The sequence below is a fragment of the Borrelia sp. P9F1 genome (genome assembly GCF_030436115.1).
Taxonomy (GTDB): Bacteria; Spirochaetota; Spirochaetia; order Borreliales; family Borreliaceae; genus Borrelia.
Window position 1 is genome coordinate 1 of sequence record NZ_CP129414.1, and the last position, 57,671, is coordinate 57,671.

Here is a 57,671-nt window from a genome sequence, read left to right on the forward strand (position 1 = left end):
ACCATTCACACTGGGCATTGGCTGGCACAAATTCTCAGTTTAGATTTTTGCAAATAGGAATAATTCAACATAATTACATAAATCTAAACTTCTATAATGAACAATATAAATATGCTGCCTTCCTTGGAATAACTATAACTTATAATGAATGGTTTGAATTAAATTTCACCCCCATAAACTTCATTCTTCATCCCCTACATACAAATTTTCTACTAAGCATATATTTTACAACTTCTCTTACTCTTTACATATTAAAATACCAAACGTATATCAACTCTCTAATCTTTAGCATTTTAATGGGACCCAAAATATCAATTGCAATTAGGTCTGCAACGATAACAGGATATACTACATCTGCTTTTCTATACCCAATTTTTCCGTATATGGCCGTTAAATTCAATATATCGCTTACAGACAGTCACTCCATTTTCTTTAAATTAACATCCTCTCTTAATGAATTTTTCTTCCTTGATATTGGTTTCAATTTCACTCTCTAATATTTAATCAAAGCGTAAAAACACTTAATTTATACATTAAGCTTTTTTATATCTTGTAGTGTCCTTACTAAAACAAACAGATATAAAAAATCAATCTCATAAATTTACATGACATAATTTAGTTATAATATCTAATAGTACTAACTATTTTTATTAACTTAGCATCATAAATATTAATTGGACAATAGTAAAATAAAACAAAAAGGATTAAAAATAGTATTAAATTTAAAATAAATAGTAAATAAGATATGAAACCAGATTACCGAGCCTATAAAATAATTTTTTTCAATAAATCGAACAAATATGACAACTATACAAGTAAATAATACAAAACATCAATCAAAGTAAGAAAACTTGTGGTTTCTCTTGCTATATAAAACAAGCACCCCCCAAAATCCTTATATCAATCATAAATTATTTAATTAAATTAAACTTTAAAATCTAAATTTTGATAACAAATAACAAATATTATATTATAATGATATTAGATATATAGGAGGAAGGAATGAAAAAAATAATATTTTTGTTTTTAGTTGCACTGTTTTCATGTAAGTCTTTACCAGAAAGTGAAAATAAGGGAAAGGAAGATCAAACTAAAGAAGAAATGATGAGAGGAGATAAAGATTCCGTCAAAAAACAAAGCAATAAAAAAACAAAGTAAATTCGGGTTTAATACTGACATTGATAAACAACTAAAAAATTTCTGAGAGAAATTAAAATTTTAAATCACATCACCCTTCTTTATTAGGGGAAGGCCACCACTGGTCGTCTTATTAGTGGTGGCTGTTGGGGGATGTTGATGACTTAAAAGATGTAAAAAATAAAGAAAATCCATAACAGAGATTATTTGCGAAGCACATCCAAACACCTAAATTGCTTAAGATGAGCTATAAACAGTAGCCCCACAGTCGGGTAATACAAAAACTGCCAAATTTTTTAGACATGCACTAGATTACAAGCTTTTCAAGCCTAGCTCAATCAAATTAAAGTCAAGCACAAGCAACATTGCTATCCTCTACAATCAATATAAACTCAAGTTAAGGGATTTTATCATCTAAAAAAACAACTCCGACAACCATTCTTAAAGAATACACACCAAATCGTACTTCATAAATAACTTTATCTAAGATAGACTTAAAATTTAAACTCCAACTGTGTAATATTTTAAAAATAAAAAACAACAAAAGGTTTTATCAATAAAGAATAGTTTTAAGTTTAAAACTATTCTTTATTGATAAAACCAATTTAAAATAGTACAATTATGTAACATGAGTAAATAAAGTTGTAAATTAAGGCGCTTGTAGATGGCTTTTCTGTTCACTTCCGTCGGGGACAGAAATATTTGGCTGGAGGTATAAATTCCGTACTAATTTCAAATAAAAATAAAAATTAAAATATTGGGCAAAGTAACATACTTTAGTGTAAGGAAATCGCTCTTAGATTTAGGATAAGGAAAATGCTAGAACCTATTGATGTAAAAGAAAACGCACGTGATGCTCCTACTAAGCAAGTGGAAGCAAGCAAAGATAATGATTCTTCTGACACTAATACTCCAATAGCTAATTTTAAAAAGAAGCCTAATGAAAACACTAAACCTGAAAGCAAACTTATTGACCGTGCTTTCGTTCAAGGCAATCTTATTGACATGGGAAATCTTAGAGATAACTTTAACCCATTCATGCAATCTCAATATTACATAAGAACATATGACCTAGATTTAAATACAAATATGGAACTTAAGGTAGAAACTAGCCTCTTAGGAAATCAAAATCAAATTTCACTTACTAAAGCACGCCTAAAATCCATAAGCATTCTTGCACACAAGAGAAGCATGAACCGTAAAGGAATGCAAAATTTAGTCAAGCTTAAAAAACACACAGAGTTCAATCTTTTCTATGATAGAAACAACATAAAATACAGCTTAAATTTTGAAGATAGAAATAAAAGAACAATTAATTTAGTTCCACATCTTAACTATCATGGCCTATTAAGCATATACAACGCCATCAGAGAAGATCTTAAATCCGGGAGTTTATTATTTGAAAGTTCATTTTATGTAGCTATTGACTACAAATGGACATTTCTCAATTTTCTTGAGTTTGAAAAAAAATTAACTAAAATCAAACTCATTCACTCGCCTGAGTCAAAGTATTTTTACTATTTATCCATAAGTAAAAATATTAACGAATTGCTAAAAACCCTAATAGACACCAGACAATTAAAAGAATTCATTAGATAACGCATGGGGCTCTGTAGCCAAATACAAAATAAAAATAATATTAAATTTTTATTCATTCATTATTGAAGATAATTATTTAACCATATATAATATGTAAATGTAATGTTACATTAATATAAAAGTTAAAGGTTATAATGTCTACAGAAAGCTAATATTGACTCTATCTCGTGTCTTCATGCTTTGTTCAAATTTCTTTGGAGTCTTTATTGCCGTAAATAATAGGGCAAACCTTACTGCTTAATGCAGTAATTTAACTACGTTTAGCTTAACTTATAACGAAAAGCCAAACTAAACGTAAGAATGATTTAAAAGAAGATGTTAAATAATTCTCATTTTATCTTCTTCTCACCTTGGGGGGTTCTTTTAGGGAACTTCCCTTTTTTATCCTAAAACAATCCATTCATCACATTCCTGTTCCTCTACATTAAACAAGAAGCCAAACCCAAAGACGAGTTTATCTCATTTTAAAGTAATCCATCTGCAAGAACCTGAAAGACACAAAGTAAATTAAACTCTCTAAAACCCAAAGTAACAGTATAATATCATACTGATTATATTATTAGTATGATATTATGTTAGTATAACAACATACTTATTGTATTATAAGGAGGCTCCCTTGGGTAAGATATTTCTACTAATACTGTTTATATTTTGTCTACTTGCATGTAGACATGATAACAAAAAAAATAGCAGCAATAATAGAAAAAAAGAAACGATATCTGTCAAAACTAAAATCAAGAAAAAAAAGAAAAAGAAGCTCGAAAATATAAGCACTAAACAAGATGATATTGAAACAAGGAAACAGGAAGAAGAAGAAAATGAAGAAGAAGAATACGACGAGGGAGAAGATGAAGAAGATGGAGATGAGGAAACAAATATAGCTATTGTTACTGGTGAAAAACAGGAAGATAACGGAGCAAAAGGACAGCTAACAACTCCTAAAAATCCTATCCCAAGAAAAGTTGAGACAATAAAAACAGAATATACCAATGGACAAACAAAAACATATTACTTTAAAGAACACGCAATCATTGATATAAAGCCAACAATAAGTCACATAAAAACTAGTCTCGTCTTTTTGCCGAGTACATCAACTGCCTCTAATATATACAAAAACGAATATTCTATCATGAAAGATGCAAAATTCACTCACATAAGAATACTTGCGGACAAACAAGGACTAGAAAACATGCAAATCAAAGATTTGGGTGGTCTAGTAAACTCTTCAAGACTCGATACCTTACTTAATAACGAAAGCAACATTTTAAAGATAATGTTATTCTCTAAGGGTAGTGATAATGTTAATGAAAACATAATATTACCCCTTAACCGTCGCTTCATTCATAACTTAGAAAAAGCACTCAATCCTTCTTCCTTGTTGATTAGTTCTACTGCAAGCCATACGATCGACGTCATAATTGGGAATGATAATGTTTACACAAAGCTCGATTTTTCAAAATTTTCTAACGAAGATGTAGGGGGTTCTAAACTAATACTAATACAAACAGAACAAAATGCCTATACGGTTAAGCATAAACTAAGACTTGACCCATCTATTTATACCCTGCTGAAAGACATAACCATTATTGAAAGATTGAAAAAATTTTTTAAAATGATCAAAACTTAAAAAGAAAACATAAATAAGATATTAAAAGAGAAGAGCTTCATTTAGAAAATGAAACTCTTCTCTTTTAATAAGAGACTTATTACTATTTAAGTCTTTTTATTATTTTTAATTGATAAAAGATAATAAAAAATGCTAAGATCTTATTACACAAAGAAAAGTAAATAATAGGGTTAAAGGGGTTTTAAGATGTTTAAAATAACATTTTATGTGGTGGTTTGTCTTTCAATGGCATCTTGTAGTCTAGGGCCTGTGTCTGTTTTGCGCTTTGCATTAGACATGATGGATAAGTATGTTCATAAGAACGAGAGAAGTGTAGATAAGGAGAACGGAGAAAAGAAACATGTGAAACAAGTATTAGAAGAAGAGATAGAAGACGAAGAATACGAGGATGAATAAGGAAAGGAATTACTAATCAAAAAGAATGGTCTCTTCAATCATTTTAGCTCAAAGTAAATACACTAAACTTTACTTAAAGTGCTTTATTTCTTGTTTTTAATTAAAATTTCGTTCATTTAAAATGAATCTCTGAAGACAAAATCCGGCAAATAGGTAGTCTTGTGGAATAACTTTCATGTTTATTAAGCACGAGAAAACATACCGAACGATCAAAAATAATGTATTTTATATTAAATTTTTGCTAAATATGTTATGATTGAACTTATAGTAGTTAAAAATGGACATTAAAATAGATAATGAATTTAATATAATTTTTGATAATGATTTTAAAATAGTAAATGGTCAAGAAGAACAAAAACAGAGACTGTTTTTATACCTAAAGACGCCTGTGGGCAGTATTTACAACAAAAATTATGGATTTGACTATAGTTTTTTCCTGAAGTTACTAAAAGTAAAGAGAACACAAGATATTACAAACTTTTTTGTGAATGCTTTAAAGGACCTAGAGATTGATCTGTTAAATATTAAAGCAAAACAAATAGACAAAAAAATAATACTACAATTTTTCTTGGCTGGAGATACCCTACGTATGGAATATAACCTATGAGCATATTTTTTGACAAAGAAATTGGAATTCTTACAAAATCAATAGATGAAATACAAAGTGCTAAAAAGGAAATTCTTAAGAAAGAATATAACCTTTCAATAAAAAATAATTCACTTTTTGACATAATAAATTATCCAAGCTCTTCCATAGACTTAGAGATAATACAAGCACTAAATGAATTATTTTTGTCTCTTAAAGAAGGAGGTACATACTTTAAAAGTTTACAAGAATCACTAAGTGTACCCAAAAGTTCAACTTACGAGGCAATTAAAAAAGCACTTTTAATGATTCAAGGAGTTAAACACGCTAATTTAATAAGCAGTGCCGGTAGTATTGAAGTACATATAATACTTAAGCCCGAATACTTTAAGGACAAGCTCATTGATACAGAAACACAAAAAAACATTTGGGAAGCAATTTACTATACTGCGCCAAGTGGCACCTTATTTAAAGGAGAAAAGGAAGTTCAATTTCTTAACAAAGATGGACAAAAAAAAATATATAAGTTTAGCTTAGGCGTGGTTAAATATGCATATCTGAAAGTTTTTTACAGAACTGAAGCACAAGAGACAATATATAAAGAAATAAGTGAGCAGATAAGGGAAATTTACAAAAATATAATTGAAAAAAAATATAAAGATATGGGGATTTCGTTCCGATATCAAGATTTCTTAAGTCCTGTAAGCCTAATGTCGGGGATTAAATGCATACGCATAGGTATTAACATAAAAGAAAATTTAGATACTAAGATAACAGAAATTAAAGATTCTGAATTTCAATTCAACAAAGATTTAGAAATTAAAGATAACGAAATCATTTATTTCAATGAAAACTCAAGAATGGTTATAGAAAGAGAATAAATTATGAAGGGTATCCCACTATTTTTACAAAATACACAAATTGAGCAAATAATACAAAGTGAACTTAATTTCAAAAAACAGATTTTAGGTGAACTTAAAAAACTACTGGAAAATTTCAGAACAATTAATGTTAAAGAGAGTATTAATTCAAGATATATTACACGCATAATGCTAGCATTGTTTAATGCATGCCATCTACAAAAAGGACTCACAAAAGATCTCATCAATTCCCTTAATGCATTAATATTTGCAATCAAATCAATAGGAACAGATGAAAGTCTTCATGTGCTCTTTAAAGCGTTTTTACATGCAAGAGTTGAAGTTAATGTTGTCCCTAACACACCAGGAACGATTATTATCAAATTACTTGAAAATATTAAATCACCAATTAAGTTTAAAATAACTGGTAAAATTAATGGTAGGATAAAGAAAATCAGCGTCAGACACAAAGGTTTAACAAAAGAACTTGAATCTAACTATATCCCAAAAGACTTTACAGATTCGATTTATGGTTTCATTAAAAGCCTAATTCCAGCTGGACGAACTATTAGAATTTTTGACACCCATAACAAGGAAATCAAATAATTAAAATTTATCTTATTTAAAGAAGGAGAAAACATGAGCCAAAAAAATTCAAGCATAGAAGACAGCGTGCAAATAAAAGATTTTAACAGAAAAATCAAAGTCAATGAGAATGATCTTATTCCCATTGACGATATCGTTGAAGAAACTTACGCAATTACATACAAAAACTTACTTGAACAAATCAAAGAAGACACATTTTATGAAGAACTTGATTACTTTAAAAAGGTAATAAGAGAAATAATATCTAAAGAATTACTTCAAGACAATTCCTACACTGAACAGATGTATCTAAAAATAATCACAAAGCTAATGGGACTTCAAACAGAACCAAATAGCATCGGCTTCGATTTTTTATTTAACAAAATTAAAGAAACATTAATTGAAAAGTTAAATCATTCTGGATATGACGCCAAATTAGGCAAAATATCAATATATAATCCAAAAAGGAAAGATTTTGAACTAATTGAATTTAATAGCTTTATCAATAACTTAAAAGAAATTTTTTCAGAAAATAAAGAAGTAGAGCAATTAAGACAAAATACAAATAATAACTTTGTTCACAAAACTGATTTTGATGACACAAAAAGTTCCTTTACGAAAACTTTTTTACATAAAAATCTTTTATCTCAAGAAATAAACCACCTATTTAATCTTATTCAAAACACAGACAATAAAGAAGATTTACAACTAATTGTGTTTAACAAAAATAAAAATTTGACATATAAACTGGAGTTTCCCGACTACCTTAAAGGGATGCCTAGTAACTTCAAGTATTGGGGCATAAATGCATCATCTGATTCTTTTTATGCCTACCATGAATTTAATACCAAAACATTAAAAATCGAAATTAAAAACGAAAAAGTAGAATTAAGTTTTCCCAGAAGCCTTACAGACAAGGCTATTTACTTACACGTGATCCTTAATCTTTCAAGTAGTCCAAATGTAAAAGAAATTATGACAAAAAAAGTATATACCAAGTTCATAGAAAATAATAATGAATCACAGTCTTCAACTATATTTTTCTACAGTGGCTTGGGGAATAACATAACCCTCACTCTTCTTGAAGGTTGGTACCTTGTAAAATCTGCAATATACAATGATGATTCAAACCAAGATGTTCCTTACCTCATGAAAATGTAGTTTTGCTATATTCAATCTTTATTAAATTTATGTTAAAATGTGTTTATAAGTTAAAAAATATATTTAAAATGGAGGAAATATGAATAGACTGCTTGAGTTCTTAACAAGCATTGACGAGACAAAACTTATAATCATTGGGGGGCTTGCGGTATTTACAATAATCCCTTTAGCAATCCTCTTAAAGCCTGCTATAAGAGAGACGATTAAAATAGTAAGGCATTTAATTGACAAGAATCACAAAAATTAAAATTTAAGGATAGTTTATGATAAATAATGAAAATATTAATTTAGGAATAAATTCGGTTCAAAACCTAATAGACTTATTTGGCTACAGCGGCACCAGTAAGGGAGCTCTTGTAGAAAAGGGTATTAGTGAGGTTGTTAATCTTTACAGCTACATAAACACGCTTTACCTAGACTCACTTCAAAAAATGGAACTACAAGAAAGCAAGCGCATATTACATGATCTTGAGTCAGTGAATAATAAAATTAATCATCTTATTGAGGCAATTGATTGTAATGTTGAGGGAAATTTAATTGAAACATTAAGACATGAACGAAATAAAGTTATGGAAATTACAACAAAATTACTTAAAGAAGAGTTAGCAAAACAGGACAAGAATAATGAATAAAAAAAGCTTCTCCTTTCTCTTGATATTTACCCTTATTTTAATATCTAGTTGCTCTTCAATAGCCTCCCTGCCACAAGAACCCGATGCCCCCGTAAATAATACACTCCAGAGCTTAAGCATATATGAAGCTCATCTATCAAGTTATGTCATGTATTTGCAAACATTTTTAGTTAAAACTAAAGAAAAATTTAAAGATAAAGACTACCCCTCATTTACTTTCTTCGATACAAATCTTTTACAAAAAACCCATACAATAAAAGCGGTAAAAGAAAACATACAACACTTAAAACATTACATAAGTATTATAAAACCAATTGTAAATACTATTTACAAAAAGTATAGTAAATTAAAAAAGTGAATTTAAAAATCGTTACTTTCTTTCCTTTTTTAGAAAAAGGCCCCAGTGGGGCTTCCTTTTTCTAAAAAACTACTTAAACTAAACTATATTGATACTTGTCAAAAGTTTGCTAAGACTTGCCTCAATCAGGCTAGTCCTTATTAATTATTTTAAATAAAAATTATCAGTACTATTTGATTCTCTTAATACAAGCTATTTACAGGTCTATTATATAGCAAAAACACAAGTTTGTAAAGTATTTTGCAAAAATTTTAAATTTAAATAAAGTATCTAGGCTCATAAAAATGATTAATAGGAGGTTTAATATTTTTATTTTATATTTGATAGAACAAGTATTTACTTTTCCAATAAATTGTACTATTAATTATCTTGTAGCCAGAAATACTTATATTAGGAGTAAAGGAAATGAAAAAGGATAAAACTAATAGATATCAATCCAATTTGGTGGTGCTGGTATCAACGCTTAGTTTCATGAATTTGAGGTTCGATAAATATACACAGAATAATATTCTGTATTTTTTCAATGGAAATCTTAAAAGAAATAACCAAAAGACAATTAAAATGAAAACGTTGCAAAATTATCTATACAAGCTTCAGAAAAAATTTAAAGTCACTACTAATTACTGTAAACACCTGGGAAAGAAATGTGGAAGCGAGGTTTACTATACTCTTCAATATTCTAAGAAGGAATGCTATTTTAAGATAAACTCCTACTTTAAAAACCTTGAAAGAGAAAAAGTTAAAAAATTTAAGGAAAGAGTTGAGATTTACGAAAAAGAAAATGGGAGTCCAAAATGGGAGTGTATTAATAATATAAATAATAATAAAGAGGAAGATGCATTGAAGAAATACATAAACAAATGCAAATTTAAAACAGAGCTTCCTTTATTCATATTAAATTTAAGAATAAACAAAACTCTAAAGATAGAATATATGAAAGAAATCAAGAGAAATGAAAGGAGCATATGTCTACTGAACAGAGAATCACTAGGCGATTTAAAGAAAGCAATCAAAGAAAATGGAAATACCGCAAGATGTATAACAGAATTTTTAAAGAGAAGAGGTTTCTTTAGTAGGAAAAAGCATAATGTGTTAACACAAAAAGAAAAAAGAGAAAACCTGAGAGAAACACTGAAAAATATAGAAACCGAATTACTTAGTGAAAAGAGTTACAACAAAGGACATATAAGAGAAGAAATTGAGAAGATATACGAGACGTATAAAGACAAACCCCATTTCATACTAGAAAAAGACAAATATAAAGATTTAGAAAAAATAATAAGCAGGATTAAAAGTAAAACCCCAATTTGCGCACAACAAGAAAGTCCAGATGATATCAAAAATAATATTTTTAGTATACTATTAGAACAGCTAAAACATAAGGTGGGTATTGATGTATTAATACCTGCCCTAAAAAGGCTTATTAACTCTAAAGTTGAATTAAAGTATAGCAAAATGATGGATAATTCGTATTATTACGAATTGCTAGAAATGATACAATAGGGAGGTAATAAAAGCTATTAACTACTGAGGAAAAGAAAGTATGACAGCTTTATTGGAATTATTAAAGCAGAAGAAAAAGGAGCTAAAATTAAACAAATTAAACAAGGAGAAGGGGAAGAGGAATGTTTTTTCAAAAATAGAAGAAAATAATGGGCGTAAGATATATCACACCAAGATATTTAACGATTTTTATGCATTTGGAATAAGCAAGAACGAACCAACCAAGTTTTTCATATCTTTAAGAGGAATTTTTAACATAGAACACATAAGCATGTTTCATCTCTTTTCCATAAGAGAAGGAGATGCTTTCCTAGGTATTTATTACGGCATCAAAAAATTAGACAAAGCATTTTTAGTAAAAAATTTTAATAAAAAGGAGACTTACACTTTAAGAAAGTGTGAGTACATAGAGTTTAGATTCAAAAAAGGCGGAGTTTTTTGTTATTTAAGTGGTCTACATTATTTACTAAAGGCAGACAAAATTGAGAGTTCTTATTATCAAACTTTACTAAGCATAATTTTGGGACTAGAAAGGGAACTTTATGCATTTTACAGTAAGGCATTACCCGAAGGAGGTATTATTCCAAAATGGATACAAAGAAGACAAAAGTAATCACGGTAGCATCAATTAAAGGGGGTGTTGGTAAGAGTACTACTAGTTTGATATTTGCAACCCTTCTAGCGCAGGAACATAAAGTTTTAATTATAGACATAGACACTCAAGCATCAACGACAAGTTATTATTTTAAGGTAATAAAAGAAAGGGAAATAGATTTGTTTAATAAGAATATATATGAAGTTTTAATATCAAATTTGCATATTGATAATGCTATTGTAAATGTCAATTCAAATTTGGATTTAATACCTAGTTATTTAACATTGCATAAATTTAACTCAGAGGCAATTCCTTATAAGGAATTTAGACTTAAGGAACAATTGAAGTTATTAGGCTTTAATTATGACTATGTTATTCTTGATACAAACCCTAGCCTAGATTTTACTTTAACCAATGCTTTAGTATGCAGTGATTATATAATAGTGCCAATCACAGCGGAAAAATGGGCCGTGGAGAGCCTAGATTTATTTAATTTCTTCATAGAGAAGTTACTTATCAAAGCTCCGATTTACCTGATTAATACCAAGTTTAAAAAGAATAATACACACAAAGAGTTGTTAAACCTTTTAAAGGAGAATGAAAATTTTTTAGGTACAATATCTGAGAGGGAAGATTTAAATAGGAAGATAGCCAAAAATGATATTTTTGATTTAGGTAAAGATTACATAAAGGAGTACCAAGAAACACTTCTAACTTTAATGAAAAAAATAAAGGCAAGTTAAGACGAGATCGAGATGTAGCACGTACACTTAGTGTACGTGGATAGAAAAGGAGGTCTATAATGGATATAGAGGTTAATAAGAGGAATTTAACTAGGGAATTTACAAGAGAAGAACAGGTACTTATTCATTATAATAAACTGAAAGAGAAGCTAAAAATTAATTTTCAGAAGGAAATTTTTTGTAAACTAGAAGCAATGAAGGTACTAAAGGAGATTAAAGATAATGAGTATTACAAGCTTGACAATTATGTTCATTTTGATGATTTTGCTAAAGATTATAGGCTTGCAAGGACTCAAACCTATAAATATTTAAAAATAGCAACTGCTATTGAGGAGGGTATTGTTGAGGAGAAGTATGTTGTGAATAATGGGATTAATGGAACTATGTTTTTATTAAGGGATAAGGAAGGACAGAAAATAAAGAAATCCAAGCAAAATCCCTTAAGGCCTTTAAGATTTCAACTTAAATGCCCCAAAGCATATGCATATTATAAGCAGAAGACTAAGTTTACAAGCTTTCTTCTTGAGAAAATCTTTTCAGAAGATAAAGAGCTTTTAACAAAAATTGAAAATGAGTATGCGATTTTAAAGAAGAAAAGAAAATAGAGAGAAATGAGGTAAAAAAAAGAGGAGATTGGAACTCTTTTTAATAGGTTTTGCAACCGGAGCCTTTGTAAAACCCATTAAAAAGAAATCTTTCCAAAAATTCATCAGTAGGAATAAAATCAGTATATTAGTTTAGGTAGTATATAGTTGTTATGAGTTGTTTATATTTCTTTTTAACTTTTTTTAAAAAAACTGAAAATTTGTTGCAAAATATTAAAAGGTGTTGTATATTGTAGTAAGTACGGATTGACATGCAATGTGTCACTCTTAATATAAGGACCTATTACCTTAAGGGGTTTATTAGGGGCTTTGGTGGCTGAGTTTCTAATAAACCCTTTAGTTTTAAGCGAGTAGCAATATTTTTTTCATAAATTCTCTTTAGGAGAGCCGGAGGCTCTCCTAACTTAGTTCTTTTGGATTGATGTTTAAGCATTGACGTTTCTTTAAAAGTATTTAAATATCTTTATGTATTACCTTTTATTTTAAGTTTTAGATTATCAAATATTGGTCAATTTTGTATTTTATTTCAGCACAAAAATTGAGTAGTGCAATTTAAGCATCAATTTACGCTACAGAATGAGAGACAGGGACAATAATAATCATTTTAACAATATAAACGTTTTAATTTGACATTATTCTAATAATATCTTAAAGTTATAACTACTAGATTTTAAGGTAGATTAATAGCTAGCGGGGTGGGGGTTGTTACATTGTACATAAGAAGCCTAATATCTTTATGTTTGATTTTGTTATTAATATATTTGTCTTACAGAGTGCTAGTTTACGTTAAAAATCAGTTATCTAGAGTCAAGGAAAAGCTTAAATGTAGTTCTGTGAGCAGGAGTGAGAAGAGGAGAGCTTTGGATAATTTTGACGCTTATTTAAAACGTATGCAACAAAAAAATGAGTAGCTGTGTTTTGCATTTACGAAGATCAAGTAGAGAAATTTATGATTGGTATCTGTATTTTTTGTAAACACTAGTTTTTCATTTTAATGTCTTAAATTTAATGATTGTGTATTTTGTTTTCTTCTATTCCAATATAATTGGGAACAAAGCCTTACAGAGCAAGTTTAGTTGTAGGTAATTAAGATATGATTTTAATGAATTTTGAGTTGTGATCATGTTTTTGTAGATTTTAGATCTTGTATTTTTGCACTAATTTGTTTATAATTTAACAAAATGATATTTAAAAATGGAGAAGAGAAGTATAATATTTTGTTCAGGTCAAATTTAACCGTACCTGATATTGCAAAAGTTTTAGAAGTTAGTGAGTCTTCTGTCTTGGAGGCCAGGTTAAGGTTTGTGGGTGATGAGCCGCTTGTGTCTGAGTTAAATGACAATGTTGAGAGGTGCAGCACTCTTTCTTTGAATAAGTCTGAACTTAACAATGATAATTTAGAGAATGAGAATGATCTAGACAGTCTTACCAAAAATGCCGTTTGTGAGGCGTATAAACTTGAAGAAGAAAGAGATAGTTTTTATAAATTTTTTTATAAAATTGCAAATTCGTATATCAATTCTTATTTTAAGTACAAAGAAATTAAATTGGGTTCTACTTTTAAAAAGCTTGTAAGCCTTAATGATCAAATTTTAAATTTAGAAAGAGAAATAGAGATAAATGGAAGAGAACAGAAGGGTATATGTAACGTAAATGAATCAGATTTATGTAGAAAACTTAAGTTAGAACTAAAAACTAAAATTTATAAAAGAAATCGAATTGCTAAAAGTCTTATTTTAGATGACATGAAGGAAGATTATGATTGCCTAGTCAAGCTTAAGAAAGTTTTTAAATCCAGAGATTTAAAGCTGAGGGAGACTTGAAGTTAAATAATTTATTAGTTTTTGTTAAACTACAGAAAAAATTTAAACAAAAATTCAATATTGATATTTCTAAATTTTTAAGAAACAAGGATGATGAAGTTGATTTTAGTTTATTTGAAGAACAATACTTGACTAATAAGCAGAAGGCAGTTTTGAATGACATAAATCAAAACTTTTTTTCTAAATTAATTTTCAATGGTGGGATATCTAGTGGGAAGACATTTCTAGCATCATATTTGCTTATTAAGTTTTTAATTCAAAACAAAACTCGTTATAAGAGGGATACTAATAATTTTATTGTAGGAAGTTCAATAAACTCACTGCTTACCAATACACTTAAACAAATAGAGAAAATATGTGGGCTTTTAAATGTAGAATACATTCTTAAAACATCCAGAACAGTTTCATGTAGTATTGCGGGTATAACACTTAATGTTTATGGAGGGAAGAACAGTGATGCTTTTTCAAAGATTAGGGGTGGAAATTCTGGTTTAGTGTATGTTAATGAGGCAACTTTATTGCATAAAGAGACCTTACTAGAGGTAATGAAGCGACTCAGAGCCGAGCCGGCTATTATTATTTTTGACACCAATCCCGACCATCCAGCACATTTTTTCAAGACAGATTATGTTGATAGAGTGGATGTATATAGGACATATAATTTTAGTATTTATGATAATCCTTTAAATACTATCAGTTTTGTTGAAACACAGGAAATGATTTACAAAAATCTGGCTGCCTACAAGGCACGTGTACTACTTGGTGAGTGGACTGTAAGTACGGATACTTGTTTTAATGAGGTCATTTTAAATGAGGATTACATGTTTAAAAGTCCAATAATGTATGTTGATCCTGCTTTTTCCATGGGCAAGGATAATACTGCCATTTGTGTACTTGAAAGAGTAGGCTGTCAATATTACACATACATTTATCAGGATAGAAAGCCAATAACGGAAAGCCATGTGCTTAATGCAATTGGTGTACTGGCTAAGAATTTTAATATTAATACTCTCTATATTGAAGACCGAGACAATACTTGCGGTCATGGATTTTTAACTAAAATCATGGTTTCTATCCGCAATGGAATGGATCATTACTTTAAGATAGCTGCCATCAGGCCTACAAGTAATAAGTTTGCAAGAATATGTACTCTAATTCCACTTTTTAATGCTGGCAGGATAGAATTTTTGCAAATTACGGACAAGAGTGTTATTAATGACATTTACTCCTATAGTGGTGATTCCAGATCTAGGGATGATTGTCTTGACGCCCTAAGTGCTTCTTATCTCCTCCTAAATCTCGAGCACCAAGATAGGCTTAGGCACTTTACCAGAATTAAATACATCTAAAGCGAGTGCGAAATCTTGCAAGTTGACCTATCCAAAGCCCGCTAGTAGAAGTTAAAGCTACAGTTTAGCGTTAAGACTGTAGCTTTTGTAATTCTTCGAGTGCATTCGTAATGAAGGAGTCATCTTAAATGTACTCTCAGACGTTAAATGTACTCTTAACTCAAGGATAGTCCAACTTTTTTATTATTCATACATTTTAAATAAAAATGAATATTTAATTTTAAAAATTTATTTTTATTTACGCATTTAAATGGCAAAAGATACAGTATGTTCTAACTTATTGATACTAAGAAAGATAGAATGGTTGACAAGCATTAAAAGTTGATAAAGTTTTGTATTGATCCGAATAGAAAGACTGGTAAAACAGCATCAAAGAGGCCCCTTGGGAGCCTCTGGTTGAGTATTTAGTCGAGTATTTATATCTTTTAAATAAAAACATATTTTAAATATATTCGCTAACACAAGATCTGAATACAGTCTCTAGGTTAGTTCAAACGGCAAATGCACAAAACCCTCAGATGAGCCCAGACCCCACCCATGAGAATCAAAGCTCATCAACGAATATGTACCTGCGTCCTACAACAGCCCCGTCTGTCAAGCTACAAAAACAACAGAAGGGACGGCGATTTAAAAGATAACATTTCATAATAAACCCATGCTGAAACTGTATCTCAATTTAAGAGATATAAAAGTCGTTAGCTTAAATTTTTAAGATGTTGATTAATTTTAAAGTAGATGCCTTCATTAAACTCAAATTTGCAAGATTCTTGTTTGTACTTAAAAACAAAAAAGTATTTTTATTTAAAAAAAAGGTACACTATCAGTGTACCTAAATCTAAAAGACTGCATAAATGCCTTAAGATGTATTACTAAACTAGCAAAGCCTATGATGCCTTAGCTGGTGCTGTTGCAGACGCCTTGAGTTTTTCAATTACATCAGCAAAGCTACCCGTACCAGTTTCTGCTAATTTAAGTTCCTTAATCCCTTCCTTAAACTTCTTCTCCCCATCAGTGTCCTTAGCTTCAATCTTTAAAGTCATAGCTTTCAAGAAAGCGTCCTTGTTTGTTAAAGCGTTAAGCACACCATTAATCCCAGCATCAGTGTACACTTTGCCCTCAACAGCATGTTTTGTAGTAAGGTAAGTCTTAATCTGATCTGTAGTTGCTTTAGCAGTTGAGTTGTAATCGTGACTGCAAGCTAAAGCGAGCAAAGCCAACAAAGTTGTTAAAATAATTTTTTTCATTAAACATTCTCCTTTCATCGCATCCCCTGGGTTCACTACACCCCTCTAGATACAACAATTTACTTAGTTTTCATACATGATAGCAAGTTTATTTAAAAAGAGCAATTATATTTTAATTTTTTTAAATAGTTTATCTAGTGCAGTGAGTTAATGAGTTTAATATTTAATCAAAAACTTAGCAAAATTAACAATAAGAGGGAATAAGCGACACTGCTCTTTATTTTTCACTAATCCAAATAACAGAAAAGAGGAGCTTTAAGTAACAACCCCTTTTCTATTATTTTGTAAACACTTTAATAATTTATAATAGTTATCTCTTGCTTTTCTATTGATTGTAAAGTTTAAAATCAGGCGCTAACTTTTCTATACCCGGATTTTTTTTCATTACTTCCTCTATCAATCGAGTCAGATAGCTTGAGTTAAGCGAAATATTGTATTCTGTAATACTGCCTGTTGTACTGTCTTTGACTTTTATTTTAGCTTTTACATTTTGAAGTTTAGTAAGAGCAGGGATTGTTTTATCGTTGCCACACAATACCCCAAATGGATTTGAGTTTAAATACCCCTCTTCAGATGAAATTTCCTTTGTAGGAATAGATAAGGGAATAGAAAAGAAGAAAGAGCTCTGCTCTGAATGTTTTCTTTTATTAAAATCTAGACTAGGATCATCTTCTAGGGTGAAGCTTTCAACTTCCAGGTTGCCATTGCCATCAGTTACCTCAAACAGCACAAGTGGCATAGTGTATTTGGTAAATTGTCCATTTAACTTAACAGGGCTTATTGAGTATGAGTATCTAATCTTACTCTCAAGTTCTGGGATAGGCTTTCCATCAGCTGCCTTGATGCCTACGGCTTTAGTTTTAATCCAAGTTACATTGCTTGAAATGAAAGCAAGAGCTGTAACCTTTTTAGAGCCTTCTAAAGTCTCATATTTTTCTTCTACCTCTTGTTTTGGAGAATTTGCTACCAATGAGTCAGATTGTTCGGCTTCCTTGTTTTTCTTTAAGGAAAGAATAGCAACAGAATTGCTTGGCATGGGTGATTCTGATTTTTGCCCAATGGTTGTATAAAAAAATTTAATTGCCCTTAAATCACACGCAACAAACAACGCTACAATGAGTGTTAGAAATAAATTTCCTAAATTCTTCATATCTTCCTCCTTTTAAGCCCTTATCCATACCTTCCCCAAGCTCATGCTCGTCCCAAATTGACTCAAGGGTAATTCAAATTAAAAAGATTTCAATGAAATTAATGTTTATAAGCTAATTTTGTTATTGCATATAAAGAGCTTAGCTATTGCTAGTCGGCAGGGAGGTTCTTGTATGTTATAGTTGAGGAATGAAGATCGCATTGTTAGGCCTAATTTTATCTACAGTATCTATTGTCTTCTTAAGTTTTACCTTGGTTTTAGTCAATGTCTTTGGGGGGTCTTCTTTAGCTTCTTCAGAAGAGATTGAGATTATCAATCAAAGTAATACAGATGCAGTTAAGTTTAAGATTGTCTTGGCAAATCCGTCAGGCTCTGTTGCTATTGTTTATGATTACAAGGATGCGGATAAAAGATTTTACCTAGATTTTAAGATTGTAACAGACAAAGAACCCCTCGGACTTGAGGGTGTTTTTCTTAATAACACAGCGATTGATTGGGAAGTTTTGCTTGCTTCTAATGACCAACTAAAATTTGAAGGTGATCGGTATATTTTAAGTTTTGACGATTCAATATCGCAGACGGGTTTTTTAGTTAACTTTGATCCTCGGGATGGGTATTTAAAGCTAGCAGAATTTGCAAAAGGCGATGGGATTAAATTTTGTGTTAAATGTGTTCAGATAAGAACAGGCGTAGCACTAAATATTCCCTTCAATATAAGTGTAGAGGGAGCTAGAAAATTCTTTGACCTTATTGAACAGTACGGTGAGAATGTTGAGGGATTTTTGAGTTAATTTTGCAAAGTTATTCATCGGAGAGCGCATGAGTGCTATTAAACATATTTCATTAATAATACTTGCTGTGTTATTCGTGTCTTGTTTTGCAATCCTTATGGTATTGCTTAACATATTTACAAATACGGATAGTGCTAAGGAAGGGATATATTATTCCGATAGCTCAAGTGACGATGTTATTATGATTAGATCTTATTTCCAAGAATTTGAGTCTGGTAGTATCAGGAGTATCTTCTTTAAGAAATTAGATGTAAATCTAAGCTCTGAGAGTTTTAAGGGCTTAGATGAGCAAGGAAAGCGCAATTTAATAGATTCTTATCCATCTTACTTCTTGGAGTTCGTTGTAATCAATAATGGGTTTCTAATGAATTTTAAAAATGTAATCTTTAATGAACTGGATGCTAGGCTATATAAACAACACCATATGGTTGAACCGGATTTTGGGACAGCAAGTGTAGCATATTTTCAGATTGGTAATGGTGATGTCGGTGACAAGAATTTAGGACAATACCCAGTACGGGTAGTAAATGTTTTCAAAATTGCATTCAACGACGCTTTATTTAACTCCTTAGTTAAGCAAGAAATGTTAAAATTTACTTTAGTTACTCATGATAATAAAGAGTATATTTTAAAAACTGATAATTTTTTATCCAAATATGATTTTAAAACTCCCGCAAAAACTAGATAACTCTCTTTCAAATAAACAGATAAGATTTACTAAGAGATTTAATTAACACTATTAATCAATATAAATCTATGACGAAAATATGAAATTTAATTTAAATATATACATTTTGCTATAACCTTGTTCTAAGGTATGAGGAAAGTATTAGGGGATCTCGGTTTCCTAATATTCCCTCGGTAACTTTATCTGTCTTTTATTCTACTCCAGTATTTTTGTTTATCTTTGATTTTAGCGTGCCTCCAATCTTTAATGTGCAATCTACTGCGTTGGGAAATTTTCCCGGGTTACAAAGTTGGGGCCAATTTTTCAAAAATAATTAGAAAAATATAGAGAGACATATTTTCTTATATAGTAAATATATTAAGAAGTGAACTGCGAGCAAGCAAGATTAATTTTTTTCAAAAAACTTGATTTTTACTAATTTTAAGCTACAATATTTAGTCTTAGTTTGTAATGAAACTAAGTAAGTAACAGTAACAATAAAGTAATGTTACTTAATAGTAACAATTACAAAAGTAATAAGGAGAGTGAAATGAAGAAGATTAATATAATGCTGTCTCTAGTATTAACAGTAGCTTTGGTGGGCTCTTGTAATCTAGGCAAGTTTGACGATGCTGGTACAACACCAGAGGATACAAAAACTTTAGCTACAAAACCGTTGCAAGGTGAAACAGCTCCAGAACAGGCTGAAGTAAAGACAGCCGATGGCGGATTGGCAGACGATGTAGAAGAAAGATTAGTAGATGTTGTGGGTGAGGTTACACAAGCGGACAATAAGGAAGTAGCAGACGATGCAAACAATGCAGAGGAAGTAGCAGACAAGGATGAAAATGCAGAAGAAGGAGCCAACGTGAATGTGGATGGCGTTGTAAAGGCAGTAGGTGAAGCTGGGAAAGCAGATGATGCAGATCAAGCAAAGAAAGCTAAAGAAGATGCGCAAAGAGCAGCAGCGGCAAAAGCAGAAGCTGAGAAAGCTTTCAGGACATTTAAGGCTAGGATAAGTAAATACAAAAGAGGATTGGAAAGCCTTAAGACAAAGTTTGACAAACTAGCATCAAAAACTGAAGTGGAAATACCCCCACAGATAAGAAGTGTGACAACAGCAGATAAGGATAAAATTCATGCAAGTCTAGGATACAATAATGCCGTAAATCAAGATTTAAACAAAGCAATTAGGGCATTACAGCTTGGTGGTGGCAGTAAGGACGAAGAAATAAAAATAGTATCCGATTTACTTAAAATGTTAGTTGACCTTGATGATGCTACTAAAAAGATATTTGAAGATCTTTTAAGAGATAATATTCTTGAGCAAATTAAGAGCGATAAGAGTAAAATCGACGAAATTGATAAAATGGATAAAATGTTTGATTCATTTACTAGACCAAGAAGTGCTTTCGTAAGAAATGTGCAAAAGATAATAAAGACAGCAGCAACGAAGAGGGATGCGGCAAGTGTGAAAGCAGAATTAAAGAAGATTATTGAGCTTGCGACTCAGCCCTAGTTTTACTCTAACCAGTGCTGAATTAGAGCATCAAATTAATTTTACTAAATCTAAAAAGGCCATAAATAAACATGGCCTTTACTTATTCCATTCTCTACTTCTGCATCCATCTTAGCCACCAAACTCCAAAGTTAATAATTAATATTTAAAGTTTAAACACAAGAGTAAGCTTTAAATTTCCACAGAAATTAGAATTTTACTAATTTAGGATATAGTCTTAGTTTGTAATTAAACTAAAAATAACATTATAAATGGATAAGGTTATTTTTTAGTCATGATAGTAAAATAAAATTTCAATTCCTAATCAAATAATAAAAGCAATAAATTTAGAAGAAGCAGATAAGGATAAGATTCATGCAAGTCTAGGTTACGACAGCAACACACATGCAAATTTAAATACTGCAATTGCTGCATTAGGCCTTTATTCTGCTCAAGTTAAGGAAGAAGAATTAAAAATTAAAGAAGAAGAATTAAAAATGGTTGCCTATTTATTATGGCTGTTAGTTGCTCTTGATGACACCACCAACTATATGTTGAATAAGTTATTATCAGACGAGATGCTTGAAGAAATTAAGAGCGACAAAGATGCTCGAGCAAGATCTGTAGCAGAGCTTGATAAATTTATTGGTGCAAGATATGCGTTTATTAGAATTGCTCAAAAGGCATCAGAAGCAGCTGCCAAGGCATTTGCAAACAAAAAGGATGCTACAAGCGTGAAGAGAGTGAAGGCAGAACTAAAGAAGATCATTGATGCAGCTACTAGCCCTACTCCACCCAGTTTTACTGAGTAGGCTATCACAATACAATTAAATCAATTAAATTTGTCATAAGATGATAGGGGTCATAGTAATGTGGCCTCTATTCGTTTTTATTCACCTTTCTACTACTTATGCTTACCTTTTCCATTATCACTTTCTCCCCACAAAATAAATATTTAGCATTTATTAAAAGAGAAGTAACAAGTAAATTTTTTCAAAAAACTAGATTTTTTTAATTCTTAGTTTATAATATGTATTAAAGAATATTAGTCTTAACTAAGAATATTCTTTAATAATGATAATAAAAAAGGAGAATAAAGTGAAAAAATTCAGTATTATGTTTTTTCTAGTATTAGTAGTAGCTTTGGTTGCTTGTAAGCAAGAAGAACCAGGTAACGGTGGTGCAGGTGCAGGAGATCAACCACAAGCAGATGGATCAGGTGGTAAAGAGCTTACACCAGAGCAAATAGCAGCAGCAAAGAAAGAAAAGGACGCAGCAGAGGCTGAAAAGCTAGCAAGGGAAAAAGCGCTTACTGCGTTGAAAGACGAGTTAACAAAATACAAGAAAACAATGGCTGATGCAAAGAAAGCGTTTGATGCAAAAACTGGGAAAAATGAAGTGACAGTTCCTTCTGGATTAACTGGTGTTACAGCCGCAGACAAGGAAAAAATCCAATCAAGTTTAGGTTACAATGATGATACACACAAGGAATTAAATGATACAATTACGGCATTAAATCTTACTAGTGGCGGTAAGGATGCAGAAAAGAAGACAGTGAGCGATGTACTTAAGATGTTAGTTGACCTTGACGACGCTACTAAAAAGATATTGGATGAGCATTTGAAAGCCGAAAACTTAGCAAAAATTGAGAATGACAAGACTAAGATCGAAAAGGCCGATAAAGAACTTAAGGCATTTATTGCATCAAGAGATGCATTTATCGCAAGTGCTCAAAAGACAATAAAAGCAGCGGAAGCAGCTAAAGCCACTGCAGCAAATGCAAAGAGAGAATTGGACAAAATTGCTGACAAGACAAAGAATACCGCTAAAGCCGATGAAACTGGATACTATCATGTTACAGTTAAAGCTATTGAGAAGAATGCAACAGCACTTGAAGATTTAGTTAAGTAACAACTTTAGTTAAAACTAGAATTAAAGGCCATATTTATGGCCTTTTTTCATTTTTATCCCTTGTTGCCTTTTATATTTTGCAACCCCTGCACTTTCTAACCTTTAAAATTTAGCATTTATTAAAAGAGAAGTAACAAGTAAATTTTTTCAAAAAACTAGATTCTAGATTTTTTTAATTCTTAGTTTATAATATGTATTAAAGAGAATTGTTATAAACTAAGAATATTCATTAGTAATGATAGTAGAAAATAAAAAGGAGAATAAAGTGAAAAAATTCAGTATTGTCTTTTACCTGGTATTAATAATATCTTTGGTTGCTTGTGATCAGGAAACGCAAGGTAACAGTGTCACACCAGGGCCAGGGAACCAACCACAGGCAGATGGATCAGGTAGTAAAGAGCTCGCACCAGAGCAAATAGCAGAGGCTGAAAAGCTAGCAAGGGAAACGGCGCTTACTGCATTGAAAGACAAGATAACGACATACAAGAAGAAAATGGCTGATGAAAAAGAAGCTCATGGTAAGATAGGCACATCAAAAAATGAAGTGGACATTTCGGATGAGTTAACTGGTTTTACAAAAGACACAGACAGTGCTAGAATACATGCAAGCCTAGGTTATGATAATGAGCTAATAGGAAAGTTAAACAACTTAATTATGGGTTTAAGTACTGGTGGTAGTATTCCTGCCGAAGAAATAAAGAAAGTGACCAATGCGTTTAATATGTTAATTGAGCTTGATGATACTACTAACAAGATATTAGATGAGCATTTGAAAGCCGAAAACTTAGCAAAAATAGAGAAAGACAAGGCTAAGATCGATACTGCTACTAGAGAGCTTAATGCGTTTATTGCATCAAGAGATGCCTTTATTGCAAGTATTAAAAAGTCCATAGAGGCGGTATTAGCTAACAATAGCACCGCAGACGATGCAAAGGCGGAATTGAAAAAGATTGCTGACCAAACAAAAACTAACGCTAAAGCCGGTGAATCTGGATACTATCATAGTACAGTTAAAGCTATTGAGAAGAATGAGAAAGCACTTGCAGAATTAGTTAAGTAATAACTTTAGTTCAAATTAGACTTGAAGGCCATAGCAATATGGCCTTCTTTTATTCTTATCTTTATGTTCTTCTTTCATTCATTCTTATCACAGAAAAATTTAACTATTATTAGTTTATATTTTTATTAAAAAGAATTGTTATATAAAAAGAATTGTTATATAATAGTAATATTATATGGTGAGAAATATGATGAATAAAGGTAATAAAGAGGAAAGTAAAATGAAAAAGATTAATATTATGTTTTTTTTAGTGTTGGTAATGACTCTAGTTGCTTGTGATCAAGAAATGCAAATAGTTGGTAGGATACTACCAGGAACAAAGCCAGGACAGACGGGTGCATCTGAAGAGGTATCAGATCAAGAAGTATCATATGAGGGTATGACAGATGAAGAGAGGAAAGTAGCTACCGAGCGATTAAGGACTGAAACAGCAAAAGCGTTTAAGGCATTAAAAAAGACCAGAGATGACTACAGTAATAAAATTGATAAAGCAATGAAATCTTATTACGCAATAATCGCGGAGACAAAACACGTAATAGCATACAGAGTGGAAATTCCAGCTGAGGTAAAGGGTTTTACAAAGGAAAAAGACAGTGCTAAGTTTTATGCAAGCCTAGGTTATGATCGTGAGCTAATAGAAAAGCTAAACGACTTAATTAGGGGTTTAACTTTTAATGGTCATGTTTCTGCCGAAGACATACAGATAGTTACCGGTATACTTAAAATGTTAGTTGAGCTTGATGATGCTAACAACAAGATATTGGATGAGCATTTGAATGACGAAAACCTAGCAAAAATAGAGAAAAACAAGACTAAAATCGATACTGCTACTAAAGAGCTTAATGCATTTATTGCATCAAGAGATGCCTTTATTGCAGGTATTAAAAATTCCATAGAGGTGGTGCATGCATGTGTCTCTAATGCTGAGGCAATGGTGGAATTAAACAAGCTTATTGCAACAACTAGCACTACTATAGCAGAGGAAGCTGGATATTGTCATAGTAGAGTTGAAGCAGTGAAGAAGAATGAGAAAACACTTGCAGGTTTATTTAGTTAAGTAATAACTTTGTTTCAAATTAAACCCGAAGGCCATAGCAATATGGCCTTCTTTCATCCCAACCAAAGAGACCAAAGAGAAGTAGAAATTAAATATTTTACAAGAAACTAGAATTTAACTATTCTTAGTTTATATTCTTTATTAAAGAGAATTGTTATAAACTAAGAATATTCTTTAATAAAGGTAATAAAAAGGAGAGTAAGGTGAAAAATATTAATATTATGTTTTTTCTGGTATTAGTACTAGCTTTGGTTGCTTGTGGCCAGGAAACGCAAGGTGACAGTGTTACACCAGGGTCAGGGAATCCAGGACAGGCAGGTGCATCTGAAGAGGAATCATATGAGGGGATAACAGATGAAGAGAGGAAAGTAGCTACCGAGCGATTAAGGACTGAAACAGCAAAAGCGTTTAAGGCATTAAAAAAGACCAGAGATGACTACAGTAATGAAATTAATATAGCGATGAAAGCGTATGACGCAATAGAAGCGACGACAAAACACGTAATAGCACACAGAGTGGAAATTCCAGCTTTAACTGGTTTTACAAGGGAAAAAGACAGTGCTAAAATTTATGCAAGCCTAGGTTATGATGGTGATCTAATAAACAAGTTAAATGACTCAATTATTAGTTTAAGGAGTAGCGATGGTAATATTCATGCCAGAGAAATAAAGATAGCGGCCGGTATATTTAGAATGTTAGTTGAACTTGATGATGCTACTAACAAGATATTGGACACGCATTTGAAAGACGACAACTTAGCAAAAATAGAGAAAAACAAGGCTAAAATTGATACTGCTACTAAAGAGCTTAATGCATTTATTGCATCAAGAAAGGAATTTATTGCAAGTATTGAAAAGTCAATAGAGGCGGCGCGGAGTAATGAAATTCGGACTCCAGACGAGGCAAAGGCAGAATTAAACAAGCTTATTGCAACAACTGCAGTAACTAGCGATACTGTAGCAGGAGAAGCTGGATATTGTCATAGTAGAGTTGAAGCAGTGAAGAAGAATGAGAAAACACTTGCAGGTTTATTTAGTTAAGTAATAACTTTGTTTCAAATTAAACCCGAAGGCCATAGCAATATGGCCTTCTTTCATTCTTACCCCAAGAGACAAACTTTGAATTTTTGTAAAAATCCAAAATTGCATTAGACTTACGGTAGGATGTTATTACCAGTTTATATATCGATAAAAAACATTACTCCTAATGGTGGTGTTCTCTGGTGGCAGGGGCAGATACAACGAGAAGGAAAATGAGATGAGAAGAACTATTATGATTATTTTTTTAATATTAACAGTAGCTTTGGTGTCCTGCAAGAAAGATGCACAACCTGGTAGCGCAATGTACAAGTACAAGTATGAAAAGTGCGAGTACTATAAGCAAAAATACGAGAAGTATAAACGTAAAAAGCAGAAGTACGAAAAGAAGAAAGACGGGAAGCTGAAACAGAAAAAACAAAAATATGGTAAGTACGGCGAATATGATACTTGCGACGTCTATAGACCCGATTATGACGAGTGTGTTGGGGGAGGCTGCGAAAGCGTTACTGCATTGAAGATCAGGAGAGATGAATACATTAACGTAGTGATTGACGCAGAGATAAAACTTGAGATAAAAATTGAGACACTAATTAAAAGTGATGAAAAGCCTGTTCAGGGTACTAGTGCTGCAGTGCCAAGCGCAGTAACAGACGTACAAGCAGTATTAGCTGAGCTTGATAAAACCACTATAAAAATATTGGGTGAGCATTTAACGGATGAAAACCTAGAAAAGATAGAAAGCGACCAAGAAAAACTTAAACAGGTTGCTGTAGAACTTGATAAGTTTATTGCTTCAAGAAATGCATTTGTTGAGTACCTTAAAAAAGCATTAGCAGAAGGTGGCCTTAGAGCTGAAACAGCCGGACAGCAGAGTAGTGTAGTTGGAGATATTCAGGGCAGTGAAGCCAAGCTTGCGGCATTAGTGAAGTAACGACTTTAAGTTAAAATTAAACCCGAAGCATAGCAATATGGCCTTCGGGTTTTTATTAATCTCCGCATTCTGTCCATAACTTTAGACAAGGTAAGCAAGGTTTTGAGTTTTTTGCAAAGAACCAGGATTTTACTAGTTTACGGCATGGTGTCTCCCTTAGTCTATGTGAAGATTAGTATAATTGTTTTTCTAACATTAACAGTGATTTTGGTGGTTTGTAGCATCTTAAAGCATTTACTATTGCAAGAGATGCATCTATAAAAAGCATAAAATACCAATAGGCTCGGCATCAGAAAAAGCTTATGAAGCAGATGTGAAGTTAGTTAAGTAAAAATTTAAAACTCTAGTTAAGACGATAATTTAAGGGTATATTGCTATGGTCTTTCTCATTTCTCAGCCTTGTACTGACCTAGTCTGAGCACTTTTTCTATTTCTACCTTTCGATGTATGATCCCGAGGGTCAAATTTTAAATCTTTTAAAATCATAGAGCTTTGCTAATTTAAGACACAATATCGTTATTAGTTGATAATATTCTTAATAAGTCTTTATTATAAAAATAATATTTGTTAAGAACGTTTAAGAATAATAAAGAACAAAAGGAGGGTCTATGAAGAAGAATAGTGTCGTATTCTTGCTAATACTAGCGGGAGCTTTAGTTGCTACTTGCAGTTTAGGCAAAGATGATGATGTAACACCAGACGGTACAAATAAACTAGGTAAGAATGAAGTGTTAAGTGATAAAGCGATAAAAAAGTTAAGTAAGAAAACACCCGTCAATACAAGTAAATCAGGTAAAGATGAAGTATCAGATGGTAAATCACTGAAACAATTACATGGAAAGACACGTACAGACGGTCGCTTGGTGGCGTGTCAGCTGTAAGTGGGACATCTGAAGCCTACACAGACCCAGATACGACTGATAGGGTGGATGATGAAGCTGGAGCTGGTAACGTGGATGCTGAAGTGTTTGATAAATTCGCAATTGTATCGAAGGAAGCATTGTTTCACAGACTGAAAACCAAAATATATAGACACAGAGAAAAAATGGATAGTTTGAGGACGAATTTTGGATCAGTAGCAGAGCAAAATAAAATAGAAGTGCCTGCTGGGGTAAGGGTTCTCTCAGACGGAGATCAGTTTAGAATTCAAGCAAGTCTGGATTGTAACACAAAGGCTATTAAGAATTTAAATACTGTGATTAAGGCATTAAAACTTGACAGTGGAGGCAAGGACACGGAAATAGAAACGGTTAACGAAATACTAGGACTGTTATCCTCCATGGATCAGGAAAGTACCGATTTGTTTTATGAGTGTTTGGAATACAGAATTCTAGAAAAAATTAAGGACGACAGGACTAAAATCGAGCAGGTGGATGCAGAGATTGAGACGTTTATTAGCGCAATGTATGGTCTTAAGGGGTTTTTTAGAGAAATAATAGACACAGCATCATTAAACCCATTTGATATTACATTTGTGAAGACAGAATTAGAGAGGATTAACGATTTACGAACTGCAACGACTAAAGAATATGGGTATCGTCAAGATATGATTGAATCTCTTGTTAATGTAAAAAAGCATTTAGGCTTATTTAGCGCGTAATCAAGCTTAAACTAAAAGGGAGGGCATGTGGCCTTCCTTCATCTCTGCTCTTATGTGTTTTCTTAAGAGATACGTTTCAATTACTGTCGTATGGTATTGAGCACCATTTGATAAGCAGAAGATGGGAATTATTTACGAGAGTGGATGTACTACTTCGGATCAGGGACTTATTTGGCTTGAGGGATCTTGGTATGTGGGGTTTGGGCAGCTCAACTGGGGTGTTAAATTTCAAAGAAATCGGAATTCAGGAATTTTAAATGGATAAGCAATGGTTCTTGTAACCTTTTTTTTCGGGTAACATAGCTTTATTTAAATATTAGTTAAATCCACAAAGGTAATAAGCTTAGAAGAGAAATAAAAATTTCAGAATAGCAATAATGAAATAAGCCCTAAAGGTCTTATTCAAGCTTTAAGGTTAATTTCTCACCAAAGGAATTTTATATTAAATAAGTGTTTATTTTGTTTATTGATATAGACTTATTCTCATAATGGTTGGAGTCTTTTAAAAGAGGAGGAGAGATTATGCGTATTGGTGTTTTATTTGCGTCCTTGGGTCTTGTTGTATTTGGTTGTAGGTTGTACGTTATCGGAGATGATTGTGCAGACACCCCTGAGGCAAGGGAGCGTGTTGCTAGACAGGCTGCGGACAAAAAGGTTGTCTCGTTAGAAGAATCTTTGGATGATGTCCTTGGGTCTCTTTATGAGGATAATCCTACGGTTAGTGCTAAGCAGAAGGCATTCTTTGGGTGGCTAAAAGACAATGATCCTGACTATTCTAAGCGGAAGGAATTAGCGGAAGCTGTGGGGAAGGTTTATGACTTTATTAAAGAGAAAGCTGGGACTTCAGAGGAAATTAGACAAATAATTGAGAAAGGGAAAGACGATGAGGGGATGAAGCGGGCTGGACTTGGGAAGCCTGGTGATCTTAAGACCGATGAGCAAGTAGGTGCTTTGGTTAAATATGTTATGGAACAGCAAGATGATTTGGACTTAGAGGTTGGAAGTAGCAATATAAAGTCATTTTTTGATGAGTTGGGGGCGGTATTTGACGATGATCTTGCTGCTGCGGCTAAAGGCAAAGACAAAGTCGAGAAAAAAGATAGAAGTAATGAAGAGGTTTTTGAGGATCTGAAGAAGTTTTTAACTGATGAGTCTGAAGATGGGCAATTTGAGACTTTAAAAAGTACTCTTGAATAAAAAGAAGGAATTAGTTAAAGTACAAATTCAAGAGCTAACCCTGAAGTGTTGAGAGCTTTAGGGTTAGTTTTGCTTAGAGAGAGGGCCTAGTAACAGGTTTTATTTAAAATTTTATTGTTGCTTTGCCCTGATTAGGGTTATAGGAGAGGAAATGAAGAATGTTAATATTTTAGTGTGCACGCTCGTTTTCATGCTTAGCTGTGGTCTTTGTGGTAAGGTCGCATCTTTAGAGGGAAGTATTGAGGGGCGAGTAGTGGGTCCAGGTGGGGAGGCTGAGTTCTCTGCTTCAGGATCTGTTGTGGCTACAGCGAAAAAAGCTACGGCTAAAAAGAGTGCGTCTGTGAGCTTAAGCGAGGAAGAAAAGCGTTTTGAGAGCCTTAGAGATTTTATGGGCGGTGCTGTTAAGGTGGATCGCAACAGAAAGAATGAATCAGATATTCAAAGGTACGAGGAGAGACGGAAGGACTTTTTTGAATGGTTAGGAAAAAACGATCCAGATCATTCCAAAAGGAAAAGTTTAGTGGATTCCATGAAGAGAGTGCATGCTTTGGTGAAGAAGGGGGCACAAGCAAAGCCTTTATCACATGAATTTAATAATTTAATTGGGTGGATAAAAGGATCTGATGGTGGGAATGGAGCTGGGAAGAAGATTTTAGAAGATGCTGGAATTAATACTATTGGTGATGTTAAAACCGATGAGCAGGTGGATGCCTTAATAAAAGCTGTTCTTGCTAGTTCAATTTGTGACGGAACTGCTTTAAGTGTATTTTTCCAAAAATTAAATGATGTTTTCAATGGCAAGCATAAAGATGAAAGCGAGGTTTTAGCAAAACTTCAAGAGTTACTGACTGATAAAAAAGTTGATGGGCTCTTTGAAGTGTTAAAAAAGAGATTAAGTGAGATTAAATGAAAGATTACAAAATGAGAATTTAAAAACGTAGGCAAAGTACATTATAGACCCGGGGCCCTAGAGTAAAAGCTTTAGGGCTCTTTTTTTGCGGAAGTAGTAAAACTTAAGTTTAAGCGTTTAAGTTGCTTTGTTCTAGCAATTTTTAAATATAGGTAATATAATTAGTAAGCAATATTCATTTAGTTAAATGAATAAATTATCTTGTAATCAACCTTATATGTTAAGGGTGTATTGTTTGTCCAAAATAGGAAGTGTTATTTTAAATGGTGTTGATTTTACCAAAGATGGGTGTGTTGGATTGGGTGTGGTAGATAAGGAAGAAGTTTCTAATTATTTAGGTATGAATCGTGATGTTAGTTTAGCTAGGAAGCTAGAGAAGATCGCACTTGATGCTTTAGATACTGTTGTTGCTAAACTGGATTTGGTTTATTCTACTCCGATTTTAAGGGAAGTTAGTTATGAGATCGATAGAATAAAGGAAAAGGTTGAAATTGTTTCTGCCGTGACTTCCAGGCTTAATAAACATCTTTTACTAATAAGAGATAAGTTTTATCAAGAGATTGGTTCTTCATTTGTAATGCAGGTTACAGATAACATATTGGATTTATTTTATTGGATTAGGATGGATTTTCATACTATGGATGAAATTGAAAGGCGCATTAACCAGGGGTTAAGTCATACGTACAACGAGCTTGAGTTAATAGAGGAGGCTGAGGGGGAAATTAGAGAGACAGAAGATATAGAAAGGGTTAAGATTTTAAGCGTGGTGCTTGAGGTTTTAAAGTCAACTTTATCCGCAGATAAGGCCTTGATGCACATAATTCACATGTCAATCAGGGCTTCTAGGGAGTTTGCCATTAGAAAAATCGATAGAGTTGTACAAGATTAATGCTATGTAGTAAGGGTTGAAAATATTAGTATAGGAGGTAACAATTTATGATAAAGAGAAATATTTCTTTAATCTTGTTATTGTTTTTGTTAAGTTTATTTATGTCTTGTGAGAGTTCATACAAGGAAGTAGAAAAGGTTTCAGTTGAGTATAACAGCAATAATAGTTATGCGGGGTCAATTAATTTAACCTTATTAAATGGTTACGATTCTTTTTTGTTAAAGTATGATCTTTTCACAGAAAATTGTAGCGTTGAGGCGCAGTTTGAGGGAAAAGATGAGCTTTTGGTTAAGGATATAAAATTGACTGGAAGTGAGATTTGTGTTTCACCCGATGCTGACAAGACAGTTTATGAGCTTGATGGTTTGTGGACAATGAGTGTTAATATTGATTTGGGTCGTTGCATAAGGGAATGGAAGGAGTTGGCAAATAAGGCTGGTGGACAGAATCTATCTTTTTTCCTTACCACTGTTGGTAAGGAAAGTGGTGTTAAGAAGGACTATGCTTTCAAGGTTAGCTCAAGGAATTTGCTCAGATTTATTGAGTCTATTGAACTTGTAAATCCTGATGGATTTTCTAGTAATTTTAGTTAGTGAGGTGTGTTTATGAGATTTGTTTCAATAATTTCCATATTGCTTTGTCTTTTAGGTTTATCTTCCCTTTCAGCAGGTGTTTTAGAGTCTTGTAATAAATATTTTTGCTCTAAGACTTATGAGGCAAGATTGAATCATGCTAATAAAATAAGAAGTGTTTTGTTCCAGAAGGAAGTTTTAAACGAAGAAGGCGAGGGATATCAGGACTACGAAGAGTCTTATAAGGAGCAGTTGGGGAAGTCTTTCCCCTCTTATCGTTTTACGTTTAATATATTTGGCGAGAAGAGAATGCTTAACTTTAAAAATGTTATCTTTGGAGATTTAGATGCACAGATGTCGATGTTTAATATGACAGAGCGTAGTGTACAGCTTGCAAATATTAAGGATTTTCACATAGAGCCTGTTGAAAACAATAAAAACCTCCTAGATTTAGTCTTTCCAGTGGAGGTAAAAAATACTTTAGTTGTTTATCTCAGGAAGGAACTTGTTGATAGACTTAAACAAAAAGATAAACTCAAATTTATTTTAGTAGCTCATGATGACACGGAGTATGATGTTGAGCTTTTCAATTTTTTAAAAGATCATGATTTTTAGTTAAATTTAATAATGATTAAGATCCAAGCTTAGGAGGGAATGTCTACTGAGGCATTCCCTCTTTGCCTGTTAAAAATATTAAACAAATTTCATGACTTGGGCATGATTTTAGATTAAGTTGAGATATAGTTCTGTTCAACGGGCGGAGGTAATTCCGTGTTTTTGATGCGAGAGGTCTTTTTTTTGAAGAGTAGGGAGTTATTCAAAGGAATCGCTGGGGCTGTTGTCGTGCTCACGGGGTGTGCTCGGCTTGTCTTGATCGTATTGTTGGATATTATTGAGTTTGTTTTAGTACTGCTGGAGGGTGTAATTGATACGTTTTCTGGCTTATTTTTTAGTGTGAACAAGTTGGTTCAGCTGCTTTGTTTGGCTATACTGCCTAAAAGGGCGAATCTCTAAAATACAAATGAGCAGCAGGTAATGGGCTCTTTTAGTGCTTATTACCTTATGTTGATTTCATTCATACATTCTTCTTCTAGAGTTCATGAATAGATATTTCTAACCGTGAACTCTTTGTTTGTTTAAGCGCAAGTTTAAGAGTAAATACTTAAGAATTAGTCTAATTTAGAATTAATTATTAATTTGTAATGAGTATGCAAAATTGGTTTTTTTTGTTACACTTAAACATATGATATTTAAAAAAGGTTTTAACAGATTTGCGGGTGTGTTGAGTTCTGGAGATAAAATAAATCCTTTGGAGCTTTACAGGTATTCGGTATTTTTCAGGAATTACATCGAAACGTCAGCAGAGGATGCTTTGCGTCTTGGTATTAGGCTAGATTTTTTAGGCTCTTTTTGGGTTGACTCTAGGTTTGATTTACTACCTTTGGAGCTGGAGCTTAAGGAAGCCCTTCTTGAGGCTATGATAAGTTATAGATTCAATGGGGCAGGGTATATTTTAATTAAACCTAAGTCTTTAGATGAGGATTTAAGTAGAGGGGTTAATGATGAATTTCCTGCTGGGTTTAAATACTTAGACTATGGACGGGTTCGAGATGATCGTGAGAGTGATTATGTGGAGTACTTTCGGGGAGATGGGACTGGCATTTTAATACACAAGAGTAGAGTTATAGTACATGAAAATTTTGATTATATATTAAGATCGCATGCGCCTGTTTATACACAGAGTTTACTTCTAGATATTTGCCTACTGGAGCAGATCTACCTAGAGATTGAGAAAAGAATTGAGCAGTACAATTTTTTGTTTTACAGGGATGAGCAGTTGGTTGGACTTGTGGAATCTTTGCATGATGCTAGGACTCAGGTTAGTGGGCAGGGTAGGAACAGGGGATTATTTGCCACATTTTTTAGCAATTCTGACAGACAGAATAGGGCTTGTATGGGTGAGGAGGGACTTGGGAGTGTGCTTGCAAAACTTAAGGAAGGATTGAGTAATGATGGAATATTTTACAGTGCGGATGAGAAAGCCAGTTTGGAGGTAATAAAGTACGACCTTGCCTTTTTAAAGGATGCATTTGATTTGGTTAAAGCAAAAATAGGAGCAGATACCAAGGAGCCATTAACTCGCAGTTTTAATGAACAGGTCAAGGGGTTAGGTAGCGATGGGAAGGGAGACCGAACTAACTATATTGATTTTTTGTGTGCCGTACAAGAGGCGGCTGCGGTCGCAGTTAACAGTAAGCTTAATAAATACTACAGGTTAAACATGAGGTTTAATGATCTGATGACATTAAGTGATGATCAAAGATTGGAGCAAGACTTGAAGGTTTTAGATGCATATTCTAAATATTTAGAGATTATAAAGCAGAATTCTTTAAGTAATGTTGAGATAGAGGCACTTAAAAATAGGTTAAATTTTTCATTTTAAGGAGGTTTAATGAAGGATTTGGAAGAAAATTTGGTGAGTAATGCGAGCTTGGGTGAGGTTAATGAACTGAGCAATGACGCTACGGGGGATGAATTATTTAGTAGAGCCGTTTGGATAACTAGACTTGCTGATGACAATTTAAGTGAGGGATATAACACTCAGGGGCTTTTAAATGCGGGGAATTCGTTAACTGAGGTACTAGACATGCAGTCTCTTGAGCTTATAAGAAAATATGTTAATAGTAAGCAGATATTAGCAATTGCAGGTACTCTTGATATTGCTAACATAAGCTTTAAGACTAAAGATATGCTTTTAAGGCTTGCTAGTGTAAATATTGATGCGTGCAAGAACAGTAATAATTCATACAGCCTGATGACCTTTGGTAAGACGGGCTTGGTTGAGGAGTTAAGTTTAGGTAATAAAGAAGTTGTAATTAATAATTATAAGGACTTAAGGCAGGCCATGCTTAATGAGTGGGGACAAATTAGGCAAGCATTTTACAGCACTAGGTCTTAAGGTTTAATTTAAGGTTTTTAATTTAAAAATAGATATAAGGAGAATATTTTATGCAGGACAAAAGTGATCTGGGGGCAGGTTTAACCACATTACAGCAAGAGAGGGGCAAGTTAGGAAGTGAATTTACATCCCCTAGACAAAATAAGCAAGCATTGGTTTTAGAAAAGCTTAGGAGTGTTAGTTGTAACACGTACCCATCAGTTTTCAGCAAACCTGACAAATTTGGGTCTGGGGACTTGTATTTTGCACACAAGGGAGGACTTAAGTTTTTTGCGGGGGAAAAGTTTGAAAATTATCAAGCTGTTGATTTTTGCTACAAATGTGGGGTGAAGCTTGTTGTTGGTGATGGGGTTGAGGCTAGAGTTGCACGAGGTGGGGACGGTGATCTTTATGGTGTTTGTCTGGACTATGATGAGTTTACCAGAACAGCAACAGTTGTCTCGGTTGCTAGTAGTTTTGAATGTGTTTTGCTTGCTAGTGAGGACGTTAAATCTGGGGATAAGTTAGCTTTTGATGAGTCGGGTGTGCTTAAAAGGGTCCAGAGTAAGAGTACTTACATGCACGCATTAGCCTTAAGCGATGCTTTACAGTTTAAAGATCAAGCTGGGTACTACGGTGCAAGAGTTATGCTTATAAGCAAGCCAATAGCAAGTTAGTTAAAAAAGGAGAATTAAAACATTGAATGAAAGTCTATTTAATAATGAAGAATTTATAAATACCATAAGGGAATCTTTATCTGTTCAAAGACCAATACCGGAATACTATCATTTCTTTGATAATGAGCAAGTAGAGGTTAGTGATGTATCACTTGCAAGTGAGAGAGTTGTAAAGTGGCATTCAAATCTAACAGGACCCCCGACACTTAAGGTTAATGATTTTAGTACGGTTGCTACCGTTAAGTTTAAAAGACAAGTATTGTCCCTTAACTATTTACCGTTTCAATATGCATTTACGTATTATGCTCCTGACGGGAAGTTGGACATACAGGCTGTTAATAATATTAATATGAGTGAGGGGCTTAGGTATTCAATATCTGAGATACACAAACTGATAAGTGCTCACTACTTAAGAGGTGGACTTTGTTTTTCAAATGAGAAGCAGAAGAGAACACTTCTTGTTGATGCATCTAATCGAGAGACCATGTATGGACTACTTAATCTTCCAGGGCAGATAGATAAGACAGTACAGGTAGCAGAGGCTCTCGATTTAGTCAAGGCTTGCAATGCTGAGATTGGAGAGATTAATTTAGAGGACAACAGAAGTGTTCCTTTTAAAGTTTTAACTACCCCTAGGATTAAAGGTCTGTTGCTACAAAGATTACCCAATAATCATTATTCATACAAGGATATGTTATTTGATTCCTTAAGAGCAATAAATAATGACGCTGATATTGATCTTGAAACTACGAATTTACTAGAAGATGAGATGTTAATTTATCCAAGAAGCCCTAGACTTGTGTTGTTAAAGGATGGGCACCCGCCCGTGCTTAATGCATATACACAAATATCGAGTAGTAATTTCAGAACTAGTTTTCTAGATTTTTCTATTGGTAGCATTCTTGCAAGCGAGAATTCGATACTTAGATTTAAAGTAACTTGGAATTAGGGATGAATTGCGCTGGGATTTTAAGTCCATTGGAAGAAACATATGCTAGGGTACTAGGCTTACTTATGCTTAAGGCAGAAGAGTTCAGCATTAATGAATTTCATATGTATTTAAGCTTGCTTGAGGATGTCTTGCATAGCAGGGAAATCGGCATAGAAGATTTAAATGTAGGCAAGGTATTTCTACTCATTTACTATTTTCTAGGATGTGAACTTAAGAAAAGGGGTAGGCTTACTCATTTTGACTCTAGTAAAGTAAAGTCAGAGAAATTTAATGAGATATCGGTGGAGTATTGCGACTATGTGGTAAGGGAAGAGGCTGTAAGCAAAGATTTTTGTATTGCATTTAAAAATTTATTGGATGAAATTACTACAGATAAAAACAGAGTGTTAATAGGAGTTGTATGATGAATGGAGTTGAGGCAGTTAACTTGTCTTTGAGGAACAGTATTAGAAGATATGCACAACCTATGTTTTTACTTAAAAAGTTGTTAGTTAAGAGAGAAGCTACTGCTTCTTATGAGAAAAAAATTAATAAAGATAATGTTACCAGGTTTGCTGGTGTTTTCTTACCACTTACAAGAGAAGAAAAAATTGAACTTTTTGATGCAAAAATTCTTGCCAATCAATTCTTTGCTAAAGTCTATACAATAGATTTTCTTGATTTCAGGCCAGAAGAGCATGTGATGGTTAATAAAAATTTTCTAGAAATCATCAGCATAACGGGGTATTCTCAAAATGAAATTGGCTATACCACTTTAATTCTTCAAGGGCTTTAGTTGCGTGAAATCAATTAATTGGTAGATGTATGTTACTAGGTTTATGTGAATCTCAAGAATTTTTAATAAAAATACTCCTTAAGTTTAAGGAGTATTTAAAGAAGGCTTGCCTGGAAATTGAACTTTTAAACCTAAATGGTAATCTTTATTTAAGCGATTTGCAAGATAATCATTCAAATTTACTTGTGGTAAAGCCAGAAGGTTATGAGGGACTTTCTCCTCGCGAATTAAGGAGTGGTGGTTTTTACAAGAATGTTAATGAATTTGGTCTAGACTTTACTCTTCATTTTATGGGATTTGTTAGGGATTTAAGCGAATCAGAGCTTTACTGCAATTTGCATGGCATTTATGAACATTTTTTAGAGTTTTTGCATTTAAGTGCTCATAAATTTGAATTTACAAAAAAGCTTAAGAGTCCATATAGCTTATCGCTAAATTATTACATAAACGCAACAAGTAATTTAAGTAATAACGGGTTTATAAGAATTTCAGGGAGAAGAAACAGAGCAGTTCTGGGGTTAAGTCAGACTTACAGAGCAAACATACAAGCCATTGAGATTGCAAGTTAAAATTGAGACTGGAAATTAAAAATTAAATTTAAAAAGGAGAATATATGCCACAAGATACAATTAATGTTAATTTTATTGAAAATAAAGTTAAGCTAAATGATGTTGGCTATTACAATCCCTTGCTTATTTACAAGAGTGATTGTTTAAGTAAAGGGCATTTTGTTTTAAATATTTCAAATTACAAAGAAAGCATAGCATCCATTGGGTTAAGGCAGGAATACAGCAGTGACGAAACTCGAAAGAAGACAGCTGAGACACAGCGCACGCTTCTACTGAGTAAGTTTTCTTCGCTTTTTGCATCCGACGGCTTAAGGTCTGTTGATTTGCACATCTATCAAGATATTAAAGAGATAGTGAAATTTCTAGGGGAGCATGTACACACCTTTGTGGTATTCACAGAAGAGGTAGCGGAAGGTTCCCTAAAGAGTGATTGTGAGGCTTTAAAAGGACTAGCTAAGTTTATTGTATTGCCAACTAAGAGCAAGGATTTGCCCAAGGGTTTAAAGGATAAGAATGCTAGTGAGCTTGATGGGATAATTCTTATTTATGTGGGAGATAATGATGATCTACATCTTAAGTTTATATCTCAATATCTACATCAAGCGTCAATTTTTCACTCTGTAAATCCTTATGGACTTACACTTAAAGCAGGTCCAATTTATGATGCAAGTTTAATTAATTCGTTACGAGCGAACAATATTAATTTTTATTCTCTACTCAATGAAACGGGAAGAGATGGGGTCTTGGCATTCAAAGAAGGGGTTGATCTTGCCGGTAATGCAATTGATGAGGCCTTTACGTATTATCTCTTAAGAACAGAAGCCACGCGCGAGCTCATTCGTATTTGGAGTCGCAACAATAGACAAAATAGTAAGCTTAGTCAGTTAAAAATTGGACAAGGCAATAATGCTTACACAGCAGGACTTGAGTGTTTATTTAAAAGTTTCACAGACTCAGGACTGATTGTATCTTTTTCTGACATTAAACTCGAGCTTAAGGCAAGCAATGGATTGGCATTAAATTTATCAATTAGAGTTAAATACAATGACAGTTTTAAAAGTGTTGTCCTAGACATAACTAGTGATGATATTAATGATTATTTAAAAAGGGAGGCTATTTAATGAAGGAATACTACTCACTAGATTTAGTGTTTTTTAGCTTTGCGGGTGTTCTAGTAGATAGGGGGAAGATACAATATTTAACATCTCCTTCTACCATGGCTACAGCAAGTACGGAGGACAGAAATGTTCCAATTCCTAGTTTCAGAGATCCACGTACGGTTACGCACATATTCAATTTAGAGATAACCAAAGGCACTCTTGACTATAAGCTTTTAACTAAACTTAGCAATGAGCAGTTTTACTCTAATAACTCAAAGGTAGAAAAACTTAAACCATTGGTATTCAATGATCAAATGGGACTTAAAATTGTGTCTAATAGTGCATTTTTTGCAGAAGTGCCAAGTAGGAGTTATGCAAATGATAATGAAACTGTTAATTTTGTAATACATGCAATCAATTGTGAAGTTGAGAGGGACTAGATGCGGTACAGGTTAAAAATTTTATCTAAAGACAAGATTTATGAATATACATTAAGAGATATTCCTATGTATGAATGGGATTCCATTTTGGGATTTGATGTTAGTCAGGAAACCTTAAGGCGTGAGCTTAATAACATTTCGGTACTTAAAAGAATAAGTTCTTTAATGATATCTCCTGTCTTCTTTGATGAATTTTACGAAATTATTAATAATAATAGAAGACATTCATTTTTGTATAAACATGCCCTCCCCACCATTCTTTTTGCTGTTCAGTATTCTTTGGTAGAAAAAATTGAAGGACTTAAAGAACCTAGTTTGGTTTATGTTGAAAGCCAGCAAGACTCTGGTGGAGATTTTATTAAGTATTCTCATATTGATAATAGGTGGAATTACGAGAGCCTAGTTTCTTTGTAATTATTAGATTTGTATTTAAAAAGTGAATTTAAATAAAGGTACGATAATGAATCATAATACAACTTTAAATGATTATTTCTCATATTTGAAATACTTAAGGAGTCAGGCTTGTAAGTATTATTTCCCAGTTTTAATGGGTGTTTGTACTTATGAGGATGTAAGGCAATTTAAATACACTGAACTTGTGGAAATCAATAAAATTGCTAATTTAAAGCTTAAGAAGGAAACTTATGAAAGATTTTTAGCAAAAAGGGCGTGTGAGGTTTTATGAGATGCAGTCCAGAACAGCAGTGCGAAAGGGAATCTGTCTTTAGTAACACAATTAAAGATTTTTTTCTACACCACGCCCCTTCCCTAGTCAGGCCCTTGTTTCCTCTTGACTTAAAGGTTTTAAATCAAGAAAACTTCCTAGGAGAGCAGATTGGATCTTTTCTTGCAGGGATGCAAACACAAGACGATTTATCCAAAGAAGGTATTAATAATACTAATTTGTCTAACCTCCCCTTTATTGGTGCTCCAGAGTCAGATAATGATCTAGATTTAACCACAGAAGAATACAGCACACCAAGATTCCACACAAGAAGGGGGTTGCTTGATTCCTTAAGCCTGGAAGGCAACAGTGACGAGAAAGTCTTATCTGGTAGTTTAATTGAAAATCTTTTACCAAAATTAATGCGTTTACTGAATCTAATCCCCGATACCCTAGGCTTTGCTTTAAAAAGCATTCCTAATAAGAGAGAGGGGCTTCTTTCTGGTAATCTCGATTCTAACTTAAAGGAGCCTAGGAAGCTTGATTTTTTAAATAACCCAGATTCCCATCTTTTTTCTGCAGACGCTCAAGATAAATTTAATATTAAATTAGATTTGCACAAGGATCCTAAAGAATTTAACTGGAACAAACAAGTTAATAGTATTAGTAACACCAATCATGAAAAACTAAACATGGATTTAATGTGGTCAAGTGGTCCCAATCTTGCAGGTATTGAAGATGTAACTTATAGTAATGCTGAAAATAAAAGCATTAAAGACATCCTAGCAGATACGGGTAAGTTTGAAACTCAAGTAGACATGAATGATTTCATTTTAAAGACTTGTGGATTTAAATCCTTACTAGCCAGATTTAAGTCCACGAGTCGTGACGAGACATTACTCGATACGGTTAAACTTGCAAGCTGTCTTAAGTCTGATGCTTATATGCAAGACAATGAAGAGGCTGTGTCTGTTGTGTATGATTTATTTAAAGGCGATCAGAGACGTCTAGATTCAATTAGTAAGAAGACATACAGCAAAAGTAATTCTTGTGTGCTTGAAAATAAACAAAGCAACGACTTTACAAATACAGATAATGCATGTTTAACCGGCTATTTAATAAAGAATAAGCTTAATAGTGCACTTGAACGCTTTAGTCGAAATTTAGACTCAGATCAAGTCTTAAATCCTAGTAGCATTAACTCATCGGGTTTTAAAGATAATGTTCAGTTACTTACAGAACAAATCAGAGAGCTTTTAAGTTGTTTTGGTTCCCTAGATTTAGCAAAAAATATTGTTGAACCTTTAAGCGATGCTTTTCTTAATATGGAAAATGCCATTAATAACTTAACAGATTCATTGAAAGTAAGCGTTTATGGGAATCGTTTAAGTAACAATATGCATGATTACAAAGCGGGTAGCGAAAGCTCCCGCATGCCCTAGGAGCTTGTATGTTTAGCATGCTAGAGAAAACAACACTACTTATTAAGGAAATTGTTAGTCAAATCTTAAGTCTCTCAAGTGCATCTAACTTTATTGCGCTCTTCCCACGGCCTGATTTTAAGGGCTTGGGGTATCTTCCTCAAGTTTTTTTTGTATTTCCTAAGAAAGGATCTGTTGAAGAGTATTTAACCAGCATTAGTAGCCAGAGGGCTATTATTAATCCTGCAAACAGGCGCAGTGAATTTGTTAATTATAACGTTACGGCAAACCCAGAAGTCATTACTCTAAATAATGCAATACTTTCATCTCTTTATGAGAAGGTTTTGCTTGACAATTTAAAGGCCACACCATTTGCAAACAGTGTGTTGGAGTTTAATTCTAATTTCGTAAAGATGCAGTTTAGAGAAAGATTTAAGACGGGAGCTTATTACACAATATATGGCCCTTTTATAGGCTTTCATGAGACAGCTATTATTAATTCCTTGAGAATGAAGAGCACTCCGTTTATTGATGAGTTAGATGTTAGCTTACAGATTAAAGTGGTCAAAACTTTTAATTTTTCAAACTACAAAGGTTAGAATAGGGTTAGGAGAATATTTATGGTTAAGGTTGTATGTATATTATTGTTGTTAAATTTAAATCTCATTGCCACGGTACCCACAAGGCCCTTTAATTTCAAGAGTTGGAATTTTCAGCAGGATGTTGAAGATGCATATGGTTTAAGCTATGAATACAAGGAAGGTGCCTTACTTAAGACCGCTGATTCCACAAGGTATCGTAAAGCCGACAGAATTTTAAAAAAAATAACAGAACTTGAGAATTATTATGAAAGTCTTTTTAGTTTCATAAGAGATAATCTTTTTTTCAAAGTAGAGGCTGAGTTTTTAAGAAAAGGAGACCAGCATAGTGATGATGATATTTTCCTAGAAGTTGACCACAGGTTGCAAGATGTCATAGAAATCCCCATGGATAAGCGTCTTGGTAAGGAAAGATATAGGCTTTTAAATTTTAGTAATAGAAACCTAATTGAGAATCCCGATTACACCAAATTGTTTATTAATGTACAGATTCAAGAGATTGATTTTTTGGAAAATTATATTACTCGTAGGCTTGGTATAAATTTAAATATCCCAGTCGAGAGGGAAGTTCACGCAGGATCTGCTAGCAACAGCAGACCAGTCAACACAAGACCAGCTGGTAGTAGCAGACCAGTCAACCAAAGATCCAGTGTCAGAGTAAGGCCATCATTTAACGCAAGACCATTTGGTAACAACAGACCTACAGTTAACCAAAGACCTGCTGGAAGCACAAGACCTTCTGGAGGTGGTGGTAGGAGACCTACAGTTAATCAAAGACCTGCTGAGTACAAAAGACCCCTAGGGGGGAGAGACGCTTTATAGCTTTGGATAACTTGAATAGAGAAAACATGTTCTGTTCAAGAAGTTAATAAAGGAAATATTTATGTTGCTGTTTCAGTATAACTTTAAAATAGAATTTTACAGTGTAAGCAAGGGTGCTCTAGGATCCAGACCCAAGCTTGTAATAGAGACAAAAAATGGAGCGCCTCTTGTTAACATTTTAATTAGTAATGAATATTCCGATGTAAGCTCAATGCAATGCAAAAAGGCACGACTGCAGTTTTTTAATATGCCTTTAAATTTTAATAAGTCTTTAAAAATGGGAGATGTTGTCAAGATTTATTATGGAAAATTTTCTTACGAGAATAGTATAGATTATAAGTTCATTATGGCTGGCTACTTGGGAGCGCCCATTGATTTTGATTTTGAAAATGGTGATTTTATTTGTGAATATGAAGTCTACCTTATATTAAAAGACACATTTTTAAATACAAAACTTACTACTAAGAATTTTTACGGTAAATCGTTGGAAGAGGCAATAAAGACAGTATTTAAAGATAAGGCCGTTATTTATATTAGTAGGAGAGACAGAGAACGCATCATAGATAAGAGTTTTTATGTATCAACTCTTAAAGAATTTATAGAAAAACTTATGGGCAGATATGTGCATTCAATATTTGTTGATGCTGGAGATTTAACCGGAGAGCCTGACACTAGGTTTATTTTTATCAACTTTAATGCATTAAGCGAGGTTAAAAGATTGTATGGAAATTTACAAGACTATGCGCTCTTATTTATTCCCCAAAAGGAAGTAAGGGTATTGGGTCAGTCTAGTTTTAATTTTTGGAACGCCACACTTCTTTTTACAGACAAGATCAAGGTAGGAGACGGAGTTCAATTTGTGAATCGATATGGGGAAATTGTAAGGGCTGTTGTGCAGGAGACCAGTGCTCATTTAACCAATGTAGGAGATTGCACACTGAAATTGAAACTCTACGATGAATCTAATGAACTAGGCGAGGTAGTGTATGAATCGAAATTATGATGTTTGCAAAAGCTTGGGTAGTTTAAGCAATAACTCCCCAGCGGAGGAAGTAAGGCAATATTTACGTGAGAATGTCTTTATTTGCAGGGTTGGAATTATTAAGCAGTTTGATTTTAAAACTCAGGAGGGAGTTGTTTTGATTGAAGAATACGAGGGTTTAGGTATTCTGACGCGTAATATTTCAAATCTAAGGCTTTCCCTTAAACAAGGTGATAGGGTAGTATTGCTTCAAAGTAGTATTAATATCTTCAACGAATCGGACAATAACTATTTTGATAAAAACTATTTTTATATCTTAAATGCCATAGATCCTGAATATGCAAGTATTAAGATAGACAAATATAGCATATCTTCAAAAGAGCTCGATATTAAAAGCGAGCAGTTAGATCTTAACGCTAGGAATGTAAGTCTTGAGGGGGAGAGCATTAAGACTTCTGTTAAGTCTTTAGTTATTGAAGCTGACAATATTGCCTTTAAAGGAAGAGTGTATATTAACGGTAAGTTATTTGAAAGTCACACACACGGATCTGGTAGTATTGTCTATGTAAATTCAGCAGGAACCCCTACCCCTGTAACGGGGAATACTTCGGGTGTTTCCTAGACTTGATATTGCCTAATTTTTAAGTTTAAGAGCCTGGTCAAAAAAGAGCAATCTTGTTATTCCTAAAGGCAGTATCAATATTGCTCTTCTTCTAGCTCTTGCAGGCTTGCATCAGCTTCCTGTTAACAAGAAGCCTAATCCTAATCTTTAAATCTAGTAATACTAGTTTGCGAATAAAAATCTCAAATATGGCTAAATAGAGTAAAAATACAGTACATTTTAAGATGTATTATACATTTAGTCACAATACAAAATAATAATGAAAAAAGGAGGATATTGAATGAAAAAGCTTGGGGTACTATTATTTGCCTTGCTTTCTGTATTAGTAGGATGTAGACAAGAAGGAAGTAGTCTTCTGAGGTTTAGTAAATTTTTCAATGCAGAAGATAAGGCGGGGAAAGAATCAGATACAGAGGAGAAGGAAATAGAGGGAATTGATACAAATAAAACCGATGTAGCAAATACAAATTCTTTAGAAGCAGATCTAGCAGATGAAGAGGATCATGGTAAAGGAGGCGCACTAGGAGATAAGGGAAGTACTGTGAGTGAGACAGGTGCTATTCCAGATTCAAAAGATGCAGTAACTGCAGATGCATCTGTGGTAGACACAGATGTGCAAGATGCAGTAAATAACGTTGTCCCTGTGACTAATGTTGTACCCGTAGTAGACACTACAAAAGGAGAGGAAGTAGCAAAGACAAGTTCTTTAGGAGCAAATCAAGTAGATGAAGAGGAGAGGAGAAAGCAAGAAGAAGCAAAGCAAAAACAAGATGCATATCTGGAGCTTGGGCGAAAATTAAATGAATATAAGGCAAAACTTGAGAGGGCTAGGGTTGCTTTTGAAGCAGGAAGGCATTCATTTAATGATTTGCAAGACAGACTCGACAAGATGGGGGGTGTCTTTATGGATTTTGGATACTACAATACCCCAGAGAAAAGGAATTATATTTATGCGTCTTTCAATTATGATGCTAATGAGATTAAACAGTTTGAGGAAATATTTGTTAAATTACCAATCAATAGACTTGACCTAGGAAAATTCGATGATCAGTTTATTGCTAAAAAGCTAATGGAGTTAATAAATCTCATTGGTGTTGCTACTCATAAGGTATTAAATGAGAGTTTTTCAGACGCTAATTTGCTCAGACTTAAGAACAATCAAGACGCAACAATTGTTCCCACAGCTAGCCGTCATTTGGATGATTTTATAAGTGAAAGAGAAGCGTTAATAGGGAAGCTTAAAAGGCATTTATCATTAGCAGGAAATAAGAAGTATGATGAAGCATTGATGCGGGAAGAGTTGATTAAGATTACTGGTAGCAAAACAGCTGGTGGCAAAACAGATATACAGAAAGCAAAGACAAGTTTCTTTAATTTAAGAAGACGTATTGAAAAATTATTGAAATAGGGTAGGTTGAAAATAGAGGAAGTTGAAATGTCAGCTTTCTCTATTTAATAAAGAATATTAAAAAATTACCTATATTTAGTAGGGTTTAAAAATTAAGATTAGATTAAATCTAATATATACTTAAATTAATTTTAATATTATAATTAATCTATTAATGAAATGGTGAATAATTTCTTATCGAAGGGAGAATTTCATGGGAAAGCACGTATTAATATTTTTTATGTTATTTACCTTACTAATGGGCTGTGGGCAAGATGTTAGCAGTAATAATGTTCAGGAAGAAATGGAAGATGAATATTTAGACGAAGAAGATGATGAAGAGGAGGAGGAGGTAGAGGGGGCAGAAGAAAAAGACGAGGAGACGAAAGAAAAAGCAAAGGGAGAGATAGAAGAAGATTTAGACGAAGAAGACAGCTATGACGATGAGATAGAAGAAGAGGCAGGAAAAAAAGACAAGAAAGACGAGATGAAAGAAGAAGAGGCAGGAAAAAAAGACAAGAAAGAAGACGAGATGAAAGAAGAAGCAAAGGTGGAGATAGAAGATGAAGAGGAGAAAGAAAGAGAATCAGAAGAGAGAATGGCGCAAGGAATTTATCTTGAGCTTGAAAGGAAATCGAGAGGGTACCGAGCAGAGCTTGAAAGAGATAAGCTTATATTTATTTCTGGTGGTCAGTCGTTTCCTGTGCTTGTAAACAAACTAAAAGGAGTTGGATCCAGTTATGCTAATCCAGGGGAGATGAATAAAATTTATGCAGGGTTAGGTTATGATATTGATTCCATTAGAAAACTAGAAGAATCATTCCCAGGATTTACAATCTCTATGTTTGGAGACAAAAGCGGTACGGTGTTTATTGTCGCTTCGTTTTTAACTTTGTTTGTAGATATTAACTCCTATACTCAAGAAATGTTAAATGAATCCTTAGGAAATTCGAATTTGGCTAAAGCTAGAGGTATTAAAAAGCCTGCAATGATGAATTTAATTATGCAAAAGCTGGATGAATTTATTGTTAAGAGAAAAGAGCTATTAGAAAAGATTAAATCCGGCCTGTCGAAAATGGAGGCAAATAAGCACAATAAATCATTAGTTTATGATGAAATGCAAAAGATGACAGGAGGTGGTTTAGGTTTGAGTGCAGAATGCGCAAGGTTAGGAAAAATTTCAGAAGATATTAAAAAGTTAATTCAGTCTAGGTAAATAAGGGGGTTTATGACTTAAGTGCGTAGTGGTATTAGATTAAATCTATTATATAATTAAATTAATTTTAATATGATAATTAATCTAGCAGTGAAATGGTACGCAGTGTTTTATTGAAGGGAGAATTTCATGGGAAGGTATGTGTTAGTGTTTTTGGTATTAGTTACTATATTAATGAGCTGTGGGCAGGATAGTAGCAAAAGTAATACTCGTCAGTCAGAAGGCCACAAGATAAGTGGGCAAGTAAAAGAAGAAGGTGATGAAAAAACAGAAGAAGACCAGGTTAGTGAAGAGAACGACAGTGTAGATCTAGAGGACGGCAGTAAGAAAGCAGAAGGTGAAGTAAATCAGAAAGGTAGGAGCAAGGAAAAGAAAGTTAAGTACAAGATTAAATTAAAGGAAGGCAGCCAAATAAAGATGGTTTATGATGACCTTTTGAGTAATTTGGAATTACAAAGGACGGAGTTTAAGAAGGCTAAGGTCGCATTTGCCAAATTGAAAGCTCAGGAACAATCTCAACTTTTTGTGGATCCATTTATAAGACATATCCCTAATGTTTCAAAAGAAAAACAGGAAAGAATACTAGATAAAATATATTCAGCGCTAGGATATGATGTATCAACTATTAGAAGGGTTGGTGAAACATTTAATCAGTTGATTAATTGTGAACCTGCTATTAGTAGTGGATTAATAGTAAGGTTAGAGCATTTATCAGAATGGAATCATGAATACTTAATTAGTCTTTTAACGGAAGAGATTCTATATAGGATCAGTAAAGATAAACTAGAAAGAGTTGAAAGCATTAATCAAAGTTTTAAGAATTTTGTGCAAATCAAATCAAATTTCATACAAGCGATTGAAGAACTGGGAAGAAAAGGCATAGGCAGGAGGGGAAATAATAAATTATCACAGGAGGGGCTGTGTAAGGTAATAGGATCTGATAACACGACAAAGATTCGGGATTTATACGATAGGCTTAGCCGAATCCGAAGGGGATTCACAGTTTTAGTTAATTTTTTCAAAAGTAGTAATTTTCAGCGTTGAATATAAGAAGGAGGATAGTGAAATGAAAAAATACAGGATATTACTCATATTACTAGTTATGGTTATGAGCATAGTTATGAGCTGTGGGCAACAGACTACTGGCAAGGGCAAGGTAGGTGGCAGAACTGGCAGGAAAGGTAAGCTTATTGCAGGCAACAAAAAAAGACCTAATCAAAAGGAAAATATAGAAGAAGAGATAGAAGAAGGTGCTAGTAGAGACGGGAAGAAGATGAACGGAGGGAAAAAGGGAGGCCGTGAGAAGGGGAAAAATGCCGTTGCTTATGAAGCCTTCAGGGAAAGAGTAAAGGCATACAGGGCAGTGCTTGCGAAGGATAGGAGTAAATTTGCGGCAAGTAAGCATGCATTTCCTGATGGTTTAAATAGTAGAAATTCTGTCTTAGCGGTAATTAATACTGGCAAAAATTCATTTCCCAATCTTTTAGAAATTGTTGGAATTAAGATCAGTGAATCTGCTTTCCAAAGATCAGAGGACGTAGATGATCTTTATGCTTCCCTGGATTACGATGTGGCTTTAATTTCAAAGTTAGACGGGGTATTTTCTAAACTGCAGAAGAAGATTGTTGGCAGCAGTAGTCTTAATGAAACGGAAATGGTGGTTAAGGGTTATAGGACTAATATTGCTAGTATTTTGCTGGCAATGTTGAGTAATGAAATCGGACGCTTTAATCGTTTGGTTTTAAATGAACATTTTTCAGACAAAAACTTGGACAAGATGGAAAGTAAAGGTAACCTGGGAAACATTATTACAGCCAATGCGCTTCTGGACACGTTTATGGAAAAGAAAGCAAAAGCAATGAAATTAATTAAAGAACAGATTAATAGAGCATCGAATGCTAAAAAGGAAGAAGATATATATTGGGAAATATCAGAAGCAACCAAGCCAGGTAATTTAAATGTTCACAATGCAGTTGGTCTTATGATAATCGAATACAATAAGATCTTAAAGTTTTGCTCTGGATTAGGGGATTAGTAAATAAGGGCGCAAAGTGGATTGATGTTGATGCTTACTAGTGGTAATAGTGGCATTGGATCTTGTTAATTATGCAAAACAAATGCGCCCTAACGTTCAGGCTTAACGCAGGCCAAAGATAAGTTAATTGGTAGAAGGAGGATAGTGAAATGAAAATGTACAGGATGGTGCTCATATTGCTAGTCATATTTATGAGCTGCGGGCAACAAACGACTGACAATGACAAGATTGAGAGCAAAACTGGCAGGAAAGGTAAGCTTATTGCAGGCAATAAAAAAAGACCTAATCAGAAGGAACTGAAAGGAAAGATAGACGAAGAGATAGTAGAAGTAGATAAGAATAGAGATGAAGGGAAGATAGAAAAGGGCACTGGTAAGGGAGAGAAGGTAAAGGATACGCTTTACGAAGCCCTTAAGAGGAAAGTGAAGCCATACAGGTCAGTGCTTGCGAAGGCTAGGAGTAAATTTGTGGCAGGGGGATATGCATTTCCTGATGGTTTAAATGGAAGAGAGGTTGTTAGAAACGAAATTGAAAGAGGAGAGCGCGCGTTTCCTAATATTTTAGATATGCTTAAATATAGAGATGATTTTCAAACCTCAGACCAAATAGATAAATTTTATGCTTCCTTGGATTACGATGTTAGTTGCATTACAAAGTTAGAAGAAATATTTTCTAAATTACTGACAAAGACAGATCGTGGGCACTTTGATCCTTCTACTAGAGAGTACAAGGTTGCTTATGAATTAATAGATATGATAAGTGATATTGGATACTGGAATACAAATATCCTATACGTGAAGTTGTCGGATGAAAGGTTAAATAAGATTGGGAACAATGAGGACCTACCCTTTCTTGCTGAAATCAATGAAAAGCTAGATAAATATATGGAGGCAGAATCAAAATTAATAAAATTGATTAAAGCGCAGATCCATGAGGCTGCGGGGGCGAAGAGTAAAGATGATATGCGCGAGGAACTTCATAAGGCAGCTGGTTACAAACAGAAAAACGAAGATGCAATAGTTGAATATCAATCCACTAGCGAAGAAGCACTGCATTTTCTAGATAGGTATAACATTTGAGGGCTAGTGTTGGGTGGTAATACTGCGGTGCGATTTGGTAATAAGATTCGTGAATGTCTAGTGAATGTCTTATTGCCAAGACGCCACTTGAACTTACATATGAAACTGTATTTTGTCTTTATTTATCTGTGTTACAATAACATGTGATGATTATTAATTTATAGTAATCATTGTAGGAGGATATTTATGAAGACATTCAGCATAATAATGTTTGTATTATTTGTAACGCTAGCAACAGCCGTAGCTCATACCCAAACGGTAAGTGTGTCACAGGGGAAGACAACGAAAGCGGCAATGAAAGCATCTGATGAATTGGGGATTGAGAGGGAAGCAAGGCAACGAGCTTATTATGAACTGGAGAAGAGCTTACGTGAATTAAGAGAAGAACTTACAGAAGAAAAGAATGAAATGACGGGATCATTTACTACTCTTGAGTCTAGGATCAGGGAGTTGCCAAAAAATATGCAAATAGGCAAGGGAGATAGTGATGCTGAGAGATTAAACAAAATTTATGCAGGCTTGGGGTATGATTCAGAATCTATTGGAAGGGTAGAGAAAATACTGGAAAAGTTAGCAGTAACCGGTTCTGATAGAGATGTTGCTTATAAGTTATTAAACCTGTTATATGGAATTGGAAATTTTACTCATCAAATCGTAAATGAGTATTTGGGGGAAGCAGGCCTGTATAAGCTTAGGGACAATAAAAACATAATAGACATTAATGATATGTTTAATGAATTTGTTATCTTAAGAGAAGAAGTTATTGAAAGAATTGATGATCAAATAGAGGTAGCTGTATCACAAAAGAATTCTAAGCAGAGAATGTTAGCGGAATTGAGTAAAGTTACCAGAAGCAATGCAGAAGTTTATAAAAAAGTATACGGAAGACCAAACTCTCTTTTTGAAATGCAAAAAGAGTTTGAAAGATTAATTAAATAAACATTAATAAAAGAATGTAGAAGTCAAATAAAACGACATCTACATTCTTAAAACATACCAAAAAGCCTCTAGAGAGGCAAAATCACGAAAAACAAGAATTAATTAAAAACTTTAAATAATATAAAGTTGACAAAACAAAATAAAACTAGTACAATCTAGAACTATTATAAATATGTATCAGTAGCATTAGATACTGCATACTAAAATGGATGATTATTTAATTAATTATCTAGAGGAGGAAGATTATATGAAAAAATTTGAAATAACAATGGTTGTATTGTTTACCGTTTTAATGATAAGTTGTGGGAATGATTTATCCCCAGAAAACCTACATAACCTACATAAAGAATTAGGGAGTGAAAACCATGAAGAAAAGGTTGAACAGCCGGTAGTTACAAAAACCCCAGAGCAACATCATCCGGTGGTAATAACACCTTCAGTGCCAACAGCCAAGGAAGCAGCATTAGAAGCAAAGAAGGATGCAATCAAGAAGAGAGTAGAAGGTGGAGCAAGTGTATTTGAAGCACTAGCGGATGAAGCGAAGCAAAATGCAGCCGCAGCAGCGTTAGAAGCAAGGAAGGAAGAAATCAAGAATGCAATGAAAAAAGATGGAGCAAGTGTATTTAAAGCACTAGCGGATGAAAAGAAACAAAGGGAAGCTGCAGCAGCATTAGAAGCAAGGAAAGAGGCAGCTAAGAATGCAGTGAAAGGTGGAGCAAGTGTATTTGAAGCAGTAGATGAAGCGGGACAAAAGAAAGCTGCAGCAGCAAAGCCAGTAGCATCAGTTCGACCAAAACAGCAGGCACAAGTAGCGCCTGCTGTTCCAGCAGTAAAGCCAGCAACAGCAAAGGTAAAACAATTACCATCATTGCCAGCAGGTCAACAAAAGATGATGTCAGGTGTGTTTCAAAGATTTGTAAAACAACAACCAGCGGGGACAAGCCAGCAATCAGGGGGAGTAGGCTCACAAACAGTGGTATCAGCACCAGTTGTGTTTGACGTGAGTTAGGTTCAATATAGCTACTTAACGTAGCTTTGGGTAAATAAGCATATTAATTTGAAAAAAAGAGAGGTCACAGAACATGGCTTCTCTTTTTACAGACAAAAACACCTCTCTTGATTAAACATGGGCAAGACTAAGCAAAAAACACAAGACTACCAAGTGCTTCTGCAAAGAACCAACCAAACCCAATATCAAACCAATGTTTTACATATTGCTAAAAAGACACTTCAAACTTTTAGCACCACCGCGTGTTGCAGACGCAAGTAACTACGGGAGTGAGCACACTTCTTCTGACCAAGCCCATCCCACTAACAGACACCCATTGTTCGATCTTGAATAATATGTAGGACAACCTCACAACGCTCTGCGACATTTCTCCCACAGCGGGTTGTGCTCACCAACACGAAGACACTACCAAGCATCGCGTCCCTTAAATTTACGGTTCCAGATAACCCAAGTTCCCTCAAGCACCGAACCCCAGACAATTATAATATAGATTGCTTGAATAACAAAGAAGGTATATTGCCCTGTCCTATTTTCTTAGCTTTTAACTTTTATATAAAGGCCTTATGATACAATTTAACCCGTTTTACTATGAATATTTTCTTAATAATTAAATGATATATATTTCTTATAGAAGGAGAAATTAAGTCATGAATATACGAATTTTTAAAAGTTTAATTCTAATATTGGTATTTATGTTCTTTGGTTGTAAGGACATAAAAGACGCTAAAAATATAAGTTTATTAGATGATGATGAGGAAGATGCGGAGGAGCTTGATTTTGAAGAAGACGAGAACACAGTAGAAGGTTTAATTGCAAAATATCAACTTTCTTCTGTAGAAGGACATGCAGTTCAATATTTAAAGAGTGTTTTAACCAATCCACTTATTGCAAAAGATGTTGTGGGTGTTAAGAATTACACAGAAGAGGAATTTCATGAATTTTTATTAATATTGGGTTTAAATAAAACTAAGGAAGCTATTGCGGATATAGTCGTGACCATGAGAGCACGGGACGAGGTACAAGACGCAATATATGACATGGCAGACGATCATCCACAGAAACAAAATTTGGAGAGCCAATTGAAGGAAAAGGAAGAAGAATATTTAAGAGATTTAAAAATTTCTTGTAGTAGTGACGAGGGGTATGAAGGGGCATACATAGCTTTAAGAGCTAACAGTAGTTCATTTTTGTTTAAAGCACTCAAGGGTCAAATAGATGACATCTTGAGCAGCAATTAAGTTTAAAGGGCAGCAGAGGCTAATATTTGCTGCCCCTTATTAGAGTCGGTAGCTTCTTTATCGCAGATACAGATCTTGAGCGAGGAAGATAATTTAATAAGGCAATAATGTCTCCGTATTAAAGTTGGGGAGATTTATTAAAGCTAATCCGAGTCCTGTTTGAGAATCTAGACCTAGTGATGGTGCTTGGCTACAGCAATTAGCGAGGACCAAAGTGCAAATTTTAACTTTAAGTGTTTTTCGAAAGTCACCTAATTCGTTATGAAACTTAGGTTTTTCAACGATGTTGTAGTAGAATTGTCCATTAAAGAGGAGGTGAATGCCGATGAATAGAATTTTTTTGTTCGCAATTTCCCTGGGTTTGCTGAGTTGTGATGTCGAGTCTCTAAGAAGGACCAAGGAAGTGGCGGGTGAGGTTCGATCTATTTTGGAAAATGGTGGTGAGATTGAATTTGCGGGATATGCTGATGTAACAGTAACTAAAGAGAAAATAGACGGTGTGGAAGTTGCTGTTTTATCAGGAAGTGCCGGGATAGGTGTAATTTCTGATTCAGGCGACTTTGTCGAAGTAGCTGTGGCGGGCTCAGGCTCTGTTAGTGCATCAGGTAGAGTAGAAGGCCAAGCGGTTGTTTCAAGTAAGGTTGAGACAGAAAAGGGATCAACAGGTTCAACAAATGTTTACAGCAGTGATACTTACGGGACAGTGGCGCCGGTGAGTGGTTACAATGATGCAACAGAGATAACAGAGGATACAGCTGGTACGGAGTCCTTGGGAGGATATTCTGGAGAGAGTAACCTTATAGAAGAGGAATATTATGGTTCACCAGGATTTGGTATTTCATACGGAGGGGTGAATGCAGTTGTTGAAGAAGATGAGTATGATCCTTTGAATGAAGCCAAAGCAAGTGTGAATGAGTCACTTAAGCTGGTTAAAAAGCTAGCAAAGGATTATAATTTGTTCAGTTATTATCAGACTATAAAGGGTGATACTAGGAGACTTGGGGAATACAACAAAAAGAGAAAAGCTGCTGAGGAGGCGTCTAAATATACAAGAGAACGCTTGGATGGAGATTTAGATGGTCTTTTAGCTTCTGTTAAGAAGGGATTGGACGCTGCAAACGCTGGTGAACGGGTTTACAAGAGCAGTAAGGCAAAGGATAAGTTGGGTAAGCTTACTAATGCAAAGAAACAACTGGTTGAGCTTGAAGAAGAGGTAGAAAAGTTTGTTGGGGAAGTTAAGACAGGCCAGGAGACAGATCAAAGTGCATATGGTACTCAGAATGGGACTCGTCAAGGGAAGCTTTTGACAATGGAAGAGTCTTTGAAGAAAGTGAAAAAATTGCTGTATGGCTCTAAGAGCGGTCAGCAGAATTAACGATTAATCTTTGTTTGTAAATTTATTTATGCTTAAATGAGGACAGGCTGCTCTAGGGTGGCCTGTTTTTTTAATGGGTACATTCATCCTAACCCCTTGCTGGTTTAGGTTTAGTTGGTTTGATAAATAAATGGTTTTGGAGTACTATACTTTTCAGAGGTTAAAATATGAGAAGAAGACAACAAGGCAAGTTTTTTTGTGTGAGTATTATTTTACTATCAAGTATCTTAAGTTGTAATTTATCTGCTAGGGATGAATTTGGAAGGGTAACAGGAGAGTCTAATACCGTTTCAGAGACGGATGTTGTCAGTTCTAGTTTTAAAAGACCGATTGCAGGTGGGAAAGGTACTAGGAAAGTGACGAATGAAAGTGTTAGGAGTAGCAGTACAAGGCGCAGTAGTAGTAGGTCAACTACAGGTTCGGCTTCTGTTAAGGTGAACACCCAATAGGCTGAATGCCCCTCTTAGGATCTACAAAGCAAAGACTAATGCTTTAGTGACAAGCTAGTTAGCAGTAAGACGATAAGATAATAAAAAAGTCCCACTAGCTTAAACTAACAGTTCAGTGGGACGTTGCTTAAAATCGATTTTAAAGCTTAAATTAAAGCTTAAACAAAGAGCCGCTGCGACGCACTCAAGAACTTAGTACTTCATTACGTATTGTGTGTAGTGTTTGTGCAACTTGGAATGCACATTTTTGACCGAGTTGTAAAGATCTGCGAATTTGGGTATAAACTTCTTAAAGCTTTTTTCAACCCGATTGTGGTCGAGGGTGCTTACTATCGATGCAAACTCCTTTACATATTCAGGAATTAGCGGTAAACGCCTTTCCAATGATTCTTTGTATTCATGGTAATGTTTTTGTACACCCTCCGAGTCTTCCTGTCTTAGCATGTTTGCAAGTTCTATTGTATCTGACAGGAGTAGACTCAGAGAATCTAGTTCATACAAAAGATACGCTGCTTTATCTGGATTTTTGTCCCTAAGTTTGATTAAAAACTTATGTGATTTGCGCAGTAAATTCTTTTGTGAGCCAACAGGAGCGCTTTTTTTATTTTCTGCAACCATTAAGCATAATCTTAATTTGTGCAATAAGTCTTCTTCAGATAATGCTTTAAAAGCATCAATGCTTGTAAGAAAAAAGCCATCAAGGTATTTTAAGTTTTTAAAATTAATTTTCCACTTACTTGCCCTTACTTCTTCTTTTGTCACACCAGATCCATTTAAAGAAAATAAACTTACTGAACATATTATTAGCAACGCAGATAACAAAACACTTCTAATAATTGAAATGATAAAAATCATATTTACCTTCTATTTAAAAATCTAATAAGTCAATATATAGCATTTATAAAAAGTCACTATATGACATGTGAAAGGTAATATGGACATATTTAAGAAGGAAAATTAAGTAATAATAAATATAAAATTTATGCCCATTGATTTGAGTAGTATTTTGCAAGCTCGGGTGAAGATATGGCCTGTGAACTGGGTTTCTGGCCATTTTGACTAATTAGTTGTTTAATTAAAGTAGGTGGTAATAAAAGTCTGAGCCTAAACTCAAGCTTATGCCTGCTGTGGATAACCAATACCATTCTGTTAACTTGAAGTGTTGTCCTCTAACAAGTTTGCTCTGCACTGCATCTTTGGGTTTTTCTGCTTTATTGTCAAGCTCAGAGGGAATTAAATGGCATCCGTCACGACATAAGGCTTGCTTTCATAGCCTTAACTGATCTTGAGTCTAGTCCCATTTAGAGTTACTGTTTTTCGTTTACCAGTTCATAGGTTATTTAAATACAGATACTTCTCTCTAGATAAATATCATTTTATTTTTATTCTATGACGCAAAAATCAATCATAAATCAAATCTTTTATTCACCAAGGATAGTGCTGTTTAGCAGCATTGTGTTACTTTTTACTCTTCAAGTGAGAACATATTTGCAAAAATAGTATTTAAAAATGCTTACTAAATGTTGTTTAACATTGCAAACTTTTGTGCTAACATTTACCTACTAAATTTCATTCGTAAGATATTAAAGTAGTGAAAAAGGTAGATTTTATTTACATAAAAAGAGCTTAATATTGGTTTAAGGTGGCTTATAGGGCAATTTAGGTTGATTTACTTTTAGGATTGAGGCTTGTTGACAGGCTTTTGTTTAGGGGTTAAGGCTTAGGAGCACATTAGTAATTTGATTAAGAGATTAGGTATGGGGAAGTAATTTATGCATGAATGTGTACAAGCAGCGGAAGAAATATTAGACAAGGAATACAAGGTTTTGTGCAAGGGGTTCTTAAGGCTTGTCGATTATATGGGTAGTGATGAGCGAATAGTTAGTGCGGCTAGGGTTTCTTACAGGGATTCTAAGGCAAAGCGAGACAGTGCGGGTCTTATTGATTACCTTATAAGAAATGAGCATACAAGCCCTCTTGAACAGGTGGTTCTTACTTTTCATGTGAAAGCTCCAATATTTGTTGCAAGACAATGGATGAGGCATAGGACAGCAAGGATTAATGAAGTTTCAGGGCGTTATAGTGTGATGAGAGAGGAGTTTTATGTTCCCTCTGGAGGTGACATTAACAAACAGAGTGTCACTAACAAGCAGGGGCGTTCTGATGTAAGGCTTAGTGAGAAGACTGTTGAGAATTTGGTTAGTAATCTGGAGGAGCACTATAAGAGATCTTACAACGTTTACCATGACATGGTAGAAAGTGATGTCTCAAGAGAGGTAGCAAGGATATCTTTACCTTTAAGCTTGT

General features: G+C 33.8%; 67 protein-coding genes (1 of these 67 running past the window's edge). 64 read left to right on the plus strand and 3 right to left on the minus strand.

Annotated features, from left to right (window positions below; genetic code table 11):
* The 19 genes from QYZ68_RS05485 to QYZ68_RS05575 all read left to right on the plus strand — a co-directional run.
* Positions 1–497, plus strand: a 497-nt coding sequence (locus QYZ68_RS05485) for a hypothetical protein (RefSeq protein ID WP_301384656.1), incomplete at its 5' end; no start/stop codon positions are given.
* A 505-nt stretch (positions 498–1,002) separates the two neighbouring features.
* Positions 1,003–1,158, plus strand: coding sequence for a hypothetical protein (locus tag QYZ68_RS05490; protein WP_301384657.1), 156 nt, complete (start codon positions 1,003–1,005; stop codon positions 1,156–1,158).
* A 795-nt stretch (positions 1,159–1,953) separates the two neighbouring features.
* A complete protein-coding gene (locus QYZ68_RS05495; protein WP_301384658.1) occupies positions 1,954–2,736 on the plus strand; it encodes a hypothetical protein in 783 nt (260 codons plus the stop codon).
* Positions 2,737–3,352: 616 nt separating this feature from the next.
* Complete coding sequence (locus QYZ68_RS05500) at positions 3,353–4,363, plus strand: hypothetical protein (RefSeq protein ID WP_301384659.1); 1,011 nt, start codon at positions 3,353–3,355, stop codon at positions 4,361–4,363.
* A 186-nt stretch (positions 4,364–4,549) separates the two neighbouring features.
* The gene (locus QYZ68_RS05505) at positions 4,550–4,759 is read left to right on the plus strand and encodes a hypothetical protein (protein ID WP_301384660.1); all 210 of its coding nucleotides are present in this window, start codon (positions 4,550–4,552) and stop codon (positions 4,757–4,759) included.
* A gap of 277 nt (positions 4,760–5,036) precedes the next feature.
* Positions 5,037–5,366, plus strand: a complete 330-nt coding sequence (locus QYZ68_RS05510) for a contractile injection system sheath initiator (RefSeq protein ID WP_301384661.1) — start codon at positions 5,037–5,039, stop codon at positions 5,364–5,366.
* Positions 5,363–6,226 carry a DUF276 domain-containing protein gene (locus QYZ68_RS05515; protein WP_301384662.1) on the plus strand — a complete coding sequence of 288 codons (864 nt, stop codon included), beginning with the start codon at positions 5,363–5,365 and terminating at the stop codon, positions 6,224–6,226. The genes QYZ68_RS05510 and QYZ68_RS05515 overlap by 4 nt, the downstream gene beginning before the upstream one ends.
* Positions 6,227–6,229: 3 nt before the next feature.
* Positions 6,230–6,811, plus strand: coding sequence for a DUF735 family protein (locus QYZ68_RS05520; protein WP_301384663.1), 582 nt, complete (start codon positions 6,230–6,232; stop codon positions 6,809–6,811).
* A 33-nt stretch (positions 6,812–6,844) separates the two neighbouring features.
* Positions 6,845–7,951 carry a DUF685 domain-containing protein gene (locus tag QYZ68_RS05525; protein WP_301384664.1) on the plus strand — a complete coding sequence of 369 codons (1,107 nt, stop codon included), beginning with the start codon at positions 6,845–6,847 and terminating at the stop codon, positions 7,949–7,951.
* Between the two features lie 79 nt (positions 7,952–8,030).
* On the plus strand, positions 8,031–8,198 hold the full coding sequence (locus QYZ68_RS05530) for a BlyA family holin (RefSeq protein WP_301384665.1): 168 nt from the start codon (positions 8,031–8,033) through the stop codon (positions 8,196–8,198).
* Positions 8,199–8,214: 16 nt separating this feature from the next.
* The gene (locus tag QYZ68_RS05535) at positions 8,215–8,583 is read left to right on the plus strand and encodes a BlyB family putative holin accessory protein (protein WP_301384666.1); all 369 of its coding nucleotides are present in this window, start codon (positions 8,215–8,217) and stop codon (positions 8,581–8,583) included.
* Complete coding sequence (locus tag QYZ68_RS05540; protein ID WP_301384667.1) at positions 8,576–8,941, plus strand: BBA14 family lipoprotein; 366 nt, start codon at positions 8,576–8,578, stop codon at positions 8,939–8,941. The genes QYZ68_RS05535 and QYZ68_RS05540 overlap by 8 nt, the downstream gene beginning before the upstream one ends.
* A 405-nt stretch (positions 8,942–9,346) precedes the next feature.
* A complete protein-coding gene (locus QYZ68_RS05545; protein ID WP_301384668.1) occupies positions 9,347–10,444 on the plus strand; it encodes a plasmid maintenance protein in 1,098 nt (365 codons plus the stop codon).
* Positions 10,445–10,484: 40 nt separating this feature from the next.
* Positions 10,485–11,057 carry a DUF226 domain-containing protein gene (locus tag QYZ68_RS05550; RefSeq protein WP_301384669.1) on the plus strand — a complete coding sequence of 191 codons (573 nt, stop codon included), beginning with the start codon at positions 10,485–10,487 and terminating at the stop codon, positions 11,055–11,057.
* Positions 11,033–11,782, plus strand: coding sequence for a ParA family protein (locus QYZ68_RS05555; RefSeq protein WP_301384670.1), 750 nt, complete (start codon positions 11,033–11,035; stop codon positions 11,780–11,782). The genes QYZ68_RS05550 and QYZ68_RS05555 overlap by 25 nt, the downstream gene beginning before the upstream one ends.
* Positions 11,783–11,841: 59 nt before the next feature.
* Positions 11,842–12,387 carry a chromosome replication/partitioning protein gene (locus QYZ68_RS05560; protein ID WP_301384671.1) on the plus strand — a complete coding sequence of 182 codons (546 nt, stop codon included), beginning with the start codon at positions 11,842–11,844 and terminating at the stop codon, positions 12,385–12,387.
* A gap of 710 nt (positions 12,388–13,097) precedes the next feature.
* Positions 13,098–13,298 carry a hypothetical protein gene (locus QYZ68_RS05565; protein WP_301384672.1) on the plus strand — a complete coding sequence of 67 codons (201 nt, stop codon included), beginning with the start codon at positions 13,098–13,100 and terminating at the stop codon, positions 13,296–13,298.
* 270 nt (positions 13,299–13,568) lie between these two features.
* Entirely contained in the window at positions 13,569–14,210 is a 642-nt protein-coding gene (locus tag QYZ68_RS05570; protein WP_301384673.1) for a hypothetical protein, read from the plus strand.
* The gene (locus QYZ68_RS05575; RefSeq protein WP_301384674.1) at positions 14,207–15,559 is read left to right on the plus strand and encodes a PBSX family phage terminase large subunit; all 1,353 of its coding nucleotides are present in this window, start codon (positions 14,207–14,209) and stop codon (positions 15,557–15,559) included. Before QYZ68_RS05570 ends, QYZ68_RS05575 begins: the two co-directional genes overlap by 4 nt.
* 884 nt (positions 15,560–16,443) lie before the next feature.
* On the opposite strand, the gene QYZ68_RS05580 is transcribed toward QYZ68_RS05575, so the two are convergent.
* Together QYZ68_RS05580 and QYZ68_RS05585 are read right to left on the minus strand one after the other, a co-directional pair.
* Entirely contained in the window at positions 16,444–16,803 is a 360-nt protein-coding gene (locus tag QYZ68_RS05580) for a hypothetical protein (protein WP_301384675.1), read from the minus strand.
* A gap of 325 nt (positions 16,804–17,128) precedes the next feature.
* Positions 17,129–17,953: a BB0158 famile outer surface lipoprotein gene (locus QYZ68_RS05585; RefSeq protein ID WP_301384676.1), complete on the minus strand. Its 825-nt coding sequence runs from the start codon at positions 17,951–17,953 to the stop codon at positions 17,129–17,131.
* 188 nt (positions 17,954–18,141) lie between these two features.
* Between QYZ68_RS05585 and QYZ68_RS05590 the strand changes: the two genes are divergently transcribed.
* The 44 genes from QYZ68_RS05590 (at position 18,142) to QYZ68_RS05805 (ending at position 55,364) form a co-directional block, all read left to right on the plus strand.
* Positions 18,142–18,744, plus strand: a complete 603-nt coding sequence (locus tag QYZ68_RS05590) for a hypothetical protein (protein ID WP_301384677.1) — start codon at positions 18,142–18,144, stop codon at positions 18,742–18,744.
* Positions 18,745–18,772: 28 nt separating this feature from the next.
* Complete coding sequence (locus QYZ68_RS05595; RefSeq protein ID WP_301384678.1) at positions 18,773–19,432, plus strand: hypothetical protein; 660 nt, start codon at positions 18,773–18,775, stop codon at positions 19,430–19,432.
* Between the two features lie 529 nt (positions 19,433–19,961).
* Complete coding sequence (locus QYZ68_RS05600) at positions 19,962–20,930, plus strand: hypothetical protein (protein WP_301384679.1); 969 nt, start codon at positions 19,962–19,964, stop codon at positions 20,928–20,930.
* Between the two features lie 530 nt (positions 20,931–21,460).
* A complete protein-coding gene (locus tag QYZ68_RS05605; RefSeq protein WP_301384680.1) occupies positions 21,461–21,721 on the plus strand; it encodes a hypothetical protein in 261 nt (86 codons plus the stop codon).
* Between the two features lie 286 nt (positions 21,722–22,007).
* Complete coding sequence (locus QYZ68_RS05610) at positions 22,008–22,820, plus strand: hypothetical protein (protein WP_301384681.1); 813 nt, start codon at positions 22,008–22,010, stop codon at positions 22,818–22,820.
* Between the two features lie 265 nt (positions 22,821–23,085).
* A complete protein-coding gene (locus QYZ68_RS05615) occupies positions 23,086–23,880 on the plus strand; it encodes a hypothetical protein (RefSeq protein WP_301384682.1) in 795 nt (264 codons plus the stop codon).
* A gap of 175 nt (positions 23,881–24,055) precedes the next feature.
* Complete coding sequence (locus QYZ68_RS05620; protein ID WP_301384683.1) at positions 24,056–24,937, plus strand: hypothetical protein; 882 nt, start codon at positions 24,056–24,058, stop codon at positions 24,935–24,937.
* A 203-nt stretch (positions 24,938–25,140) separates the two neighbouring features.
* Entirely contained in the window at positions 25,141–25,977 is an 837-nt protein-coding gene (locus QYZ68_RS05625; RefSeq protein ID WP_301384684.1) for a hypothetical protein, read from the plus strand.
* Positions 25,978–26,143: 166 nt separating this feature from the next.
* A complete protein-coding gene (locus QYZ68_RS05630) occupies positions 26,144–26,908 on the plus strand; it encodes a hypothetical protein (RefSeq protein ID WP_301384685.1) in 765 nt (254 codons plus the stop codon).
* Between the two features lie 608 nt (positions 26,909–27,516).
* Complete coding sequence (locus QYZ68_RS05635) at positions 27,517–27,789, plus strand: hypothetical protein (protein ID WP_301384686.1); 273 nt, start codon at positions 27,517–27,519, stop codon at positions 27,787–27,789.
* A complete protein-coding gene (locus QYZ68_RS05640) occupies positions 27,777–28,508 on the plus strand; it encodes a hypothetical protein (protein WP_301384687.1) in 732 nt (243 codons plus the stop codon). Before QYZ68_RS05635 ends, QYZ68_RS05640 begins: the two co-directional genes overlap by 13 nt.
* Positions 28,509–28,629: 121 nt before the next feature.
* On the plus strand, positions 28,630–28,773 hold the full coding sequence (locus tag QYZ68_RS05645) for a hypothetical protein (RefSeq protein WP_301384688.1): 144 nt from the start codon (positions 28,630–28,632) through the stop codon (positions 28,771–28,773).
* 257 nt (positions 28,774–29,030) lie between these two features.
* Complete coding sequence (locus tag QYZ68_RS05650) at positions 29,031–29,705, plus strand: Mlp family lipoprotein (RefSeq protein ID WP_301384689.1); 675 nt, start codon at positions 29,031–29,033, stop codon at positions 29,703–29,705.
* 151 nt (positions 29,706–29,856) lie between these two features.
* Positions 29,857–30,615, plus strand: a complete 759-nt coding sequence (locus tag QYZ68_RS05655) for a hypothetical protein (RefSeq protein WP_301384690.1) — start codon at positions 29,857–29,859, stop codon at positions 30,613–30,615.
* 235 nt (positions 30,616–30,850) lie between these two features.
* Complete coding sequence (locus tag QYZ68_RS05660; RefSeq protein ID WP_301384691.1) at positions 30,851–31,504, plus strand: hypothetical protein; 654 nt, start codon at positions 30,851–30,853, stop codon at positions 31,502–31,504.
* Between the two features lie 47 nt (positions 31,505–31,551).
* Complete coding sequence (locus tag QYZ68_RS05665; RefSeq protein WP_301384692.1) at positions 31,552–32,097, plus strand: hypothetical protein; 546 nt, start codon at positions 31,552–31,554, stop codon at positions 32,095–32,097.
* A 12-nt stretch (positions 32,098–32,109) separates the two neighbouring features.
* On the plus strand, positions 32,110–32,691 hold the full coding sequence (locus tag QYZ68_RS05670; RefSeq protein ID WP_301384693.1) for a hypothetical protein: 582 nt from the start codon (positions 32,110–32,112) through the stop codon (positions 32,689–32,691).
* Between the two features lie 156 nt (positions 32,692–32,847).
* On the plus strand, positions 32,848–33,090 hold the full coding sequence (locus QYZ68_RS05675) for a hypothetical protein (protein ID WP_301384694.1): 243 nt from the start codon (positions 32,848–32,850) through the stop codon (positions 33,088–33,090).
* Positions 33,091–33,319: 229 nt separating this feature from the next.
* Positions 33,320–34,519 (plus strand): anti-CBASS protein Acb1 family protein, encoded by a 1,200-nt coding sequence (locus tag QYZ68_RS05680; RefSeq protein WP_301384695.1) that lies wholly within the window; start codon positions 33,320–33,322, stop codon positions 34,517–34,519.
* 9 nt (positions 34,520–34,528) lie between these two features.
* Positions 34,529–35,035 (plus strand): DUF1357 family protein, encoded by a 507-nt coding sequence (locus QYZ68_RS05685; protein WP_301384696.1) that lies wholly within the window; start codon positions 34,529–34,531, stop codon positions 35,033–35,035.
* A 50-nt stretch (positions 35,036–35,085) separates the two neighbouring features.
* Positions 35,086–35,691: a DUF228 domain-containing protein gene (locus tag QYZ68_RS05690; RefSeq protein WP_301384697.1), complete on the plus strand. Its 606-nt coding sequence runs from the start codon at positions 35,086–35,088 to the stop codon at positions 35,689–35,691.
* A gap of 22 nt (positions 35,692–35,713) precedes the next feature.
* A complete protein-coding gene (locus QYZ68_RS05695; protein WP_301384698.1) occupies positions 35,714–36,640 on the plus strand; it encodes a hypothetical protein in 927 nt (308 codons plus the stop codon).
* A gap of 2 nt (positions 36,641–36,642) precedes the next feature.
* Positions 36,643–37,047: a DUF3890 domain-containing protein gene (locus tag QYZ68_RS05700; RefSeq protein ID WP_301384699.1), complete on the plus strand. Its 405-nt coding sequence runs from the start codon at positions 36,643–36,645 to the stop codon at positions 37,045–37,047.
* Positions 37,044–37,418, plus strand: a complete 375-nt coding sequence (locus tag QYZ68_RS05705) for a DUF1506 family protein (protein WP_301384700.1) — start codon at positions 37,044–37,046, stop codon at positions 37,416–37,418. Before QYZ68_RS05700 ends, QYZ68_RS05705 begins: the two co-directional genes overlap by 4 nt.
* A gap of 29 nt (positions 37,419–37,447) precedes the next feature.
* Complete coding sequence (locus QYZ68_RS05710) at positions 37,448–37,987, plus strand: DUF764 family protein (protein WP_301384701.1); 540 nt, start codon at positions 37,448–37,450, stop codon at positions 37,985–37,987.
* Between the two features lie 44 nt (positions 37,988–38,031).
* Positions 38,032–39,108, plus strand: a complete 1,077-nt coding sequence (locus QYZ68_RS05715) for a DUF787 family protein (RefSeq protein WP_301384702.1) — start codon at positions 38,032–38,034, stop codon at positions 39,106–39,108.
* On the plus strand, positions 39,108–39,527 hold the full coding sequence (locus QYZ68_RS05720; protein WP_301384703.1) for a DUF1463 family protein: 420 nt from the start codon (positions 39,108–39,110) through the stop codon (positions 39,525–39,527). The genes QYZ68_RS05715 and QYZ68_RS05720 overlap by 1 nt, the downstream gene beginning before the upstream one ends.
* Positions 39,528–39,941 carry a DUF1473 family protein gene (locus tag QYZ68_RS05725; protein ID WP_301384704.1) on the plus strand — a complete coding sequence of 138 codons (414 nt, stop codon included), beginning with the start codon at positions 39,528–39,530 and terminating at the stop codon, positions 39,939–39,941.
* Between the two features lie 22 nt (positions 39,942–39,963).
* Positions 39,964–40,212: a DUF1322 family protein gene (locus QYZ68_RS05730; RefSeq protein WP_476390644.1), complete on the plus strand. Its 249-nt coding sequence runs from the start codon at positions 39,964–39,966 to the stop codon at positions 40,210–40,212.
* Entirely contained in the window at positions 40,209–41,633 is a 1,425-nt protein-coding gene (locus QYZ68_RS05735; protein ID WP_301384705.1) for a hypothetical protein, read from the plus strand. Before QYZ68_RS05730 ends, QYZ68_RS05735 begins: the two co-directional genes overlap by 4 nt.
* 8 nt (positions 41,634–41,641) lie before the next feature.
* Positions 41,642–42,211 carry a DUF792 family protein gene (locus QYZ68_RS05740; RefSeq protein ID WP_301384706.1) on the plus strand — a complete coding sequence of 190 codons (570 nt, stop codon included), beginning with the start codon at positions 41,642–41,644 and terminating at the stop codon, positions 42,209–42,211.
* Positions 42,212–42,232: 21 nt separating this feature from the next.
* Positions 42,233–43,033 carry a hypothetical protein gene (locus tag QYZ68_RS05745; protein ID WP_301384707.1) on the plus strand — a complete coding sequence of 267 codons (801 nt, stop codon included), beginning with the start codon at positions 42,233–42,235 and terminating at the stop codon, positions 43,031–43,033.
* A gap of 61 nt (positions 43,034–43,094) precedes the next feature.
* Positions 43,095–44,036 (plus strand): DUF693 family protein, encoded by a 942-nt coding sequence (locus QYZ68_RS05750; protein WP_301384708.1) that lies wholly within the window; start codon positions 43,095–43,097, stop codon positions 44,034–44,036.
* Positions 44,020–44,637 (plus strand): DUF777 family protein, encoded by a 618-nt coding sequence (locus QYZ68_RS05755; protein WP_301384709.1) that lies wholly within the window; start codon positions 44,020–44,022, stop codon positions 44,635–44,637. Before QYZ68_RS05750 ends, QYZ68_RS05755 begins: the two co-directional genes overlap by 17 nt.
* Positions 44,638–44,917: 280 nt before the next feature.
* A complete protein-coding gene (locus QYZ68_RS05760; protein WP_301384710.1) occupies positions 44,918–46,045 on the plus strand; it encodes a hypothetical protein in 1,128 nt (375 codons plus the stop codon).
* Between the two features lie 193 nt (positions 46,046–46,238).
* A complete protein-coding gene (locus QYZ68_RS05765; protein WP_301384711.1) occupies positions 46,239–47,240 on the plus strand; it encodes a hypothetical protein in 1,002 nt (333 codons plus the stop codon).
* A gap of 129 nt (positions 47,241–47,369) precedes the next feature.
* On the plus strand, positions 47,370–48,284 hold the full coding sequence (locus QYZ68_RS05770) for a hypothetical protein (RefSeq protein WP_301384712.1): 915 nt from the start codon (positions 47,370–47,372) through the stop codon (positions 48,282–48,284).
* Positions 48,285–48,306: 22 nt separating this feature from the next.
* On the plus strand, positions 48,307–49,275 hold the full coding sequence (locus QYZ68_RS05775) for a hypothetical protein (protein WP_301384713.1): 969 nt from the start codon (positions 48,307–48,309) through the stop codon (positions 49,273–49,275).
* A gap of 149 nt (positions 49,276–49,424) precedes the next feature.
* Positions 49,425–50,354, plus strand: a complete 930-nt coding sequence (locus QYZ68_RS05780; protein ID WP_301384714.1) for a hypothetical protein — start codon at positions 49,425–49,427, stop codon at positions 50,352–50,354.
* Positions 50,355–50,540: 186 nt separating this feature from the next.
* The gene (locus QYZ68_RS05785; protein WP_301384715.1) at positions 50,541–51,293 is read left to right on the plus strand and encodes a hypothetical protein; all 753 of its coding nucleotides are present in this window, start codon (positions 50,541–50,543) and stop codon (positions 51,291–51,293) included.
* Between the two features lie 247 nt (positions 51,294–51,540).
* A complete protein-coding gene (locus QYZ68_RS05790; RefSeq protein ID WP_301384716.1) occupies positions 51,541–52,302 on the plus strand; it encodes a hypothetical protein in 762 nt (253 codons plus the stop codon).
* 647 nt (positions 52,303–52,949) lie between these two features.
* On the plus strand, positions 52,950–53,540 hold the full coding sequence (locus QYZ68_RS05795; RefSeq protein ID WP_301384717.1) for a BTA121 domain-containing protein surface lipoprotein: 591 nt from the start codon (positions 52,950–52,952) through the stop codon (positions 53,538–53,540).
* A gap of 325 nt (positions 53,541–53,865) precedes the next feature.
* The gene (locus tag QYZ68_RS05800) at positions 53,866–54,915 is read left to right on the plus strand and encodes a hypothetical protein (RefSeq protein WP_301384718.1); all 1,050 of its coding nucleotides are present in this window, start codon (positions 53,866–53,868) and stop codon (positions 54,913–54,915) included.
* Between the two features lie 167 nt (positions 54,916–55,082).
* On the plus strand, positions 55,083–55,364 hold the full coding sequence (locus tag QYZ68_RS05805) for a hypothetical protein (RefSeq protein ID WP_301384719.1): 282 nt from the start codon (positions 55,083–55,085) through the stop codon (positions 55,362–55,364).
* Positions 55,365–55,556: 192 nt separating this feature from the next.
* Here QYZ68_RS05805 and QYZ68_RS05810 read toward each other — a convergent pair whose 3' ends face one another.
* Positions 55,557–56,219, minus strand: coding sequence for a hypothetical protein (locus QYZ68_RS05810; protein WP_301384720.1), 663 nt, complete (start codon positions 56,217–56,219; stop codon positions 55,557–55,559).
* Between the two features lie 917 nt (positions 56,220–57,136).
* Here QYZ68_RS05810 and thyX point away from each other — a divergent pair.
* A protein-coding gene (gene thyX, locus QYZ68_RS05815) for an FAD-dependent thymidylate synthase (protein WP_301384721.1) crosses the window boundary here: on the plus strand, positions 57,137–57,671 show its 5' portion. The gene runs 284 nt beyond the window's last position; the window shows 535 of its 819 coding nt (coding positions 1–535); the start codon lies at positions 57,137–57,139; its stop codon lies beyond the right edge, outside the window.

What these genes read in the sequence shown, in the direction of transcription:
- QYZ68_RS05490 (WP_301384657.1), top strand. Translation starts at nt 1,003, where the DNA reads ATGAAAAAAATAATATTTTTGTTTTTAGTTGCACTGTTTTCATGTAAG.
- QYZ68_RS05495 (WP_301384658.1), top strand. Translation starts at nt 1,954, where the DNA reads ATGCTAGAACCTATTGATGTAAAAGAAAACGCACGTGATGCTCCTACT.
- QYZ68_RS05505 (WP_301384660.1), top strand. Translation starts at nt 4,550, where the DNA reads ATGTTTAAAATAACATTTTATGTGGTGGTTTGTCTTTCAATGGCATCT.
- QYZ68_RS05510 (WP_301384661.1), top strand. Translation starts at nt 5,037, where the DNA reads ATGGACATTAAAATAGATAATGAATTTAATATAATTTTTGATAATGAT.
- QYZ68_RS05515 (WP_301384662.1), top strand. Translation starts at nt 5,363, where the DNA reads ATGAGCATATTTTTTGACAAAGAAATTGGAATTCTTACAAAATCAATA.
- QYZ68_RS05520 (WP_301384663.1), top strand. Translation starts at nt 6,230, where the DNA reads ATGAAGGGTATCCCACTATTTTTACAAAATACACAAATTGAGCAAATA.
- QYZ68_RS05525 (WP_301384664.1), top strand. Translation starts at nt 6,845, where the DNA reads ATGAGCCAAAAAAATTCAAGCATAGAAGACAGCGTGCAAATAAAAGAT.
- QYZ68_RS05530 (WP_301384665.1), top strand. Translation starts at nt 8,031, where the DNA reads ATGAATAGACTGCTTGAGTTCTTAACAAGCATTGACGAGACAAAACTT.
- QYZ68_RS05535 (WP_301384666.1), top strand. Translation starts at nt 8,215, where the DNA reads ATGATAAATAATGAAAATATTAATTTAGGAATAAATTCGGTTCAAAAC.
- QYZ68_RS05540 (WP_301384667.1), top strand. Translation starts at nt 8,576, where the DNA reads ATGAATAAAAAAAGCTTCTCCTTTCTCTTGATATTTACCCTTATTTTA.
- QYZ68_RS05545 (WP_301384668.1), top strand. Translation starts at nt 9,347, where the DNA reads ATGAAAAAGGATAAAACTAATAGATATCAATCCAATTTGGTGGTGCTG.
- QYZ68_RS05550 (WP_301384669.1), top strand. Translation starts at nt 10,485, where the DNA reads ATGACAGCTTTATTGGAATTATTAAAGCAGAAGAAAAAGGAGCTAAAA.
- QYZ68_RS05555 (WP_301384670.1), top strand. Translation starts at nt 11,033, where the DNA reads ATGGATACAAAGAAGACAAAAGTAATCACGGTAGCATCAATTAAAGGG.
- QYZ68_RS05560 (WP_301384671.1), top strand. Translation starts at nt 11,842, where the DNA reads ATGGATATAGAGGTTAATAAGAGGAATTTAACTAGGGAATTTACAAGA.
- QYZ68_RS05570 (WP_301384673.1), top strand. Translation starts at nt 13,569, where the DNA reads ATGATATTTAAAAATGGAGAAGAGAAGTATAATATTTTGTTCAGGTCA.
- QYZ68_RS05580 (WP_301384675.1), bottom strand. Translation starts at nt 16,803, where the DNA reads ATGAAAAAAATTATTTTAACAACTTTGTTGGCTTTGCTCGCTTTAGCT.
- QYZ68_RS05585 (WP_301384676.1), bottom strand. Translation starts at nt 17,953, where the DNA reads ATGAAGAATTTAGGAAATTTATTTCTAACACTCATTGTAGCGTTGTTT.
- QYZ68_RS05590 (WP_301384677.1), top strand. Translation starts at nt 18,142, where the DNA reads ATGAAGATCGCATTGTTAGGCCTAATTTTATCTACAGTATCTATTGTC.
- QYZ68_RS05595 (WP_301384678.1), top strand. Translation starts at nt 18,773, where the DNA reads ATGAGTGCTATTAAACATATTTCATTAATAATACTTGCTGTGTTATTC.
- QYZ68_RS05600 (WP_301384679.1), top strand. Translation starts at nt 19,962, where the DNA reads ATGAAGAAGATTAATATAATGCTGTCTCTAGTATTAACAGTAGCTTTG.
- QYZ68_RS05605 (WP_301384680.1), top strand. Translation starts at nt 21,461, where the DNA reads ATGTTGAATAAGTTATTATCAGACGAGATGCTTGAAGAAATTAAGAGC.
- QYZ68_RS05620 (WP_301384683.1), top strand. Translation starts at nt 24,056, where the DNA reads ATGGTGAGAAATATGATGAATAAAGGTAATAAAGAGGAAAGTAAAATG.
- QYZ68_RS05630 (WP_301384685.1), top strand. Translation starts at nt 26,144, where the DNA reads ATGGTGGTGTTCTCTGGTGGCAGGGGCAGATACAACGAGAAGGAAAAT.
- QYZ68_RS05635 (WP_301384686.1), top strand. Translation starts at nt 27,517, where the DNA reads ATGAAGAAGAATAGTGTCGTATTCTTGCTAATACTAGCGGGAGCTTTA.
- QYZ68_RS05645 (WP_301384688.1), top strand. Translation starts at nt 28,630, where the DNA reads ATGGGAATTATTTACGAGAGTGGATGTACTACTTCGGATCAGGGACTT.
- QYZ68_RS05650 (WP_301384689.1), top strand. Translation starts at nt 29,031, where the DNA reads ATGCGTATTGGTGTTTTATTTGCGTCCTTGGGTCTTGTTGTATTTGGT.
- QYZ68_RS05655 (WP_301384690.1), top strand. Translation starts at nt 29,857, where the DNA reads ATGAAGAATGTTAATATTTTAGTGTGCACGCTCGTTTTCATGCTTAGC.
- QYZ68_RS05665 (WP_301384692.1), top strand. Translation starts at nt 31,552, where the DNA reads ATGATAAAGAGAAATATTTCTTTAATCTTGTTATTGTTTTTGTTAAGT.
- QYZ68_RS05670 (WP_301384693.1), top strand. Translation starts at nt 32,110, where the DNA reads ATGAGATTTGTTTCAATAATTTCCATATTGCTTTGTCTTTTAGGTTTA.
- QYZ68_RS05680 (WP_301384695.1), top strand. Translation starts at nt 33,320, where the DNA reads ATGATATTTAAAAAAGGTTTTAACAGATTTGCGGGTGTGTTGAGTTCT.
- QYZ68_RS05685 (WP_301384696.1), top strand. Translation starts at nt 34,529, where the DNA reads ATGAAGGATTTGGAAGAAAATTTGGTGAGTAATGCGAGCTTGGGTGAG.
- QYZ68_RS05690 (WP_301384697.1), top strand. Translation starts at nt 35,086, where the DNA reads ATGCAGGACAAAAGTGATCTGGGGGCAGGTTTAACCACATTACAGCAA.
- QYZ68_RS05700 (WP_301384699.1), top strand. Translation starts at nt 36,643, where the DNA reads ATGAATTGCGCTGGGATTTTAAGTCCATTGGAAGAAACATATGCTAGG.
- QYZ68_RS05705 (WP_301384700.1), top strand. Translation starts at nt 37,044, where the DNA reads ATGATGAATGGAGTTGAGGCAGTTAACTTGTCTTTGAGGAACAGTATT.
- QYZ68_RS05710 (WP_301384701.1), top strand. Translation starts at nt 37,448, where the DNA reads ATGTTACTAGGTTTATGTGAATCTCAAGAATTTTTAATAAAAATACTC.
- QYZ68_RS05715 (WP_301384702.1), top strand. Translation starts at nt 38,032, where the DNA reads ATGCCACAAGATACAATTAATGTTAATTTTATTGAAAATAAAGTTAAG.
- QYZ68_RS05720 (WP_301384703.1), top strand. Translation starts at nt 39,108, where the DNA reads ATGAAGGAATACTACTCACTAGATTTAGTGTTTTTTAGCTTTGCGGGT.
- QYZ68_RS05725 (WP_301384704.1), top strand. Translation starts at nt 39,528, where the DNA reads ATGCGGTACAGGTTAAAAATTTTATCTAAAGACAAGATTTATGAATAT.
- QYZ68_RS05735 (WP_301384705.1), top strand. Translation starts at nt 40,209, where the DNA reads ATGAGATGCAGTCCAGAACAGCAGTGCGAAAGGGAATCTGTCTTTAGT.
- QYZ68_RS05740 (WP_301384706.1), top strand. Translation starts at nt 41,642, where the DNA reads ATGTTTAGCATGCTAGAGAAAACAACACTACTTATTAAGGAAATTGTT.
- QYZ68_RS05745 (WP_301384707.1), top strand. Translation starts at nt 42,233, where the DNA reads ATGGTTAAGGTTGTATGTATATTATTGTTGTTAAATTTAAATCTCATT.
- QYZ68_RS05750 (WP_301384708.1), top strand. Translation starts at nt 43,095, where the DNA reads ATGTTGCTGTTTCAGTATAACTTTAAAATAGAATTTTACAGTGTAAGC.
- QYZ68_RS05755 (WP_301384709.1), top strand. Translation starts at nt 44,020, where the DNA reads ATGAATCGAAATTATGATGTTTGCAAAAGCTTGGGTAGTTTAAGCAAT.
- QYZ68_RS05760 (WP_301384710.1), top strand. Translation starts at nt 44,918, where the DNA reads ATGAAAAAGCTTGGGGTACTATTATTTGCCTTGCTTTCTGTATTAGTA.
- QYZ68_RS05765 (WP_301384711.1), top strand. Translation starts at nt 46,239, where the DNA reads ATGGGAAAGCACGTATTAATATTTTTTATGTTATTTACCTTACTAATG.
- QYZ68_RS05770 (WP_301384712.1), top strand. Translation starts at nt 47,370, where the DNA reads ATGGGAAGGTATGTGTTAGTGTTTTTGGTATTAGTTACTATATTAATG.
- QYZ68_RS05775 (WP_301384713.1), top strand. Translation starts at nt 48,307, where the DNA reads ATGAAAAAATACAGGATATTACTCATATTACTAGTTATGGTTATGAGC.
- QYZ68_RS05780 (WP_301384714.1), top strand. Translation starts at nt 49,425, where the DNA reads ATGAAAATGTACAGGATGGTGCTCATATTGCTAGTCATATTTATGAGC.
- QYZ68_RS05785 (WP_301384715.1), top strand. Translation starts at nt 50,541, where the DNA reads ATGAAGACATTCAGCATAATAATGTTTGTATTATTTGTAACGCTAGCA.
- QYZ68_RS05790 (WP_301384716.1), top strand. Translation starts at nt 51,541, where the DNA reads ATGAAAAAATTTGAAATAACAATGGTTGTATTGTTTACCGTTTTAATG.
- QYZ68_RS05795 (WP_301384717.1), top strand. Translation starts at nt 52,950, where the DNA reads ATGAATATACGAATTTTTAAAAGTTTAATTCTAATATTGGTATTTATG.
- QYZ68_RS05800 (WP_301384718.1), top strand. Translation starts at nt 53,866, where the DNA reads ATGAATAGAATTTTTTTGTTCGCAATTTCCCTGGGTTTGCTGAGTTGT.
- QYZ68_RS05805 (WP_301384719.1), top strand. Translation starts at nt 55,083, where the DNA reads ATGAGAAGAAGACAACAAGGCAAGTTTTTTTGTGTGAGTATTATTTTA.
- QYZ68_RS05810 (WP_301384720.1), bottom strand. Translation starts at nt 56,219, where the DNA reads ATGATTTTTATCATTTCAATTATTAGAAGTGTTTTGTTATCTGCGTTG.